This is a genomic window from Desulfogranum mediterraneum DSM 13871 (genome assembly GCF_000429965.1).
GTDB lineage: Bacteria > Desulfobacterota > Desulfobulbia > Desulfobulbales > Desulfobulbaceae > Desulfogranum > Desulfogranum mediterraneum.
Genome location: NZ_AUCW01000022.1, coordinates 57,672 through 107,841 on the forward strand (window position 1 = coordinate 57,672; position 50,170 = coordinate 107,841).

A 50,170-nucleotide genomic window follows, 5' to 3' on the forward strand; every position below is an offset into this window, starting at 1 on the left:
GGTATATCAATCAGGATCGGGCCATCAGCTGGACCGACGGCCGCCTGGTGCGTCTCCACATTGCCACCGACATCACCAAGGTCAAGGAGATCGAACACCAACTGCTCCAGTTCCAGAAACTGGAGGCCGTGGGTACCCTGGCAGGGGGCGTTGCCCATGACTTCAACAACCTGCTGATGGTGATCCAGGGCAGGATCTCGCTCATGGCCTGCGACCAGCCCCCGGACCACCCCCATGGCGAGCATCTTGCGGCGATTGAAGACCACATTCGCAGTGCCACCGCCCTCACCAACCAGTTGCTCGGCTTTGCCAAGGGCGGCCAGTATGAGCCGAGCCCCCTGGCCATCAACGAGCTCGTTGCCAGCAGCGCCACCCTGTTCGGCAGGACCAAAAAACAGATCCGCCTCTCCGCCAAACTGACCCCGAATCGGGCTGTCGTTATCGCAGACAAGCGACAACTGGAACAGGTCCTCCTGAACCTCTATATCAACGCCTGGCAGGCCATGCCTGACGGAGGGGAGTTGCAGCTGACAACGGAACGGGTCTCCCTGGACCAGACCTTTTGTCGGCCGCATCAGGTCGCCCCGGGGGAGTATGTTCGCATCTCGGTACGAGACACAGGCACAGGGATGAAGGAGGAGGTCCGGCAGCGAATCTTTGACCCCTTTTTCACCACCAAGGAGAAGGGCCACGGCACTGGCCTGGGCCTGGCCTCCACCTACGGCATCATCAAGAACCATGAAGGCATCATCACCGTCTCCTCCGAGCTCGGCCGGGGAAGCACCTTCACCATCTACCTGCCGACAGCTTCCCGGGAACCGGCAGCAGCCAACCCGCTGCCACCCAGGCCACGTCCCGGCTCCGGGACCGTGCTGGTGGTGGATGACGAGCCGCTCATTGCCGCCATGGGCAAGACGCTCCTGGAAAAACTCGGCTACACCGGCCTGGTTGCCCACAGCGGTGAACAGGCCCTGGAACTCCTCAAGGAGGAAAACAGCAGGGTAAAGCTGATCATCCTGGACCTGATCATGCCCGGGATGGACGGCACCGCCACCTTTGACCGCATCAGGACCATTCAGGCGGATCTGCCGGTGATCCTTGCCAGCGGTTACGCCGCCAACGACCAGGTCCGTGAGATCCTGGGCCTAGGCTGCACGGCTTTTCTCCAGAAGCCCTTTACCCTGAGCGCGCTCTCGGCCAAACTCCGGGAGGTACTGGCCCCGTAAGCGCCGCCTCCTTCAGCTGCCCTTTGCCGACCCGACCCCATAGCCATCCTGGCTGGCCAGCAACTCGAGCACACCGGCCCGATCCCGGGGCGGTGCAAGCAGATCACCCATGACCTGATCACAACCATGTTGGCGGAGAAAATCCAACTGGCTGCCCTGCTCTACCCCCTGCCCCACCAGTTCCAGCCTGAGTTGCCGGCCCAGGCCCACCAGCAGGTCGATCAGGCAGGAGCCATCACCCCCCTTTCTCCCCTGGTCCGGCAGGCCGCGCTCCAGGATCAATCGCTGCAGAGGCAGCCCCTGCAGCCGGGCCAGGGAGAGGGCCTCTCCCCCCAGGTCGGCAACGGCAAACCTGAGCCCCAGGGGTTCGAGAAAGGCGAGATGCTGCTCAGCACGGCGATCCTCGCCCGCCAGGATGGCTGGAGGCAGGACAAGCTCGATCCGGTTCCCGGGCAGGTTCCGCCGCTGTAACTCCGCAGCCACACCCTGGACAAACTCCTGGCTGCGCAGCTGTTCTTCCCCTACCCGGAGGAGTACGGGAAGATGCCAGGCTCCACGGCTCTGCCAGAACTCAAGGTCGGCACAGACCTCCCCCAGGACCCGGAGGCCTATCTCGACCGAATTGTCCTCCCCCTGTTCACCCTGGTACCGCTGCAGGACAGCCACCTCTCCCTGGCTCGGATGCTGCCAGGAGACCCTGGCGTCCAGGCCGGCCAGGCTGTCATCCTCCAGCTTGTAGATCGCTTGATAGCGCACCGCCAGGCGGTCGAGCTGAAGGCCCAGCTCCGAGTCCACTGCCTGCAGATAACGCCTTTGGCCAAGGGGCGCTGTCTGGCGATTATAAAAACGGTAACAGTTCCTGCCCAGTTCCTTGGCCTCATACAGGGCCATATCCGCACACTTCACCACCCCCTCAACATCCGCCGAATCATCGGGGTAGAGGGCAATGCCGACACTGGTGGAGATCATGATCTGATGCCCCTGCACCACCACGGGCTGCTCCATGGAGGCTATGATCTTGTGCGCCACCATGGCCACGTCCTCTTTAGAGGCAATCTCATCCAGGATAAAGACAAACTCATCACCTCCCAGGCGGCCCACCGTATCCGACTGCCGACACTGCTGTTGCAGTCGCGTGGCCACCTCCACCAGCAGGGCATCCCCCACGTCGTGGCCCAGGGTATCATTCACCTGCTTGAAGCGGTCAAGATCCAGATACATGATCGCCACACTCTTCTTGATCCGATCCCCCTTGATGATCGCCTGGTTGAGCCGGTCCTTGACCAGCAACCGGTTGGGCAAACCGGTCAGGGTATCATGGTGGGCCAGACGATAGAGCTTGGACTGACTGTCACGCAACTCCTTTTCTATCCGCAAACGGTCGGTGATATCGCGGCCGATCTCGATGATTCCGTAGAGCCGGCCATCACCATCGTAGAGGGGAGAGACATCGATCTCAAAGGTATTGTTGATCCTGTTGCCGTGATAGGGATTATGGATCAACTGTTGCTGCTGGGACTCGCGCTGCACCTCCCTGACCGGACAGGGATAACGGCCGTCGTTACAGGGCTGGGTCTCCTTACAGAAGAGCTGATAGCACTTCTTCTCCTGAATCAGCCCCGCCGAATGATCCCCCTCGATCAAGCCGGCTGCAGTCCGGTTGATCAGGAGGATGGTATAGTTCAGGTCAATGACCATCACCGGATCGCCGGCGCTGTCAATCACGGTCTGGAGGAAGTTACGCTCATGGTCCACCGCTTGGTGGAGCTGCTGCTGGATGGCTGCCAGGGTCTGTTCCCGCTGCTTCTGGAGGGAGATATTCTGATGGGTACCGGTCATCCGTACGGGCATGCCGTTTTGATCCCGCTCCACCACCTTACCCCGGTCCAGGTACCACACCCACTGGTCATGTTCCCCCTTGACCCGGTATTCGATCTGGTATTCCTGATTTTTACCGGCAAGGTGATCGTTGAGTACCGCCAGCACCCGCTCCTTATCATCGGGGTGAATGAAGCGCTGGATCGCACCGGGGCTGCTATCGCCCTTACGGTAATCCAGATACTCTTTCTGATTGGGGCTGGTATACATGGTGCCGGTCTGGATGTTCCAGTCCCAGAGACCGGCCTGGGAGGCAAACAGGGCCAACTCGTAGCGCTCTTCAACCAGACAGAGCTCCTCTTCACGGCGCTGGGCCTCTTCAAGGGCAGAGAGACGGCCCAGGGCCAGGGAAATCGCGCTGCCGATCTCCGTAAACAACTGCAGCACTGCGGGGCCAGGCTTCCCCCCCTGACAGCCCTCCTGGCCTGAAACCACCAGAAAACCGGACAGACTCGGCACACAGCTGATGGCGGTGCACAGCCCTGCGCAGATCTTTTGGGAATCCGCCTCGCCGGCCAACATACTGCAGCCGCCGCAGAGCTCCGGATCACAGGGCATGACCGGGGGCCTTTCGAGCTCCAGGATCTCCTGGCCGCAGCGGGGCAACACTCCGGCTCGCAGCTCGGCCATGACCTGAGGCAGCCGATCCGCCAGGCCGGTCTCAGCGGTAATCATCCCACCCATGGCCTGATCCTGGAGCACGATCAGTGCCGAGCGAAAGAGCTGTTCCCCTACCAGGCGATCACAGATCCCCTGGAGCATGTTGGCCAGGTCCCGCTCACTGAGGAGAAATCGATACAGCTGATTGACAGCCTTGAGCAGGTCCTCTGTTATATCATCCGCCATCCTTGGCCTCACCATGCCGTCTAGCGGCAGATTCTGCTGTAATTATCGCTCACCTGCTCTATATCCCCTGTCCACCCTTGACTGCAGGCCACCCCTCTGGACAGCACACTCCCCGGAACCGGGGCCGGAAGCAGATAAGCTGCCAACGAGCGGGATCTCTTGCCCAGCCCCTGTCAGCACGAGACACTCTCCTTGAAAAGGCCAGATCGTATCACTGTATATTATAACTCTTCAGCTTATTCAAGAGGGTCTTGCGGGTAATCTGCAAGCGCCGGGCCGCCTCACTGCGGTTACCGCCGGTCTCCTCCAGGGTCTGGAGGATGAGCGCCTTTTCAGCCTCCTTAAGGGTGGCGGGCCGTGGTGCCTCCTTGAAGGGGTGCCGGCCGGCCCACTGCTGGATGGTCAGGGGCAGGCCGCTGAGCTCCAGGTATTCACCGCGCATCAGGATGATCCCCCGTTCAATGGAATTTTCCAGTTCCCGGACATTGCCTCGCCAGGGATAACGCACCAGCACATCCATGCACTCCGGAGTAACCCCTCTGACCTGGCGATCATTTTTTTCGGCAAAACGGTGGATAAAAAACTCGGTCAGCAGGGGGATATCACCGTCACGTTCCCGCAGGGGCGGCACCTCGAGGACCACCACGTTGAGGCGGTAGTAGAGATCTTCCCGAAAGCGCCCTGCAGCCACCTCAGCCTCCAGGTTGCGATTGGTGGCAGCGATGATCCGGGCATCCACCTGGATCGTCTCCTGCCCCCCGACCCGCTCCAACTCGTGCTCCTGGAGCACCCGGAGCAGTTTGACCTGCATGGCAGGGGTGGTTTCACCGATCTCATCCAGGAAGAGGGTGCCGCCCTGGGCCTGGACAAAGCGCCCCTCCCTCCTTCGATCGGCACCGGTGAAGGCGCCGCGTTCATGGCCGAAGAGCTCCGACTCCAGCAGACTCTCTGCCAGGGCTGCGCAGTTGACCTTGACAAAGGGACCTTCTCTGCGCCTGCTGTTGTGATGGAGGGCCGAGGCCACCAACTCCTTGCCCGTGCCGGACTCCCCGGCAATCAGCACCGTGGCCTCGGTGGGCGCCACCTGGACAATCAGATTCCAGAGGTCCTCCATGGCCTTGGAGCTGCCGATAATGCGTTCGTTATCGCCAAAGGGGAGGCCATGGTCCATCACCCCCTCTTCCCCCTGGCGGTGGCCCATGGCCAACTCCAGGGTCTGGCGAAGTTTATCAAAATCCAAGGGTTTGGTCAGGTAATCGTGAGCCCCCTCTTTGATGGCGGCCACGGCAGAGTCCACCGAAGAGAAGGCGGTCATGATAATCACCGGGATAGCCGGATTGATGGTGTGAATCCGCTGCAGGGCCTCCATCCCGTCCATGGTGGTCATCCGCACATCCATCAGGATGGCATCAAATGGCCCCTGTTTCACCGCCCGGACCGCGGTGGTACCGTCATCGGCCTCTTCGCTGTCCCAACCCCATTCGCTCATCAGGGAGCGCAGCATGAAACGATGCACCTGATCATCATCAACGATGAGGAGCGTATACGGGCTTGCCTGCTTTGCTATCATAGTTATCTGTCGGCTACTTAAAACGGTTCAACTTTTCAATCTGGATCAAGGCATGGGGAAATGTGCACCACGGACATTCACCTTATTTTATAAGGATATTTTTTGTACAAGGTAGAGATTGGCAGAAAAAGCGACTCGTCAAGATAGCCTGTTGTTGTTTTTCACCAACTCGGTAGGGTATGCTCCAAGGGGCCTGCGAGTGCCCTCTCACGATCACGGCCTGGGAAAAAAATTACCACAGGCACGCAACTGATATTCCAGGGATACTTTTTTCCATCAGAACGCAGAGATTGGCAAAAAAACAATTTTCAAGCTCAGCCGTCACCTATCAGCTGTCATCTATCACCTAAAAGCAACTAAAAGCAACTAAAGTACCTTGTCAGCAGAGGCTGGAGCCTCTGCCTTCAGCCTGGCTATGGTAGCACCAAACCCTGTGAGGACGCAATGGAACATACACTGGAAATTCAAAAGATCATCCACGGGGGCTCAGGCCTGGGGTATCTTAGCGACGGCATGGTGGTCATGGTGCCCCAGGTCCTGCCCCGGGAGCTGGTCCGGGTAAAGGAAAGGAAACGAACCAAGAAGTTCCTCCAGGCCAGCCTGGTCCGGGTGGAACAGCCCTCTCCCCACCGGGTCCAGCCGCCCTGCCCCTACTACGGTCGCTGCGGCGGCTGCAACCTCCAACACATCGCCTATGAAGAGCAGCTGACCGTGAAGGGGCAGCTCCTCGGCGAGACCCTGGAGCGAAGCCGGCTGGACCTCTCTACAACACGGATGGATGCCACCCTGGCCTCCCCCCTGGCCCTGGGCTACCGCCACAGGATACGCCTCCACCTCAACACCAGGGGCGAACTGGGGTTTCACCGCTGGGCCAGCAACACCATCATCCCCATTGAACAGTGTCTGCTCGCCACGCCAGCCATCAACCGCGCTCTCAAGCGCTGCCGACAGCTTGGTCTCGATCCCCGCTTCAACCGGCAGTGGAAGGCCATTGAACTGCTGGAGAGTCCGGCCGGCGGCGAGCTCAGCATCGTTCTCCATCCCCGAAAGCCCGCAGCCCCATCCCGGCCGCCCGCGGAGATAGCCACCCTGGCGGACCATGCGGTGATCAAGGATCCGGCCAGCCTTCGCCGGGACACCACCCTTCCGGCAAAGGCCCCTCTGCAACAGGAATTCTCCGCAGCTGCCGGCCCCTATACCCTCTCCTGGGACAGTCACTGCTTCTTCCAGGTCAATGTGGCCCAGAACCAACAGCTGGTTACCCTGGTCAGCGAACTCCTGGGCCAGGGCCATGGCCGTCCCCTGCTTGACCTCTACTGCGGGATCGGCAACTTCTCCCTGCCTGCCGCGCTCCTGGGCTGGCAGGTGACCGGGATAGAACACAACCGACGCAGTATCCTCTGGGCCCGGGCCAACCAGGCTGCCACTCCCCTGGCCGCAACAACCGCCTTCCAGCCCGAACCGGTCAGGGATGCCCTCCTCCGCAGCTGCCAGGACAAAGAACAGGTTGCTACCATTCTCCTGGACCCCCCCAGGCAGGGGCTCGAGCGGGAGGCGCTCCAGCTGCTGCCGCAGCTTGGAGCCGAACGGATCATCTATATATCCTGCGACCCAGCCACCCTGGGCCGCGACCTGGCCCTGCTCTGCGGGGAAGGATATCGCCTGGTCCGGGCCGTGCCGGTGGATATGTTTCCCCAGAGTCACCATATTGAATCGGTGGTGGTCCTGGAAAAAAATTGACATCCGACCGGTGACGCACTATCTATACTGGTTTTGCACGATCGCGGCCGGTGAAGGAGTAAAAACCGCTCCCACCTCGATCGTGCATGGTGAGATTTTTCGATCAAGATCAAGGGCCGCTTGAACAGGTGTTATTTTGCCCGAGCTCGGCGTCAGGGTCGGTCAATTATCGTCGGAAGAGCAACTATCTGTGATAATTTTTCCCGCAGGCCTTGAGTTTGAGCAAGATATCTTATTATTCAAGGTACCCTCAAGGCATGGGGCCCCTCATAGCTACTTTAAGGATAACCGTGTCCCCATAAGGCCGAGACCAGCAAAAAATAGAACGCTTCAGGGTGGCCGCCACCCTCTTCCCCTCCCCCTCCAACCCTTAGTCTTACACCTGAATCCGATGGAAACTACAAGCAACCTCCTCAGCCAGCGTCGTGAAAAAGCAGAAGCCCTTGCCCAGGACGGGATCAACCTGTTCAGCAACAGCTTCACAGCACCCCAGGCCGTGGCCGATATCCTCCCCAAGGGAGACCTGCTCCAGGCTGAAGCCCACGAAGAGAGCGGCACCACCTATCGCCTGGCCGGCCGGATCATGTCCATGCGCAAGTTCGGCAAGGCCGCCTTTTTTCACCTCCAGGACTCCTCTGGCCGGATCCAGATCTACGTCCGCCGCGACACCCTTGGTGTAGAGACCTTTGCCCATTTCAAGAAGTGGGATGTGGGCGATATCGTCGGGGTTGAGGGCAAGTTGTTCAAGACCAAGGTGGGAGAGACCTCCATCGTTGCCCGGGAAGTGGTGATGATCTCCAAGTCCATGCGGCCCCTGCCGGAAAAATTCCATGGCCTGACCGACGTGGAAACCAGGTACCGCCAGCGCTACCTGGACCTGATCGTCAACCCCGCAACCAGGGAAACCTTCCAGAAGCGGGTGGAGATCATCCGCCTGGTCCGCGAGTTCCTCAACAACCGCGGCTTCATGGAGGTGGAGACCCCGATGATGCAGCCCGTTCCCGGCGGCGCCACGGCCAAGCCCTTTAAGACCCACCACAATGCCCTGGGCATGGACCTGTTTCTGCGGATCGCTCCGGAACTCTACCTCAAGCGGCTGCTGGTGGGCGGTTTCGAACGGGTCTTTGAGATCAACCGTAACTTCCGCAACGAAGGCCTCTCCACCCGGCATAACCCAGAGTTCACCATGCTGGAGTTCTACCAGGCCTATGCCACCTATCACGACATGATGGACCTGACCGAAGAGATGATCTCCTGGCTGGCAGCAGAGATCACCGGCTCCATGGAACTCAGCTATCAGGGGACTCCGGTCAACCTGGCGCCCCCCTGGCGGCGCCTGACCATGGACCAGGCCCTGGTCCAAATCGGCGGGGTGGACCAGGCGCTCCTGAACGATGATGCGGCCATCTTCGCCCTGGTCAGGGAAAAAGGGATAGAACTGCAGCCCGAGGCCGGTCCCGGCAAGGCCAAGACCGAGCTCTTTGAGCTGCTGGTGGAGGAACAGCTGATCGACCCCACCTTTATCACCTCCTACCCCACCGAGGTCTCGCCCCTGGCACGTCGCAACGAGGAAGACCCCACTGTCACGGATCGCTTTGAGCTCTTTATCACCGGCCGGGAGATCGCCAACGCCTTCAGCGAGCTCAACGACCCGGTGGATCAGCTCCAGCGCTTCGAGCAGCAGATCAATGAGCGCGGAGACGACGAGGAGATTCACCCGGTCCTGGATCACGACTATGTCCGTGCCCTGGAGTACGGGATGCCCTCTGCCGCAGGCGAAGGCATCGGCATCGACCGGCTGGTGATGCTGCTCACCGACGCCCCCTCCATCCGGGACGTCATCCTCTTCCCCCACCTTAAGCCCGAGCTCCGGGAACAGGGCAAAGAAGAAGCCCAGGCCGAGGCTTGAGTCTTGCGGTGAGCCCATCAGAATCCCTGGTCTGCACGGCGGAAGCGTAGATGGCTTCGTTTGAATGGTTTGTCTGCCTGCGCTACCTCAGGGCCAAGCGTCGCCAGAAGTTCATCTCCCTGATCACCATCATCTCGGTGCTGGGGGTGGCGGTGGGGGTGCTGGCCCTGATCGTGGTCCTGAGCGTCTATACCGGCTTTACCCAGGGCCTGCGTGACCAGATCATCGGCATCAATGCCCACGTGCTGGTGCAGGCCTATGGCGGCACCATGCACGATCCTGCCGAGCTGCGCCAACGCCTGGCAGGGGTTGAGGGTGTGGAGGCCACCACCCCATACATCTACGGCCAGGCCCTGATCACCTCGGGCAGAGCCTCAACCGGTCTGGTCCTCCGGGGGATTGAACCGAGCACCGCCCGGGAAGTGATCTCCATCGACGGGGTCATGGAACAGGGACGCCTCCTGGATCTGGAGCAGCAACTGGATTTTCCGGGGATCATCCTCGGCAGCGAGCTGGCCAAACGGCTGCGGGTCACCATCAACGACAAGGTCCGCCTGATCTCCCCCCACGGCAGCCTCTCGCCCATGGGCGTCCTCCCCAAGATCACGACCTGTACCCTGGTGGGAACCTTTAACACCGGGATGTACGAGTACGACTCCAGCATGGGTTATACCAACCTGACCACGGCCAGAGCCCTGGCCGGCCTGGATCGGGGAGTACACGGGCTCGAGGTCCGGGTGACCGAGATCGACCAGGCCGACCGCACGGCCACTGCCATGGAGGCCGTACTGGGCCCCGGCTACTCGGTGCGGGACTGGATGGAGATCAACCAGAACCTCTTTGCCGCCCTCAAGCTGGAGAAGGTGGGGATCTTCATTGCCCTGGATCTGATCATCCTGGTGGCGGCCCTCAACATCATCAGCGCCCTGATCATGGTGGTGATGGAAAAGAACCGGGATATCGCCATTCTCAAGTCCATGGGCGCCACCACCGGCTCCATCATGCGGATCTTCTTCTACCAGGGGATGATCATCGGCCTGGGTGGTACCACCCTGGGGGTGCTCAGCGGTCTGGGCCTCTGCGGGCTGCTCAAACGCTACAAGATCATCGAGCTGCCCAGCAACGTCTACCCCATGTCCACCATGCCCATCACCGTGGTGCCCTCGGACGTGATCATCATCGCCGTCTCCGCCCTGGCCATCACCCTGCTGGCCACCCTCTACCCTTCCTGGAAGGCCTCCAAGGTGCGACCGGCAGAGGCCCTGAGCTATGAGTAAGCCCCCCAGACTCCAGGCAGATCAGCTCTCCAAGAGCTACACCAGCGGCCCCTTCACCATCCAGGTGCTCAACCAGGTCCACCTCAGCCTGCAGCCACGGGAGATGGTGGCCATCGTCGGGGCATCCGGAGCCGGCAAGACCACCCTGCTCCAGGTCCTGGGCACCCTGGATCAGGCGGACAGCGGCAGCCTCACCTTTGAGGGGAAAGAGCTGAGCGGCAAATCAGAACGGGAGCTGGCGGCTCACCGCAACAGCAACATCGGTTTTATCTTCCAGTTCCACCACCTCCTGCCCGAGTTCACGGCCCTGGAAAACATCATGATGCCGGGCCTGATCCACGGCATGGAGCACGGCCGCCTGGAGGCCAGGGCCCAGGAGTTCCTCCACAGAATTCAGCTGGACCACCGCAGCCATCATCGCAGCGGCGAGCTCTCGGGCGGGGAACAACAACGGGTGGCCCTGGCCCGCGCCCTGATCATGGAACCGGCCCTGCTCCTGGCCGACGAACCCACCGGCAACCTGGACTCCACCAGCGGCAAGATGGTCTTTTCCCTGCTCCGCGAGCTCAGCGATGCCATGGGACTGAGCGTGATCATGGTCACCCACAACCTCCAGCTGGCCCGCCGGCTGGACCGTTGCCTGACCCTGGCCGACGGTTCCCTGAAGTAAGCTGTTTTCCCTTTGCCCCAGGCCCTCCGGCCCGAATAAGGGCAGGAAGAGCTTGACGCTCGGCCGAGATTAGGCCATACTCTCCAACAATACTAAACAGATACGGGCAGAATCGCTCCTCTTGGAGAGCGAGTGCAGCTCAGCTGAGACAAGGGTACCCCCCTCTTCAGCCGGCCGACGGCTGGGGGAGTTCTTCTCCTCAGTGGCCTCACCGCCTGGTACCTGGGCAGTGGCATCCCATCTTCAATCATCCCCGGAATTCAGCTCGATATCATACCTATGGAACAACTCCCTCTCCTGCTGAGCAAGCAGCAGGACCGACTCACCCGGCGTATTGTCAGCTATGCAGGGGAACAGGACTATGGCCGCCATACCTCTACCCGGGCTAAGGCCTGGCCAGCCTCGGTCAGTCAACTCAACCTGGCCCTGGCTGGCACCATCGCAAGCCTGGAGGAAATCCCCCCGCTCCATGCCAGCTCCCGGATGGAGCACAGCCCCATGGGGGTCTTTGCCGCCCAGATGGCTGAGAGCCACCGGGCCCAGGGGATCCCGCTTTCCCGGTTTATGGGCTTACTCAAGTGTTTCCGCCAGGGCTATCTCGATGAGATCCAGGAACAGGCCACCCCAAAGGGGCGGCTCTATGTTTCGCTGATCAATCGTTTTTTTGACTGGATCGAACTCGGCGTCTGTGATGCCTGGCAGAAGCCGGCACAGCCAAACCAAGGGAAAGATTCCCTGGAATGGCGTCAACGCCTCAGCCGGGAGAGCAAGCTCCACCTCACCCTGCTGGAACATATCAGGGAACCGGTCTTCTGGCTCGACCCAAACCTTGCCATCCAATATGCCAACCAAGCCGGGATCACCCTCCTCAGCCAGGCCACCCAGAGTCACTCCCCGCCCAGCGGCGCAACCGGCACAGATTCCCTCTGCTCCACCCCCTTTCCCTGGTTCGAGCAAGAGCTGCGCAGCCTGGTGGCCAACCCGGACTCTTCCCTGACCTCCCTGCCGCCGCTCATCCTGGGAACGGAGGCCCGCTGTTTCAGCTTCCAGATAATCCCGGTGCTGGATCTCCATACCAAGCTTGAGGGTTTTGCCGTCATCGCCGAAGACGTGACCAAGGAGCAACAAACCCGGGCCGCCTTCCAGGAGAGCGAGGCCCGACTGCGGGCCTTCTTTGAATCCTCCAGCGAGGGCATCGCCATCCACAGGCTGATCAGCGACCAGGCCGGTACACCGCTCGATTACCAGACCATCGAGGCCAACCAGGCCTTCCCGGTCGATCTCCATGATCAGCCCCCCTCCTTTCTGGCCGCCTGCGCCAGGGCAGCAAGAGGAGAACCCCTGCAACAGCTGGAACACTACGATCCAGGCAGCGGCCGTCACTACCTGATCAAGATCTTTGGCCTCAACAGAAAACATGTGGCCACCATCCACTCAGACATCACCGCCAGGATCCACCGGGAGAAGGAACTGAAACAGACGGTGGAGATCGTCAACACGATCATGCGGGCCGCCCCCTCGGCCGTGGGCATGGTCCACTCCCTGGGCAGCCGGAACTTTGGTTGGGTCAACGATCGGATGTGCGCCATGGTCGGCTATCAGCGCCGGGAACTCCTCGGCAAATCGGCACGCATGCTCTATCCTGACGAGGAAGAGTACCAGCGCACCGGCCAGGCCTTTGTGGATCAACTCCGGGACAAGCCAGTGGGTTGGGTGGAAACCCGCTGGCTCCACAAAAACGGCAAGGTCCTCCATATTCAGTTGACCTATGCCCCCCTGGACAGCAAGGACCATAGCCAGGGTATTGTCTTTACCGGTCTGGATATCACCGAGGGCAAACGTTTGGCAGAGGAGCAGGCCCGTCTGGAACAGCAGCTCCAACGCACCCAGAAGCTGGAAAGCCTCGGCGTCCTGGCCGGGGGCATTGCCCACGATTTCAACAACATCCTGGTGGCGGTTCTGGGCAACACCGACCTGGCCCTCTCTGAGCTGCCCCAGCACTCGGCAGCGCGGCCCTACCTCCAGAACGTGGAAACCGCCAGTCGCCGGGCCGGTGATCTCTGCCGCCAGCTCCTGGCCTACTCCGGCAAGGGCCGCTTTGTCATCACCAGGCTCCAGTTCCAGGAGATCATTGAAGAGATGACCTGCATGCTCCAGGTCTCCATCGCCAAGAACGCTGTCCTCAAGTTCCGCTTCAGCGATGGCGTGCCGCCGGTGGAGGCGGATGCGACCCAACTCCGCCAGGTGATCATGAACCTGGTGATCAATGCCTCTGAGGCCATCGAGAGCAGGAGCGGGGTCATCTCCATCAGTACCGGGGCCATAGAGTGCAACGAGGAGTACCTGCAGACCACCTTCCTGAACCAGAATCTAAACGCCGGAGTCTACTCCTACATCGAGGTCTCAGACACCGGCATCGGCATGGAGAGCGCCACCCGGGAAAAGCTGTTTGAGCCCTTTTACACCACCAAATTTTCCGGACGCGGTCTGGGGATGTCGGCGGTCCTGGGAATCGTCCGCGGCCATCAGGGGGCCATCAAGGTCTACAGCGAAGCCGGCAAGGGCACCACCATCAAGGTCATGCTGCCGGCAGCATCCCAAGACCTCGCCCCCATGCAGTCGGCTGAAGGGGAAGAGCAGCAGTCCTGGCAGGGAGAGGGCACCATCCTGGTGGTGGACGATGAAGATACCGTCCTGGTGGTGGCTAAAAATTTCCTGGAAAAATTCGGCTTTACGGTGATCACCGCCAAAGACGGTGCCATTGCCGTGGATATCTACCGCAGCAGGCAGGAGGAGATCACCGCCGTGCTCATGGACCTGACCATGCCCCGGTTGGACGGGCAGGCGGCCTTTTCCCAGATGAAGGTGATCAATCCCCAGGTCAAGGTTGTGCTCTCCAGCGGCTACAACGAGCAGGAGGTCAGCGAACGCTTTGGCGGTAAGGGGACGGCCGGCTTTATTCAAAAACCCTACCGGATGATGGAACTCAAGCAGACCCTCCAGCAGCTGCTTGGTTAAAGGCCGCCGGCGCTCTGCCTCCCTCGGCCATGGCCCCATTTCCGAGGCGCTCCCTGCTCTTTAACGGCAGGGACCACTTTGTCCATTTGTCACTTTGTTTCCCAGGTGTGATGACGTACACTGTAAGGGGATGCCGGCAATGCCTCGCTGCCCGCCCAAAAGACCACCCCCTGTTCCTCCCTTGAAGCGATCCATTGACGGGGTGCCGGGCGATGCGCATTGTCTGCAGCTAAGGTTGACGACCACCCCCTACTGCGACAGGGCCTTCAACCACTCCCCCTCTGTCCCCAGGGGCCATCCCCCTCTAATCGGCAGGCGCCATGGAGCGTTCCTGTTGTTCCTGCCGTCTCTGCATCCGGCTCTGACCCTTCAGAGCACAGAAGAGAGGACACGATATGGATTTCATCCACCAACTCGGTATTCGGAAACTCAACTCCGGCGTCTCTACAGGAACCAGCTGGCTCTCCCCGACCAGGGAGAAGCGCCTCAAGTCCCGCTCCCCCATCGACGGCAAGGTGATCGCCTCGGTCCGCTGTGGCGGTGCCGAGGAACTGGAACAGATCCTGGCCACCGCTCAGGAGAGCTGTGCCCTCTGGCAGCAGGTCCCGCCGCCCCAGCGGGGCGATATTGTCCGCCAGATCGGTCTTGAACTCCGCGAGCAGAAAGAAGCCCTGGGCCGTCTGGTCTCCCTGGAGATGGGCAAATCGCTCCAGGAGGGATACGGCGAGGTCCAGGAGATGATCGATATCTGTGATTTTGCCGTGGGCCAGTCCCGCCTGCTCTCCGGCGCCACCCTGCAGTCGGAACGCCCCCTCCATCGGATCTATGACCAGTACCATCCCCTGGGGCTGGTCGGGATCGTCACGGCCTTCAACTTTCCGGTGGCGGTCTGGTCCTGGAATGCGATGATCTCCGCGGTCTGCGGCAATGTCAACATCTGGAAGCCCTCCTCCCTGGTGCCCCTGACCGCCATTGCCGTCCAACACCTCATCGGCCGGGTGCTGCGCAGCAACCAGCTGCCCGAAGGGATCTTCTCCCTGGTCATCGGCTCCGGCAGGTCCGTAGGCCAGGCCATGCTCCAGGACCCCAGGATTCCGCTGATCTCCTTTACCGGGTCGGTGGCTACCGGTCGTCAGGCCGCCCAGACCGTTGCGGCCAGGCTGGGAAAATCCATCCTCGAGCTGGGCGGCAACAACGCCATCATCATCACTCCCCAGGCCGACCTCAAACTCGCCATCCCGGCGGTAGTCTTCGGGGCCGTGGGCACCGCCGGCCAGCGCTGTACCACCACCCGCCGACTCATCGTCCACAAAAAGGTCTATAAACAGGTCAAAGAGGCGCTGATCACCGCCTACCAGAGCCTGCGCATCGGCTCGCCCCTGGACCCGGTAAACCATGTGGGTCCCCTGGTCAACCAGGAGGCCGTGGCCGCCTATGAGCAGGCCGTCACCGCCATCACCGCCCAGGGCGGCAGGATCATCTTCGGCGGCAAGGTGCTCAGCGGCAAGGGCTACGCTTCCGGCTGCTACGTCATGCCGACCCTGGTAGAGGCCGAGCCCTCCATGCCCCTGGTCCGGGAAGAGACCTTTGCCCCCATCCTCTACCTGCTCAAGTACAAGGGCGCACTTGAGCAGGCCATCGCAATCCAGAACGGGGTCAGCCAGGGACTCTCTTCGGCGATCTTCACCACCGGGCTGGCCGAGGCCGAGACCTTCCTCTCCAACCAGGGCTCAGACTGTGGGATCGCCAATGTCAATCTGGGCACCTCGGGCTCGGAGATCGGCGGGGCCTTTGGCGGTGAAAAAGAGACCGGTGGCGGCCGGGAGGCCGGCTCCGATGCCTGGAAGGCCTACATGCGTCGCCAGACCGTGACCATCAACCATGGCACTGCCCTGCCCCTGGCCCAAGGCATCACCTTTCAGCTCTGAGCGATCTTCCCTTCTCCCTGGCCCGCCGGCTAAGCGCCCCCCGCGCTTCAGCCGGCGGCACCTTGGCCGCTCTCTGACAACCGACTTCACTGGAGGTTTAGCGATGATGACTCCCCATGATGTTGCCCCGACCCTGGCACGACATATCCTCACCGACGGCCTGGACCTGGTCCTGGACCTGAAAAAGTCCTCCGGCTCCTACCTGGTGGATAAGCTGAGCGGTGCACCCTTCCTGGATTTCTTCTCCATGTATGCCTCCATGGCGGTGGGCTACAATCATCCCAAGCTGCTGGCCGCACAGGATCAGCTGGCGCCCCTGGCCGTGCAGAAACCCTCCTGCTCCGATGTCTACACCGAGGCCTATGCCGAATTCATGGCCACCTTTGCCAGCCACGCCATGCCCGACTACCTGCCCCACGCCTTTTTCATCGAGGGCGGAGCCCTGGCCGTGGAAAACGGACTCAAGACCGCCTTTGACTGGAAGGTCCGAAAAAACCTGGCCAAGGGGAACCATCGCCGCCAGGCAAGCCAGGTCATCCACTTTCAGCAGGCCTTCCACGGCCGTTCCGGCTATACCCTCTCCCTGACCAACACCCATGATCAGCGCAAGACCAAGTTTTTCCCCACCTTCAACTGGCCCAGGATCATCAACCCCAAGCTCCGCTTTCCCCTTGACCAGGCACAGCTGGAGGAGGTCAGCCGCCGGGAAAAGCTGGCCATGGATCAGCTCACAGAGGTGATCAAGGAGGCAGGAGACGACCTTGCCGCCCTGATCATCGAACCGATCCAGGGCGAGGGCGGCGATAACCACTTCCGGCCCGAGTTCCTCCAGCAGCTGCGCGATCTCTGCGACAACCATGAGCTGCTCTATATCATGGACGAAATCCAGACCGGCCTCGGCCTCACCGGCAGATTCTGGGCCCACGAACACTTCAATGTCCGACCCGACATCCTCTGCTTCGGCAAAAAGACCCAGGTCTGCGGCATCCTCGCCTCAAAACGTATCGATCAGGTGGCTGACAACGTCTTTGCAGAGTCCAGCCGGATCAACTCCACCTTTGGCGGCAACCTGATCGACATGGCCAGATGCAGCCATATCCTCAAGATCATTGCCGAAGACGAACTGGTCGCCAACAGCCGGATCCAGGGAAAACGGCTGCTTTTGGGGCTGAAGGCCCTGGCTGGAGAGTTCCCGGAACTGGTCAGCAACCCCCGGGGCAGAGGCTTGATGTGCGCCTTTGACCTGGACAAGGAGGAGAGCAAAAACAACTTTATCCAGGCCGCCTTTAAAGAAAAGTTCCTGCTCCTGGGCTGCGGCGAGAAGACCATCCGTTTCCGGCCCCACCTGACCGTTGCTGAAGCGGAGATTGATGAGGCCCTGACCATCCTCGCCCGCCTGCTGAAGCGGATGCGCAGATGAAGGCCTCCACCCGCGCCAAGCTGGTTGACAAACTCCGCCGACAGCTGGACGGCGAGGTCCGCTCCGATGAGGCCACCCTGGAGCGCTACTCCACCGACAACTCCATCTATCAGCTCAAACCCCTGCTGGTGGTCTGGCCGGACTCCATGGAGGATCTGGAAAAGATCATCCTCCTGGCAGGCAACGAAAACCTGCCCATCACCCCCCGGGGGGGCGGCTCAGGCACCGCCGGCAGCGCCCTGGGCCGCGGGATGGTGCTCCGCTTTCGCCAGGACGGCTTTCTGGGAAAGATCAAGGGGATGAGCTGCAGTGGGGGCCAGTGCAGGGTCGTTGCCGAGGTGGGCGTCTCCCATCAACGCCTCCAGGACTACCTGATCCGACGCGGCTACTACCTGCCTGCAGACCCTTCCAGCGGACCCCTCTGTCAACTCGGCGGCAACATCGCGACCAAGGCCAGCGGTCCCCATGGCCTCTCCCACGGCGCCATAGACAACTTCATCGAGCAGCTTGAATTCTTCACCGCCCAGGGCAACTACATCAACACCCAGGTTCCCTCTTCCATTCCACGGGAGCTGAGCTGCGCCATCACCTCCCTGCTCAAGGCCATCAGCAATGATCCCCCCTCCCTGGAACTCCTCAGGGCCAGAGCCGCCATGAAAACAGCCAGCGGCTATAACCTCAAGGCCCTGCTCCAAGAGTGTTCGCCAGGCACCAGGCTGGCCAGACTGCTGGTGGGCAGTGTCGGCACCCTGGGAGTGTTCACCAGGGCCACCCTGCGGGTGGAAGCCCATACCCCGGAGAAATCCGCCCTGCTCCTCTGTTTCCGGAGTCTGGCCGAGCTGGCCGAGGCCGTTGCCCTGGCCAGGGAACATCAGCCCACAGCCATGGAGTTGATCAGCCGCCAGACCATCAGCATCATCCAGTCGAGGACAGGGCGGGATCTGGGCCTGCCTGACAGCGGCCACCTGCTCTTCATCGAGTTTGAGGGAGCGCACCGCCAGGAGCAGTTGGAGACGGTAGCCACCCTCTTAAAGGGCCAGGGATTCGATTTTACCGCCCCAGCGCGGCAGGCTGGCGATGAGCAGGAGTTGCAGGCACTCTGGAAGGTCAGGAAACAGATCCTGCCCATCCTGATGCACCCAGGTCCGGCCCTGCGGGCCCTCTCCCTGGTCAATGACGTGGGCGTGGACCCCATCTACCTGGCCCCCTTTATCGCCGACCTGGAACAGCTCTTTGCCCGCCTCCAGCTGGAAACCATCCTCTTTGGCCATGCCGGCAACGGCAACCTCCACCTCCGCCCCCTGATCGATCTCTCCAGGCCGGACCTGAAGGAGCACCTCCAGGCCATCGCCGACCAGGTCTATGGGCTGGTCTTCCGTTACCAGGGCACCATCACCGCCGAACACGGTATGGGCCGGCTGCGCGCCCCCTATCTGCAGCAGGAGTGGGGAGCTGCAATCTATCAGCAGATGCAGACCTTGAAAGAGATCTTCGACCCCAGGGACCTCCTCAACCCAGGGGTCATGTTCAGCCAGGAACCGATCACCAGCCACCTTCGTTCTGAACTGACCGGAGCCAGACCAAAACCCGGACAACAACAAGGAGTCCCCCATGGATGAGAACAGACCCTTTCAATGGCAGCGACATCCACAGGCAGAACGCTTTCTCCTCAAACTCCTGGAGGAGGCGCAGCAGGCCAATCCCGCGATCCGCGCCCTGGAAGAGGGGCTCAGCACCACCAGCTCCACACGCCTCTTTGACTGGCTGGACCACTTCATCCTGGAAGGCTCCGGCGAGCTCCAGACCCGGCTCGAGGCCCTGGACTTCATCCCCCAACACCAGGCCCAGCTGACCCTCTTCCTCCACCGCGACTCCACCCTGCCGGCGGTGATCACCCGTCCGGGCAAGGAGGAGCCCGCCGGAATCGCCCTCCGGGTGGACAGTATCGCCCATTTTCTCCAGTGCAACGGCCTCCAGGGTGAGATACGAGGTGAGCCCCTGGCACCCCTGCGCAGGTGCTGCGCTACCCCGGACTGCCATTGGGCACTCTATGCGGTGGAACGCAGAGGAGGCAAAGGCTACCTGCCCACCACGATCATGCCCTACAGCCAGGCCCAGTACCTGGAGTCCCAGGAGCAGTGGCAGACCATCCGCCGCACAGCGCCCACACCAGCCGAGGAGAAGCAGCTCCTCTCGAGCTTAGTGGATACCGCCGAGCACCTCATCGAGACCCTGGGCCGGGATACGGCCGCCCATGTGATCTGCCAGGCGGAACGGGGGTACTGGATGGCCCGCAACCGGGTGGCCCGTATCCAGAAGATGCGTCAGGATATCCTGGGCATGGGCTGGGCCAACCACGACCATCACACCTTCCGCAGCTCCAGAAGACACTTTGCCAAACTGGTGGAATTCTTCAGCCTGCTGGGTTTTGAGAGGAGGGAACGCTTCTATGCCGGCAAGGAGGCGGGCTGGGGGGCTCAGGTGATGGAGAACCGGGATGCCGGCCTGTCCCTGTTTCTGGATGTTGACCTGGCCCCGGAGGAGGTGGCCCTGGATTTCTCCACCCAGGGCCTGGAGGAACGGGAGGAGTTGGGGACCGTGGGTCTCTGGTGCGGGCTCCACGGAGACTCCATCCTGGCCGCCGGCATGCATCACCTGGCGGCAAACTGTCTCTTTGAGCTCCTGCCCCAGGATCTGCACCGCTACCAGACCGACTTCATGGCGCCGTTCAGTGATTTCGACTACCTCAAACAGTCCTTCAGCAGGGGGGAGATCTGGGAGGTGGCCCCCTCCAGGGTTCAGGCCCTGGTGGAACGCCGGGCCATCACCCCGGCCAAGGCCGAGCAGTTCCTCAGCAAGGGGGTCATCGGCAGTCACCTGGAGAATATCCAGCGCCGGGAGGGCTACAAGGGCTTTAACAAGAACAACGTCAACCTGATCATCCGCGGGACCGATCCCCGCCGCTACCAGCAGTAAGCACTTCGCCCGCGCAGCGCCCTCGGACGCCATCCCTGGAACGCTGGCGGGCGCTTCTGCCTCTCCTCTGCCTGACCAATCGAAAACAAAAGCTTCCTCCGGCCTCCGGGGAACCCGACGGCAGCAGGGCTGGCCTTGGGACTCACTCCTCCTCGGCCTGGCGCTTGAGCAACTCAAAGAAGGCGTCTGCGGGCAGAGGCCGGCTGTAGAGGTATCCCTGGATCTCGTCACAGCCCTCACGTTCCAGGAAATCCTTCTGGATCTCGGTCTCCACCCCCTCGGCAACCATGCGCAGCCCCAGGGCCTTGCCCAGGCTCAACATGGCCCGGACAATGGCCTCTGCCTCGCTGTTGGTGCCCAGGTCACAGATAAAGGACTTATCGATCTTGATCATGTCAAAGGGAAAACGGCGCAGATAGGCCAGGCTGGAGTAACCGGTGCCAAAGTCATCCATGGCCAGGGAGAAGCCCTGCTCTTTCAGCTCGTTCAGGAGCTTGGCCGCCCGCCTGGGATTGTTCATCACCAGGGATTCGGTGAGTTCCAGCTCCAGATTGATGGGCTTGAAACAGGTCCGCTGCACCACCCCCTGGAGCATCTGCAACAACTCCTGGTAGCGAAACTGCCTGGCCGAGACGTTCACCGAGACCCTCAGGTTATAGCCGGTCTCGATCTCCCAGTCGCAGGCCTCGGCCACGGCGGTACGCATGATCCAGTCCCCCAGGGGCATGATCAGGCCGGTCTCTTCGGCAATGGGGATAAAGCTGTCGGGCAGGAGCAGCCCCATGGTGGGATGGTTCCAGCGGACCAGGGCCTCCACCCCCACGATCTTCTCTGTTCGCAGGTCATACTGGGGCTGATAGTAGAGTTCCATCTGGTGCTCGCTCAGGGCATTGTGGAGATCCTGCTTCAGGTCCAGCCAGAGCGCGGCCCGCTGGGTCAAGCCCTCGGCATAGTAGCGAAACCAGCCCTTATCGTTGGCCTTGGCCCGATACATGGCGGTATCGGCGTGCATCATCAGGGTCTCGGCATTATCGCCGTCCTTGGGGTAGAGCGCAATCCCAATACTACAGCCCAGATACAACTCCCTCCCATCCATGGGGAGTTTACGGCCGATCTCATCCAGGAGCCTGCGGACGATGGTGGTCACAAAATGTTCGTTCTCCGGGGCATACAACAGGACCACATACTCATCTCCGCCGATGCGGGCCACGGTGTCCACCTCTCGGACACAGCCACTGATCCGGCGACCAAGCCGCTTGAGCACCGTATCCCCCACGACATGGCCCAGGGTATCATTAATCTCCTTGAAGTTATCCAGATCGAGAAAGAGCAGGGCCAACTCCTCCTCACTGCGCCTGGCCATGATGATGGCCTGCTGCAGGCGGTTATCCAGGAGATTGCGATTGGCCAGACCGGTGAGGGTATCGAAGTTGGCCTTATGCTCCAGCTCCAGCTCATACTCTTTGCGGGCGGTCACATCCTGGAGGGTCTCCACGGCCCCTACGATCCCGCCGTCGAGGCCGTAGAGCGGGGCTGCCGTAAAGTAGAGCCACTTGGGCCCGGATTGAAAATCGGGAAAATGGGCAGTGGCCTCCCAGGCCCCGGCGATCAAGGGCGACCTGCTGCAGATCGCCTGATAGTACTCCGGGATGGTATCCTGCTTGCTGCTGATCACCAGGTCCGCCATCACGGGCCGCTCCTGGGCATAGAAGGCCTGCCACTGCTTACGGGTCCCCACCATGGACTCGGCAGGGACGCCGTTCAAGGCCTCACAGGCCCGGTTCCAATGGGTGACCCGATGCTCCCGGTCCAGGACAAAGATCGGTACCGGTGAGCCGTCGATGATCTCGCCCAAGAGGTGCTGGTTCTCTTCCAGGGCCTGCTGGGACTCTTTCTCGGCCGTAATATCACGGAGGGTCTCGATGGCGCCGATGATCTCGCCCTGGCTGTTTTTCAGGGCTGCGGCAGAAAAGGCCAGCCATCTGCCCCCACCGGGGAGACGGGGAAAGTAGTCCTCTGCCTCCCAGGTGTGCTCCAGGATGGGCGAGGGAAAATACTTGGCCGCATAGTAGCGCTCCAGCTGGTCCATCTTGCCGTCAACGATCAGGTCTGCCATCACCGGCCGCTCCTCCGGATAAAAGGGCTCCCAGATCCTGGTGGTGCCGATCATGGTCTCGGCGGAGACACCGGTAATATATTCACAGGCCTTGTTCCAGTGGAGTACCCTGTGCCGGACATCGATCACAAAGGTCGCCACTGGAAAATTTGCTATGATCTGGGACAACAGGGTTTCGTCACCACCCTCCATCTCCAAACCAGGAATTGTGTTCTTCAAGCTTCCCCCTCACAGTCAATCAATAGGGTACTTTCAAAAATGAGATTTTTCGATCAAGATCAAGGCATGAGAAATTTATTCCGCAGGCATATAATCGATATACCGAGGATGAAATTTTCACCATAACGCAAAGACTGGAAGAAAAAACCGTTTTGCAAGGTAACCGATAGCGGATCCACCCCTCCGGCCCCGGCGAAGTCAGCGATCCAGTTGCCTTTACTATAAGCATCTGAGCCGCGCTGCCCTGTTTCATTTCTCTTGAACCTTGACCCGGTCCTCAAAACAGAGACCTGCCTGCCCTGCTCTCCCCTTGCCTCTGCAGGCCTGGATCATAGAGACAACAGTAGCTGAAGATAACCAAAAAGAGAACAGGAAAGAGAGGTGGGGATACGCCCTGAAGGTCAAGGCGTCAAAGACTCAGCCTAAGAAGAGCCCAGGAAGACTCTGGCAGGCAGAGCTGGAGGAGGGGTGGAGGGGGGGCAAGCCCTGAAAAGGTTGAAAAAACCAGGGAGCAGGCCTGGCAGGCTCCCTGTTGGAGCTCCCGGAGCCTGCTCCGTACAGCATAGAGCGTAAAGCGCTGATGCCTGGGCAGGAGGGAAATCAATCCCCCCTTTCCTGTTCAGGACATCAATCCTGCGCCTCGGTGGTGGACTGCACCTGCTGGATCATATAGTTGTTGACCGCATCCTGGACGGTTTTAATGGCCAGGTAGGCACAGTGCTCTTCTTTTTCAGGAAACTGACCGATCCTGGCCAGGACATCCTGGCCGGTGAGGTCAAAGATCTCTTCAATACTCTTGCCGATGGCCATCTCGGCGGCAAAGGAGCCGCAGACATTACTTGAGCCGCAGCCATCGGTGACATAGCTGGCCTCCGTGACCCGGCTGTCAGCAAACTTTAAAAACATCTCCATGGTATCACCGCAGCTGCCGGTGATCCGTCCCTTGCTGTCCGCATCCTCCATCCTGCCGCCAAAACGGGGATTGCGCCAACGTTCAAAACCAGTGGCGCCATAGGCATCCTTGGCGTCATCAAAGACCTGCTCCTGGATCTTATCGACCAGGGCATTAAACTGTTCATCGTTCATCTACAACATCTTCCTTTCAAACACGGTTCAAACACATGGCTGTGGCTGGTTCCGATTACTCCCTGCCGCTAGCTCCTCCCTCGACAAGATCGCTCGGCTGCCTACCAGTGGGCATCAGCGTTGGCGCTGTCGGTATAGCTCACCGCACCGCTCTGCATCTTTTCTACCGCGTCACGCACCGTACCGGTGATATCGCTGACCACCTTGATCCCGGCCGCAGAGATGGTTTGAAAGGCCTTGGGACCGCAATAGCCGGTCATCAGCACCTCGGCACCGGTATCGCTGACCATGGTGGCGGCCTGGATACCTGCCCCCTTGAAGGCGGCGCAGTTGGCGCTGTTATCCATGGCTTCGAAGTCAAGGGTATCGGTATCAACGATCATTATGTAACTTGCCCGCCCGAAGCGGGGATCTACTTCACTGTCCAAAGTGGTTCCTTTGGAGCTTACCGCAATCTTCATATCATCACCTGAAAGGTTTAAAAAATCTGATTAGGTATCATACCCAGCCAAAACTATCTCTACAGACAGGGGACTGATGTTATTTCTCTTCTAATATCCGGGAGACAGATTTATTTTCAAAAAAAACATGTAAAAAAAATCAGTCCCCTACCTCTGTAGCGAGAAATTCAATCTGTCTCCCGAGGGTAGAAGAAAAATGACTGAGCTTCATGGGTAATCAGATAAAAAAATGCCTGCCCGGTAAAGGGCCAGTACCAACAGATAAAGGGGAACAAACGTTCCGAGGTAGGAGAAACTCTGAAGTTAAGTGCAAAGAATCCTTACCAGGCAGGCAAGTGCTTAGCGACCGCCACCGCCTCCGCAGACATCGTTATCCGTGATCATCGGCAGGTTACCGGCAAGAAAATCCTCCACCACCGGCCTGATATCCGGACGGGCACTGTCATGGTAGACCTCGATACCTACCTGACGAAAACCCATCAGGGGCCGCATCCCGATTCCACCAACAACAAGAGCGTTGACCTTATTTTCAGCAAGCAGGTTTACCGGCACCATGCATCCACCCTGGACATGTTCCCTGTTGGGAACAATGGAAACTTCCTTGATCTCTCCGTTCTCGAAATCAATGCAGGTAAAGACATCACAGTGGCCGAAGTGTCCTGCCCGCTTGCCGTCTAAACCGCCCTCACCCTCAGAGGGGATTGCTACTCTCATTGTCGCCATATTCCTTCCTTCTCATTAAATGTTAACTATCGAATTACTGCCTTCATATCCAGCACACCCATGTTGTTCAACACCGATGCACCCTCTATCTTCTCCCAGATGGCACGAACCGCCTCCAGGGTCGCAGAGTCCTTGTTATCCTCTCCATATTCGAAAATATTCTCCCCCTTGACCATGGCATGAACAAAGATCGGATCAAAGGGAACCATGCCCAAGACCTCCATGTTCCGCTTTGCCGCCACCTCGGTGATGGCTGCAGAGAGTTCAAGGTTCAGGTCAAACTTATTGATACAGATCATCCCGGGAATCTTGAAGTGGGAGGCCAGCTCCGCCACCCGGATCATATCATGGAGGCCGGAGACCGTGGGCTCCACCACAATCACCAGGGCGGTGGCCCCGCTGATGGCGGCAATCACGGGACAGCCGATCCCGGGAGGGCCGTCGGTGATCAGCAGGTCACAGCCCTGTTCTTCGGCAAGATTTCTGGCCTCTTTGCGCACCAGGCTGACCAACTTACCGGAGTTCTCTTCGGCAATGCCCAGACGGGCATGGACCATGGGGCCGTACTTGGAGTCGGAGATAAACCACTCCCCGCACTTCTGGATGGGAAAATCGATGGCCCCCTCCGGACAGAGATCCACGCAGACCCCGCACCCCTCACAGTGGAGAGGGTTGATGACCAACTGCTCGTCAATGGCCGCAAAGCGGCACAGATCCCGGCAGGTCCCGCACTGGCTGCAGCTCTCCTCCCGAATCCGGGCGATTCCTCCGCCCATGAAATCCGTGATCATCCGGACCTGGGGCTGGGCCAGGAGGTGGAGGTCGGCAGCATCCACGTCTGCATCACAGACCACCTTGTTGGCCGCCATCGAGGCAAAGGCTGCGGTCAGGCTGGTTTTGCCGGTTCCGCCCTTGCCGCTTAAAATAACTAGTTCCCGCATCAGCTTATCTCTTAATTAGGATTCCACTATGGCTTCAATCCGGTGATACAGCTCCCGAAATTTTTCCGCCCACTCCGGCATGGCCTCGACCACGGACTGTCCCGATGAGTAGACCTCGGCAATCCGGCGATCAAAGGGGATTTCCATCAGGATGGGAATCTCCTGCTCCCGGGCATAGGCGTAGACCTCCCGGTTGCCCAGATCGGCACGGTTGATGACCAGGCCGCTGGAGATGCCGAGCAGCTTGACCGCCTCCACCGCCAGCTTGAGGTCATGGAGGCCAAAGGGCGTCGGTTCGGTGACCATCAGCACAAAGTCCACCCCATCGATGGCGGCAATAACCGGACACGAGGTGCCTGGAGGCGCATCGATGATGGTCAGTCCCTGGGCACGAGTGGCCTTGCGCACCTCCTTGATCAGGGGCGGCGCCATGGCCTCGCCCACCCGCATCTTGCCGTGGGCAAAGGTGATCTTATCCCGCTGCCCCTCTTCGATCACGCCCAGTTCCCGGCCGGTCTCGGTGATGATCCCCTCCGGACAAACCAACATGCAACCGCCGCAACTGTGGCAGAGTTCGGGAAAGACCAGGACCTGCTGGCCGACCACGGCGATGGCGTTGAAACGACAGATATCCATGCACTTGCGGCACTGGGTACACTTCTCCACCTGGATCTCAGGGACCGGGGTCTCGACCTGGCGGCTGCTGGAGATAGCAGGCTCGAGAAAGAGATGAGCATTGGGCTCTTCAACGTCGCAGTCCAGAAAGGTCAGCTCCGTTTCCAGGGCCTGGGCCATGTTGGTGGAGACCGTGGTCTTGCCGGTACCACCCTTACCACTGGCTACACTGATGATCATGACGGATCCGCTCCAAGCGGCTCAAGGAGGAGGGCAACCTTGGCCAATTTTTCCATGAAATATTCGGCATCTTTCTGTCCGGGAACAGGAGAGAGCTGGACCAGGATCCCCAGGCCTTCGGTGGCCTCGTGGAACTTCCCCGGCCCCAGTCCGCTGACCAGGGCGGTGTTGACCATGGGGTTCAACTTGACCAGTTGCTCGATAAACTGGATACCGCTTCCATTACTTAAGGCCTCATCAACCACGATGACCTCGGCCTGCCCCTCTTGGCCCCGCTGCAAGGCTGCAGCAGGGTCGTCTGTTTCCTCTAACGAGATATTCGGATGCTGTGCCAACACCTCTTTAAACACCTGAAAATTCGATTGTTCCTTATATACCAACAGTGTTTTCACTCGCATCACTCCTGAATAATTGTTCACCTGTTGCGGCCACGCTCCGGTTAGCGGTTGTTGCCGTTTCTCCGGCCAAAGCCGCCGCCGCAGCGAGTAGCGCCTCCCGGCCCCCGCAGCTGCTGCCTGCCCTGGCCGCCGCCAACGCCACCTCCCCGACCGGCTTGAAAAGCTTGTTCCGACGGGGCCATCCGGCCACAGCGTCCCTGTTGCCTTCCGGTTCGTGCACCTTGTCCCTGGGGACCACTTCCATCAAATCCTGGCATCTTCCTGTCCTCCGTTTGCTCTATTTATAGAGATACCCGCCAAGCTCGTCATGCTGCGCAGCCTTGATGGCTCTGCCATGGCGAATCTTACCGCGGCAGCAGATATTCCTGCCGCAGCCAGGCATTTTCAACGCACTCCATACCGGCTGTTCCACTACCAACATCGCCAGCACTTCGCTGATGTCTCCACTGATAAAGGGGATCAGTTCAAACTCGGCCGCCTCCAGGACCTTTGCAGGCTCTTCAGAGACCGCTCCGCAGATCAGGATCATCACGCCGTTGTCTACCAGCATCTGCACCAGCTGGGACACCCTCTGGGGATCAAATTGCTGCAGATGCTGGCTGGTTATTTCGGTGTCGACCAGCTCAACGATTAACAGGGTCCGGGCCGAATCAAACACCGGCGAGACCCGATTTTCCCACACCGTCACAGCAACTTTCAATCCCGATGGTTGTCTCTTCATACCCAGGAGAAGCAGAAACCATGCCAAGGGAACAGCGAGCGGATACCTTTCCCTGTCCTCCCAGGGAGGGAAGGGACCTGGGCAACAAAATATAATGTGAAAACAAAGAATTACACAGGAAAGAAAACCAGGAAAGAAGAAAGCGTACCAACCAGGGCTCAGAGCAGATCGCAACGGGGGACGAGACAGGGACGCGGAACCGCGCCACTGTGCGACGGTACAGCGGAGCGGTTCCGCGACTATAGGGCGGAGCTGGAGTGACGGCCGTCAACGGTGGGTAGGGTGATCCCCAGCTTCTTGACCTTACGAAAGAGGGTACTCTTGTGCATGCCCAGTTCCCGGGCCGCGGCAGTTCGATTGTAGCCGTGGCGCTCCAGGGCGGCATGTATCAGCTCGACCTCGGTACGCTCCACGGCGGCATGGATGTCCGGGGAGGCCTCCTCCGGGATGGGAGGCCCTTGCTGCACCAGGTAGGAGGGCAGCTGGGCCGGAGTGATCTCCCCTTGGCTGCAGAGGATCAGGGCATGTTCGATCATGTTTTCCAACTCACGGATATTTCCGGGAAAGCTGTGGCCCATCAACAGGCTGAGCGCCTCTGGGCTCAGGCCTGAGACACTCTTGCCCCCCAGGCGATTCATCTTGGCAATGAACCGTTCCGCCAGCAGGGGGATATCTTCCCGACGCTCACGCAGGGGTGGCAGCTGCAGGCTGACGATATTCACCCGATAGAAGAGATCCCGGCGAAAGCGGCCCTGCTCCACCAGTCGGCTCAGTTCGCGGTTGGTGGCCGCCAGGATGCGGACATCGCTCTTCTCCCTGACCACGCTTCCCAGGGGCTGAAATTCACGCTCCTCCAGGACCCTGAGCAGTTTGACCTGAAAGGCCGGACTGGTCTCTCCCAGCTCATCCAGGAGGATGGTGCCCCCCTGGGCCGCGGCAAAGATCCCCTGCTTATCCCTGGCCGCGTTGGTAAAGGCCCCGGCCTTGTAGCCAAAGAGCTCTGATTCCAGGAGGGTGTCGGGCAGGGCGCCGCAGTTGATGGCCAGAAAGGGCTTGTCCCGGCGCAGCGATTGGCGATGGAGGGCCTTGGCCATCATCTCCTTTCCGGTGCCGGTCTCCCCCTCGATCAAGACCGTGGAATCACTCTCGGCAATCTGGGGCAGGACGGCAAAGATCCTGTGCATGGCATCGCTGTTGCTCACCATATCGCCCAGAATGAAGCCGCCGCTGAGTTCCTTGCGCAGCTCCTCCACCAGGGTATTGTCCCTGAAGGTCTCTACTCCGCCCAGAACCTTGCCATGCTCATCCTGAAGCGGGGCAGTGGAGACGTTGATGGGGATCCGTTTTTTGTCACTGTTGATGATATAGGTGGAGCTGCTGACAAAGGCCTTGCCCTCCTTCATGGTCCGCTTGAGGGCGCAGTCGCCTTCGCACATGTTGGAGCGGAAAACCTCCCAGCAGAAGCGACCGATGGCCTCGCTGCGCGGGATGCCGGTGATCTCCTCGGCAGCCCGGTTAAAGGACATGATCCGCCACTCATGGTTGACGGTAAAGACCCCGTCCGAGATCGACTCCAGGATGGTTTCGGTCACATTGGCCGGTATCGCCTCACTCTTCTTCATCCGCCCCTTCCTTTCTCTTTGCCTGCACCACCTGTAACCACCCCTGGCCGAGTCACCGGCCCCCCTGATCCTGGCCCTGGGATCGGCTCAACCTGCCCCCCCCTGCGGCCTGAAAAAAACTGCCAGTTAGAAGTCCGCTTTTTCATATCTTATCAAGCACTTCCGAATAGAGAGACCGCCTAAAGAAGGTTTTAACAGAAATAACTATTCCCATTTCTACCCCATTTTGCTAATTAAGGCTGGCTAGGCCAGGATGTTTTGTGTATATGAACAGCGGATCGAGCATAGTCGATCTGTACCGCTCTGGCACTACTCTATATGCACTCTCCGCCTCGATGGAAAGATCCTGAAGCGGTTTTTGTTTTCCAGGCACCATTCCCCAATTACAACTTTTATATCGATCATAATACGCTATAACTATTTCGCTACAAGCACGGAGAAACAGTGATGACCAGCACCAACCTCGTTGTCATCGGCGGCTCTGCCGCCGGAGCCAAGGCCGCGGCCAAGGCCAAACGTCTTAATGAAGCCGCCAATGTCACCATCATCCAGAAGGGAGCGGACCTCTCCATGGCCGCCTGCGGCTACCCCTACTACGTGGGCGGGGTCTTTGATGAACGCAAGATGCTGCTCTGCACCCCCACCGGGGTGGTTCGCGATCCCGCCTTCTTTGCCAAGGCCAAGGGCATCACCGCCCTCACCGAAACCGAGGTGATGGCCATCGATCGGGAGCAGAAACGGGTCCACTGCCTGAACCTGCGCACCAGGGAGGAGCAGACCATCCCCTACGACAAGCTGATCATCGCCACCGGTGCCAGCGCCAACCTGCCCCCCATCCCCAACATCGACCTGGACGGGATCCACACCCTGCTCAGCATGGAGGACAGCGATGCACTTCGTAGGATCCGGGATGCGCAGCAGGTCAAGAAGGCGGTGATCATCGGCGGCGGCCTGATCGGGGTAGAGACCTGCGAGGCCCTGCAGCTCTCGGGAATGGAGGTCACCGTGGTGGAGCTCCAGGACCAGGTCCTGCCCTTCCTGGATTGGCGGATGGCCAAACTGGTGGAGAACCACATGCACGCCTCTGGCGCCACGATACTGACCTCCACCGGGCTCAAGGAGTTCCGCGGCAAAGAGGGCAAACTCAGCGGGGTGGTCCTGGCAGACGGCAGCGTGCTCGACTGCGAGCTGGCGGTGATGGCCATGGGCGTCCGCCCCAACAGCGGTCTGGCCGCCCGGGCAGGACTGGCCATCGGCAAGCTGGGCGGCATCAGCGTGGACCAGTACATGCAGAGCTCTGATCCCCACATCTACGCTGCCGGCGACTGTGTGGAGATCAACAACTGCAACACCGGTGACAAGACCTTCTCCCCCATGGGTGACCTGGCCAACCTGGAGGGAAGGGTGGCCGGCGAGAACGTAATCCTCGGCAACAGCGTCACCTTCCCGGGCACCTACCAGACCGGGATCTGCAAGATCTTCAACTTCACCGCCGGTTCCACCGGGCTCTCGGAAAAAGTGGCCCAGCAGACCGGCTTCAGCGACTATGAGACCGTGGTGAATGCCAGCCCGGACAAACCAGGCTTCATGGGCGCCAAGCTCCTGATCTCCAAGCTGCTGGTCTCCACCCGGGATCAGCGCATCCTCGGCTACCAGTGCGTCGGCCCCGGCGATGTGAGCAAGCAGATCGCCATGGCCGCCATGGCCATCCAGGGCAAGATGACCGTGGAGCAGCTGGTCAACGCCGATCTCCCCTATGCCCCGCCCTTTTCCCTGGCCATCGACCACTTCATCGCCTCTGCCCACATCATCCAGAACAAGCTCAAGGGACGGATGAAGGGCACGGATGCCACCGCGGTCTGGGAGAGGATCCAGCAGGGAGAGGAGCTGTTTCTGATGGATGCCCGCAGCCCGGAGGAGTTTGAGGAGATGCAGCTGGGCATCGGCGAGAAGCTGGTCCCCCTGGGCGCGGTCCGGGCCCGACTGGAGGAGCTGCCTGCAGATAAGGAGCAGGAGATCATCTGCTTCTGCAAGATCTCCATGCGCGGCTACGAGACCGCCACCATCCTCCGGGCCCACGGCTACACCAATGTCCGGGTCATGGAGGGCGGGCTGATGGCCTGGCCCTATCCCCGCAAGAGGTAAGCCCCGGGCTCCAGCCCTCCACTGCTCGATGCCGGGCCCGCTGTAGATGACAGTGGGCCCGGCCCTCCCCGGGCTCCAGCAGCCCTGATCGCGGCCGCTGCAAACACTCTCCCCGCCCCTGCTCCCCCTCTTTCCCCGGCAGCCCTGCCTTGAAGAATAACGAGAAGAGCTTAAGATAGTCTTAAGGCGTCTTAAGGTCACCTTACATCGTTTGAAACAGGTGGCTCTTCTCTGGAGTCAGCCGCTGCAGGCAGGCCCCATCGCCCCTCTTTTTACTCAACCTTACTCCCTCAAGGATCAGATCATGCAGACAGCAGCAGAGATAGGCCTTATCGGCCTGGCCGTCATGGGCGAAAACCTCTCCCTGAACCTGGCCAATCACGGCTTTGCGGTCTCGGTCTTCAACCGCACCACGGCCAGGACCGATGCATTCATCAGGGGTCGGGCCCGGGGAACCACCATAAGCGGTTACCCCACCCTGGCCGCCTTTATCCGCTCCCTGGCACCTCCCCGCAAGATCATGCTGATGCTCAAGGCAGGTCCGGTGGTGGACGAGGTTATCGAACAGCTGCTCCCCTACCTCGAAGCGGGCGATATCCTCATCGACGGCGGCAACTCGCACTACAGGGATACCAAGCGGCGGGTCGTGATGCTGAAGGGACAGGGATTGCACTTTGTCGGCTGCGGGGTCTCGGGCGGTGAGGAGGGGGCCCTCCACGGCCCCTCCCTGATGCCGGGAGGCTCCAAAGAGGCCTGGCCCCTGCTGGAACCCCTGCTGCTGCCCATCGCCGCCCGGCTCAGCGACGGCAGCTCCTGCTGCAGCTGGCTGGGCCCCGGGGGAGCCGGCCATTTCGTCAAGATGGTCCATAACGGCATCGAGTATGGAGACATGCAGCTCATTGCTGAGAGCTATCATCTCATCACAGAGCTGCTCGGCCTGGAACACCGACAGATAGGAGAGATATTTGCTCGATGGAACAGCGGCCGACTCAACAGCTACCTGATCGAGATCACCGCCGAGATCCTCAGCTTTCAGGACGAGGACGGCTCCCCCCTGCTGGAGGCGATCCTGGATGCGGCAGCCCAGAAGGGCACCGGCAAGTGGACGGTGGATGCGGCCCTTGACCTGGGCATCCCCCTCTCCCTGATCAGCGAATCGGTCTTTGCCCGCTGCCTCTCGGCCAGCAAGGAGCAGCGCCTCGCCGCAGCCCCCGTCTTTCCGGGACCCGGGGGAAGCTGGAGCGGCGATCCCCGGGCCCTGCTCAGGGACCTGGAGGCAGCCCTCTACATGGCCAAGCTGATCTCCTATGGCCAGGGCTTCCAGCTCCTGGCCACCGCCTCCCGCGATTTTTCCTGGAACCTTGACCTGGGCGAGGTCGCCCGGATCTGGCGGGGCGGCTGCATCATCCGCTCAGCCTTCCTGGAAACCATCAGTCAGGCCTACGCCCAGTGCCCGGAGCTCGACCAGCTGCTGCTGGCACCCCACTTCAGCACCACCCTGAACCAGGCCCAGGCTGCCCTGCGCCGGGTCATCACCGCAGGGGTCACTGCCGGCATCCCTGCCCCCTGCCTCTGCAGCAGCCTCCAGTACTTTGACGGCCTGCGCAGCAGCCGGCTGCCGGCCAACCTGATCCAGGCCCAGCGCGACTACTTCGGCGCCCACACCTACGAGCGAACCGATCAACCCAGGGGCCGATTCTTCCATACCAACTGGACCGGCCAGGGCGGCGAGACCACCTCAGGCAGCTCTAAACGCTGAAGGGAGCAATAGGTGACGGAGCAATAGCGAGCAATAGGGGACACGAGCAATAGGGGACAGACCACGTTTTCCCTTGAGCCCTTTTGAATAACTTACTATTGGATAAGATATGCCTAGACGACCTCGACTGATAGTACCCGACATACCGATTCATATTATTCAACGCGGGAATAATCGACAAGCATGCTTTTTCACGGATGAAGACTACCTGTTTTATCTTGATTGGCTCAAAGAGTACGCTAACACAACAGGTTGTTCCGTTCATGCCTACGTTTTAATGACCAACCACGTACATCTCCTCCTGACTCCATCCAAGGCTGACAGTGCCGGTAAGCTCATGAAGCGCCTTGGCCAGCGTTATGTCCAGTATGTCAATCGCAGCCATCAACGGAGCGGCACACTCTGGGAGGGACGGTTTCGATCGAGCATCGTTCAACAGGAAGAGTATCTTTTCAGCTGTCAGCGATATATAGAAATGAACCCGGTACGTGCCGGCATGGTCAGTCAACCGGGTGATTACCGCTGGTCAAGTTACCAGGTGAATGCCCAGGGAAATCAATCTGAGATAATACGCCCCCATCATCTCTACCTGAATCTTGGCCGCTCCCATAGGGCGAGACAAAAAGCATATAGGGAACTGTTTAGCCATGACTTGGACCTTGAAGAAGCAGATAAAATCCGAAAAGCCACCAACGGAAACTTCGCATTAGGCAACAGTCGATTTACCTCAGAAATCAGCGAGATGCTTGGACGTCGCGTAACTCCAGGCACCGCTGGCCGACCAAAAAAAGAAAAGGGTGTTACGAAGGGATCAACTTAATTGGGGTCTGTCCCCTATTTTTTCTCCTACCAGGCAGAGCAGAAAAGATATCACGATCAAGCAATATCTTGTCCTGACCTGATACGAAGTCAGAGATTACATCAGAATTTCCCTCTTGATCGAGAGCTGAATCAAATACAAAGGTATCCTTTCCTCCATTTCCCTTAAGAGTATCATTACCGCTTCGCCCATTCAGGATGTTGTCGTTGTTGTTTCCCTGTATCAAGTTATCCTGATCATTACCAACACCAGCTATCGACTGATCCCCCTGGAGCTTCAATTTCTCGACATTGGCTCCAAGGGTATGGTCCACCGAGGAAAATACCCGGTCGACCCCTTCATCCCCCTGCTCCACGATGACATCGTCCGCTGAATCCAGGTAGTAGCTATCGTTGCCCACTCCGCCGCTCATCAGATCGGCGCCTGCGCCACCGTTCAAGATGTCGTCACCCTCACCGCCGCTGAGGCTGTCGTCACCCAGCCGCCCGTAGAGTCGGTCATCGCCTGATCCACCGCGCAGATCATTACCAATACCGTTGCCAGAGATGGTGTTGGCCATCTCGTTGCCCACCCCGAGCACGGCCGTCTCACCGGTCAGCACCAGCCTCTCCAGGTTGGCGCCAAGGCTATGGTCCACCGCAGAAAATACCCGGTCGACCCCTTCATCCCCCTGCTCCACGATGACATCGTCCGCTGAATCCAGGTAGTAGCTATCGTTGCCCGCTCCGCCGCTCATCAGATCGGCGCCTGCGCCACCGTTCAGGATGTCGTCACCCTCACCACCGCTGAGGCGGTCATCACCCAGCCGCCCGTAGAGTCGGTCATCGCCTGATCCACCGCGCAGATCATTACCAATACCGTTGCCAGAGATGGTGTTGGCCATCTCGTTGCCCACCCCGAGCACGGCCGTCTCACCGGTCAGCACCAGCTTCTCCAGGTTGGCGCCGAGGCTATGGTCCACCGCAGAAAATACCCGGTCGACCCCTTCATCCCCCTGCTCCACGATGACATCGTCCGCTGAATCCAGGTAGTAGCTATCGTTGCCCGCTCCGCCGCTCATCTGATCGGCGCCTGCGCCACCGTTCAGGATGTCGTCACCCTCACCGCCGCTGAGGCGGTCATCACCCAGCCGCCCGTAGAGCCGGTCATCGCCTGCTCCACCGCGCAGATCATTACCAATACCGTTGCCCGAGATGGTGTTGGCCATCTCGTTGCCCACCCCGAGCACGGCCGTCTCACCGGTCAGCACCAGGTTCTCCAGGTTGGCGCCGAGGCTATGGTCCACCGCAGAAAACACCCGGTCGACCCCCTCATCCCCCTGCTCCACGACGACGTCGTCTGCTGAATCCAGGTAGTAGCTATCGTTGCCCACTCCGCCGCTCATCTGATCGGCGCCTGCACCACCGTTCAAGATATCGTCACCCTCACCGCCGCTGAGGCTGTCATCACCCAGCCGCCCGTAGAGCCGGTCATCGCCTGCTCCACCGCGCAAATCATTACCAATACCGTTGCCCGAGATGGTGTTGGCCATCTCGTTACCCACCCCGAGCACGGCCGTCTCACCGGTCAGCACCAGCCTCTCCAGGTTGGCGCCAAGGCTATGGTCCACCGCAGAAAACACCCGGTCAACCCCTTCATCCCCCTGCTCCACGATGACGTCGTCTGCTGAATCCAGGTAATAGCTATCGTTGCCCACTCCGCCGCTCATCTGATCGGCGCCTGCGCCACCGTTCAAGATGTCGTCACCCTCGCCGCCGCTGAGGCTGTCATCACCCAGCCGCCCGTAGAGTCGGTCATCGCCTGATCCACCACGCAAATCATTGGCCATATCGTTGCCTACCCCGAGCACGGCCGTTTCACCGGTCAGCACCAACTTCTCCAGGTTGGCGCCAAGGGTATAGTCCACAGAGGAAAACACCGTATCGCTGCCTTCATCCTCCTGCTCCACGATGACATCATCCGCTGAATCCAGGTAGTAGCTATCGTTGCCGACCCCGCCGCTCATCTGATCGGCACCTGCGCCGCCATGCAAGGCGTCGTCGCCCCCACCGCCGGAAAGTGTATCGTCGCCACTGAGCCCATAAAGTTGATCATTACCGGCTTCACCAAATATAGTGTCCTTGAGGTTGGCACCACGAACGATATCGTTTCCACCTTTTCCGTGGATGACATTCTCTTCGTCTGAGAAACCTCGAATCATCTCGGAATTCTCAGTTGACATCAGGTCAACAATCTCTGCTTTGCTCAGTTCTTCCCCTGAGTCAGTCAAGACGATATGCTCTATGGTGAGAGCAGGATTAAAATAGTCTCTTATCAAAATGGTATCATCTGTTGCTCGATACTCCCGGTTGAAACCAACCAGACCGTTCTCAACATCCAGGAAACTCCGGAGTCCGGCAAGGTCAGTAATTCCACAGACAGCCTCATCGCTGCAGCTCAAACGATATGCCAACGATCGTAACGCCTTATCGCCATAAGCCGCAAAATCATCACTGGTGACAACCCTTGCCTGGGAGTTTGTTTCCCCTGTTGCGTGATCAACCACGTTTTCCAATAGAGGGTTGGCATCATAATAATCTGTAATGATGGCAAGATTAACATCGCGATCATGCCATGCCTGATCCGGATCCTGTGATTTTAAGCGGATGAGGAGATCATCGCCGCCATTGGCCGGGTCCTCCATCTCCGTTGCCCAAAAGATTTCAAGGTCGTCCTTGTGGATATCTCCCCCCAGGGTATCTCCTCCCAGGAGGAGGGAGTCATTGCTGGGGGCTTCATTTGGATGCACTTCAGTGACAAATTGCCCCCAACCAACACTGTCGCCATCATCCGGCTGATAACTTCCATAGGAATCGGTAATAAAGGGTAACTCCTTGTCCCAAATCACATCATTTTGGTCGCCACGCTCAAAAACATATCTGTCACTGCCATTGCCGCCGTTGAGCAGATCATCAGAGCCTCTGCCGTGCAATTCATCATTGCCGCTATGCCCGAGCAGCTCATCAACGCCTGCACCGCCGTAGACGATCTCATTATCCGATCTGCCGTTAAAGAGATTCCAGTCAGCGTGCCCGGTCTGGACAACAAACTGATCTGCCCAGCTGTTGTACAGTTCGCTCTTCAACTCAATATTATTGAATATATCGGTGCTGCTGACCTGATGAATATCGACCCCGAGTCTTCCCGCGATTCTCTCAAGGGCGGAGACTACCTGCTCCCGGGTGATGGTGGAACCATCCGAGTTTTCAAAAAGCTCAACCCCATTACCACTCACGATCATCTGGTACTGCAGATACAGGCCATAATCGATCACCAGATCTCCGCCGGTGTTTATGGTAAAAACGATATCCTCCCTGGCTATATCACTCTCAAAGATGACCCTGTCGTAGCCATCTTCATCGGAGAGGGTGTCCCTGATAAACTTATCGTCTACACAGGGAACAGCCTGGGTGCTCAACCAGGATTCAAACTCCTGGGGAGTGTTTCTATTGGAGACGACATAGGTGTCGTTTCCGCTCCCGCCATCGAGATAATTGTTTCCTCCCCTGCCATCCAGGCGATCTTCTCCTTCCCCGCCCCACAGGGCATCATCGCCCTTGGCCCCCACCAACACATCATTGCCGGCAAGACCGTTCCAGGAAACCGCCTGGGAATAGCTATTATCCTGGATCATTTCAAGGTGGTCATCGCCGGCTGTGCCACCGCTCAAAGATGCAACCAGTTCATCACGGTCCAGGCTGGTACCATCGGCGAATTCGATGCGTTTTACCCAGTTGGAATATTCGCCGTAGCGAACCCATCTGTCCCAATTCGAGTCATCCCAGACTGAGTATTGCTCATAGATATTGACCTCAGCCCTCACCTCATGGTTGAAATAGCCTTTAACGATGACCTTGTCGCCCAGTTCATTCCAGGCGGCATTGGGCTGTGCGTCATCTTTAAGGGCTATCACTAAATCGTTATCACCCAACTCGCTATTCTCCCCTGAGGGAGTCCGGTATAACAAGAGATCGTCGGCGGTTATCCCCTGGCCAAAGACAAGAGTGTCTCTATCGTAGGAAGACGCCACCCTGCTTAGACGTTCATGGCCAAAGCTGTCCTTGACAATCGTTTCGCTGTATTCACCGCTGCTGTTGACGATGGTGTCAATACCGTCTCCTCGATTGAATATATAGCTGTCATTGCCGGCCCCGCCCTCCAGGAGATCATTCCCTCTGCCGCCGGCAAGGAGGTCCCCGTTTTCAGTACCAATCAGCCGATCATCTCCTCCCAAGCCGTGCAGAACAGTGCCCCCCAACCCTTTATCACTTGACGCAACCAGGATGTCGGCAAATTCGGAACCGGTGAGATTTTTGATCTTATACAAGCGATCCCCCTCGGCATCTCCGCCATGGGCCTCACCTGTGTCCAGGCTAACCTCCACCCCTGCTGACGAGGAGCGGTAGGAGGCAGTACTCAGGTAACCCCAGTTACCATCCAACACATCAGCTCCCGGCCCCCCCTCAAGTACAGCATAACCAGCGCTCGTCAGATGATCATTGCCCTTGCCGCCTATGACAGATTCGATGTTCCTGTAGGTGTCGCCTTCGGCGCTGCCGCCCCTGCCGCCCTCCCATAAGACTACGGTTATGTCCTCCGTCTCAGCTGCATACGAGACCGTATCTATGCCCTCGCCGCCATCGAGGTAGTCTGCGCCCTTGCCGCCGTCAAGCAGGTCATCTCCTTTCCCGCCGTAGAGCCTGTCATCGCCAGCCCCTCCCTCCAGATGATCATCGCCCTCGTCTCCGTAAAGGGAGTCCTCCCCGTCATGACCGTAGAGGTGGTCCCCCCCGCCGCCTCCCTGAAGGGTATCCTGCCCCAGTGCCCCGGAAAGCGTATCTGCCTCATCGCCGCCCTGAAGCTTTCTTTCCACATGGGCAAGGATCTCGGCATGGGTCATCACGCCATCGTTGAAGCTGAGGCTCCAATTATTGACCCTGCCGCTGTCAACAAAAACCGGACCTCCGCCCTGATAGCGAACCAGTATCCCCTGGGCCTCCTGATCCTCGCAGACCGTACCATCCGTTTCAGCGGCATAGACAAAGGAGATGTTGCTTGCCGATCTGCTGGACTGTAATGCCAGCGTATTCCACCCCAGGTTGTCGTAAATAAAGTCCTTGCCATCACCCGGGGAAACCACATAGGTGTCATTGCCCTCTCCCCCGGACATGACATCCCGCCCTGCACCCCCCACAAGCACATCGTTTCCCGCTCCTCCTGAGAGGGTATCGTTGCCGACCTCGCCGTACAGGGTATCGTTGCCTCCGCTCCCCTCCAGGGTGTCATTGCCGGCCCCACCGGCGATGACATCGTTGGTGCTGCCGCCGGTAATGACATCGTCATCGGCTGTGCCTGTAAGGGTGTTGATTGCCCCTGCCATAAAGGCTTGCCAGGAGAGCTCTTCTCCGCCAAGCCTAAAGCTCACCTCCGCACCTGTACCCACCTGTTCAAGCAGCAGCAGATCGGTCGGTGAATAACGGATCTTGACGCTGTCGGTTGAGGGACTCTGTTCCACCACGATCCCAGCCAGCTCGACGCCATCGAGCTGGATCACACTCTGCCCCTCCCCGCACCTGACCACATCTCCGGCGCCGCCACTGTCTCCGGCCGCAAAGAGATAGCTGTTTCTGCCGCTGCCGCCTGCCAGGTAGTCGTTGCCGGTCCCGCCCTGGAGAATATCGTCTCCCCCCTGTCCAAAGAGGTTGTCGTCTCCCGAGCCTCCGGACAAGGTATCGAGCCCGTCATTGCCCTGCAGCTCATCATTGCCGCTGCCGCCGAAGAGCTGATCATCGCCGCCATGGCCATAGAGGTGATCGTTACCGGCCTCTCCAAACAGCCTGTCTGCCCCGGAACCCGTGGCATCACCATTATCGCCATAGAGGGTATCGGTTCCTTCACCGCCCCTCAGGGTATCGTCGCCGGATTCACCGACGAGGATGTCAGAGTCAGCACCACCATACAGCTGGTCGTTGCCGCCGTCGCCGTAGAGCTGGTCACCCCCGGTGCCGCCATAGAGGGTATCGTGGCCTGTACCGCCGTTGAGATAGTCGCCTTGATCGCCGCCGCTAAGGAGGTCATCTCCGCCATGGCCGAACAGCTGATCCTGACCCTGCTCACCAAAGAGCCGATCATTGCCGGCAAGGCCGTAGAGCAGGTCATCACCATCGCCGCCCTTAATGAGATCGTCCCCTGTGCCGGAAAGATCGCTGTTGTCCCCGACCAGCCAGTCGTTACCAGCACCGCCGGATAAGTTGTCGTTGCCGTCACCGCCAAACAAGGTATCATGGTCCGCCTCACCAAGAAGGATGTCATTGCCACCACCCCCCTCGATGTAGTCACGCCCCATACCACCGGCCAGATAGTCGTCGCCCGCATTTGGGGCGTCGTTATGGATCTCGAAGTTAGAAGAGGTGAAGCCGCTGGCGTAGCCGGCCGCGGAGTAGCTCAGGCGTAACGAAAGTTGATCCAGGTTATCCAGATCCAGAGACCCTGTGCCGGTAAAGTAGCCATCTCCAAACAGGGCATCATCACCATCCCCGCCCTGGATAACGACATCATCGGACCCTCCGGCCAGGACATCGTTGCCTGAACCGCCGGACAGCTTATCCTCCCCGTCGTAGCTCTGGATGATATCGTTGTCTGCACCGCCATCAATGGTGTCGTCACCGCCACTACCGCTGATGTAGTCGTTGCCGGCTCCACCCTCGAGCAGATCCCCCTCCGGGATGGAGTTCTCATAGAGCACCACCCCGTTCCAGGAGCCCATATAACCGTTGATTATATCGCTGCCATCGCCGCCGTCGAGATGGTCATGACCGGCGAAACCAAACAGGAAATCTCCCCCCTGCCCACCGAATACCTCCATGCTCGGTGCCTCTGCCGGTAATGGCGTCTGATAAAATGGGGTGTTGCTGCTTACTCCGTCAGGAAAGGCGGTAAAGGCAAGGCGGCCGTTGGCCCCCAGGTTGAGATAGGCCAGCTCATCGCGGGAATCAGTGCCGTTCAAGGTAAGATCGTAGAGCGAAGGCGGCGGGGTGTAGTCGCTGAGGGTGATACCGAAGTCGCCGCAGACAAAGTTTTCGATGGAGAAATAAGAGGGGTTGGTCCCTGCGGTTACGGAGAGGGTGTTGCTGGCCTCGTCCAGGCTTGCCTGGAACTGCTTATCCGCACTCTCATAGAAGTGGAACCCCTCCCCCTGTTCGGCCAGAGAGAGAAGCGGCAGTTGCTGGCCCTCAAACCAGATGACCCCCTGCTTATCCGCATCAGCTATGATGTCACCTAAGCCGACATGGTAGGTATCGTTCCCGCTGCCGCCCTCCAGGCGATCGCCGAGGTAGTCGTCGCTGCCGTCCCGCTGAATGCCGTAGAGGGTGTCGTCACCGGCCATGCCCCTGAGGGTATCCCCCATGGCCCCGCCGTAGATCAGATCCCTGCCGTTGGAACCGGTGATAATGTCGATCCCGCCGCCCCCTTCGATGCGGTCGATATGGCTGAGGCTCATCCCGCTCAGGTCGATGGTGTTGCCCTCCTCGGTGCCGGCGATGATGTTTTCGCCGCCACCACCGTCGATCACCTCGATGGAGTCGGCAGCGGTCAGGGAACGGACCCGGATGGTGTCGTCCTGAGCTCCGCCCTGGATGGTGTCGGTGCCGCTACCGCCGTTGAAGAGGTCGTAGGCCTCATCCTTGCCCATGATGAAGAAGGTGTCGTCGCCTCCGCCGCCAAACATGGTGTCTCGGCCCTTGCCGCCTTCGAGGTAGTCGTTCCCTGCATAGCCGCTGAGGGTATCATCACCGTCCATGCCGTAGAGAAGGTCCCCCTTATCGGATCCGGTGAGCGTGTCCACATAGGAACCACCGAGCATAAAGGATTCATTTCCCGAAGCAGTAGCCGTCATAGCACCATCGGTGGAATGGAGATACCAGTCCTTTAAGCTAAAGATCCTTTCTTCTATGATTGTCTGCTCCTGCTCAGGAATACTAGCCAAAAAACCTTGAAAAAACTCTTGATAACCCTTGGTACCGGCCAATGAATCTGCCACTTTCTCAAGACTGAAATGGATATTGCCGTTCCCTCCTTTGGTATCGAACAATTCGCCTGATTCTACCAACCCACCATCCTTATAATAGGCCTGCATTGCAAAGGCGATTAACATTTTCTGCAGGCTATTGTTCGAGGCAATGATGCCTCCCGCTTCTCCGATCTTGACCATATCGTTGGTAAAACGGGTCAACATATCGGTATCGGTTACTCCAGGTGCATTGCCGAATTCATAACGTATAAGGTGTTCAAGGAAATTAGTGTTTATTGATCCAGGATCTGTTTCGTATGCGTATAATTTTTCATCGAAAATCATACCCAGCAGATCAGTTAACTGGTTGGTCACCTCACGGAAATCGGGGCATTGCAAAAAGGCAGTGAGCAAGGATATGGAATGCAGACTAATACCTCCGATATCTGTCGACCCGTGGATAAGGAGGTTCTCGGTTGGAGTTGTGCCGATGATGTCAAAGTTTCGAACGCCAAACCAGCTGGAAAGAAACTCACCATCCACTCTGATGTTGGTGACACCCTGCTCTCGCTCTTGCAGCATATCAATAGACTCTTGACGCATTGCATCCACATATTCTTCCAAAGGCTGTAGAAGACTTTGATCAATTTGATCATTATCCTGTAAAACAGAGAGCATAAACGCATAAGCATCAGGGGATTGCAAGTTATGAGATTCTGCCGCGGCACGGAAGGGAGCCTGATCAAAAGTCATGGCTTCCTCATCGAAGAAAACCGCGATTAACGATGCCAGACCTCCTCCAAGGGAATGGCCGGTCAGCGTTATTTTTGCATCCGGATTGGTTGTTTTAACTTGCAGGTAATATTCGGCAGCTTCCTGAAGCTGTTGTGAATAATTGCCCGAGGCCAACGCAACGTCCGTAGCCATATCACTGGAGCCACAGGTTCCGGCAAAGGAAATTACGATTTCGTCGCCGCGTTGGAAAGTGACGGCTTCGAAACCACTGCTTTTTTCATCTTGATCAATCAGCGACCATCCCTGAGGGGTTGGGAACCAGTTTGTTTCACCACGAGTTGATTCATAAGCCCGGCCTGCCATCAGTGCCAATTCAATATCAGTTGCCATAGCTCTCCGCTCTCCCTATTTATGTTTGCTAAACAATCTATCGCATGGACAATGCCCTGGAAGCACTTCCTTAAAATTGCAGGCATTTATACAACGTTCATATGTTGGCTGTGATTTGAATATATAGATACTGGTCCATCCACCTTTAGTACGAATTTTTTCAACACACCAATCTATTCGTTCCTGTGGTAACGGCTCCCGTAGGACGCTTTGGAATTCAGGCTGAGTGAGGCTTTTGTTCAGCTCATGGATCTTCTCCGCCGAAACCGGATTCATTCCGGATCGCTGTGCTTCTAAATCCGGTGATGAAATAATCATATTCGGAACTTTGAGAGCCAAAGGCAGATCTTCCAACTCGATCTGCTGCCAAGTCTTGTTGGTATAGCGAAATATCATATAGGGCGGATTCGGCCTTCCCCATTTGTTATAAGCAAGGCATCCAACGGTTCGATTTACGAGAAAAGGTGTATGACCAATAATATCAAGCATTATAGGTGAAAGATCTGCGTAGCCAATGTCTTTGGCACCTTCCACTTTCCAGCTAACACTTTGTTTTGATGATGGCAGAGTAAAAGAAAGGCTCTGTTTCTTGATCGGTGGGCGCTGCCCAATCTCGTGCCGCCCACCCCGATCCGCTGTACGCTCAACCAATACCTTCCGCCCGTCATGCAGCAGAACTTCTTCCCTCCAGCTCACTGAATTACCAAAACTCTGGGAGGCAACTGCCACAATCAAAAAAGTAATGACTGAAACAACTACCAGTATCATTTTGTGCCAAATCTTCATATAGCTAGTACCGCGTAATATTAATAAGTTCGGATAAAGCTTCTTGAGTTTTATCCGCGCATCGTTCGTCGCAAACTACCAATCGATTGGCTCGGAAGCATTGTTTTGGGTCCAATTGGGGTTGCACCAAGCTAACCTATCGACCTTATTCCTTATTCCTTCCAAAACCGTACGTTTTTTACGTCTATATTGCCCTTTTCGGTACCGAAAGAAGCGATATAGAGCGACGGGATTCTCGCAGCTCATAGCAGTCAGCCTTTTCCCGAATCTGGCGGCCGATCGCAAAACTGCGCATCTGGCCTTTGACAGGCTCGACAAAGGAGCGAAGTCCCGGGGACAGGATACCTAACTCAACCGAATTCCGTATCCTGTCCCCGGAACTCCACACTCCCCGCACCTGACCACATCTCCGGCGCCGCCACTATCTCCGGCCGCAAAGAGATAGCTGTTCCTGCCGCTGCCGCCTGCCAGGTAGTCGCTGCCGGTCCTGCCCTGGAGAACACCACCGGCCAGATAGTCGTCGCCCACATTTGGGGCGTCGTTATGGATCTCGAAGTTAGAAGAGGTGAAGCCCGTTGCGTATCCGAGGGTAGAGTATGCAAAGCTTAACGAAAGTTGATCAAGGGTATCCAGGTTCAGGGCACCTGTACCGGTAAAATAACCATCTCCAAACAGGGCATCATCACCATCCCCGCCCTGGATAACGACATCATCGGACCCTCCGGCCAGGACATCGTTGCCTGAACCGCCGGACAGCTTATCCTCCCCGTCGTAGCTCTGGATGATATCGTTGTCTGCACCACCATCAATGGTGTCGTCACCGCCACTACCGCTGATGTAGTCGTTGCCGGCTCCACCCTCGAGCAGATCCCCCTCCGGGATGGAGTTCTCATAGAGCACCACCCCGTTCCAGGAGCCCATATTACCGGTGATTATATCGCCGCCGTCGCCGCCGTCGAGATGGTCATGACCAGCGAAACCAAACAGGAAATCTCCCCCCTGGCCACCGAATACCTCAATGCTCGGTGCCTCTGCCGGCAATGGCATATCATAAAAAGGGGTGTTGCTGCTTACTCCGTCAGGAAAGGCGGTAAAGGCAAGGCGGCCGTTGGCCCCCAGGTTGAGATAGGCCAGCTCATCGCGGGAATCAGTGCCGTTCAAGGTGAGATCGTAGAGCGAAGGCGGCGGGGTGTAGTCGGAGAGGGTGATGCCGAAGTCGCCGGAGACAAAGTTCTCGATGGAGAAATAAGAGGGGTTGGTCCCTGCGGTTACGGAGAGGGTGTTGCTGGCCTCGTCCAGGCTTGCCTGGAACTGCTTATCCGCAGACTCATAGAAGTGGAACCCCTCCCCCTGTTCGGCCAGAGAGAGAAGCGGCAGTTGTTGGCCCTCAAACCAGATGGTGCCCTGCCTATCCGCATCAGCTATGATGTCACCTAAGCCGACATGGTAGGTATCGTTCCCGCTGCCGCCCTCCAGGCGGTCGCCGAGGTAATCGTCGCTGCCGTCACGGTGAATGCCGTAGAGGGTGTCGTCACCGGCCATGCCCCTGAGGGTATCCCCCATGGCCCCGCCGTAGATCAGATCCCTGCCGCCGGAACCGGTGATAATGTCGATCCCGCCGCCCCCTTCGATGCGGTCGATATGGCTGAGGCTCATCCCGCTCAGGTCGATGGTGTTGCCCTCCTCGGTGCCGGCGATGATGTTTTCGCCGCTGCCACCGTCGATCACCTCGATGGAGTCGGCAGCGGTCAGGGAGTTGACCCGGATGGTGTCGTTCTGAGCTCCGCCCTGGATGGTGTCGGTGCCGCTACCGCCGTTGAAGATGTCGTAGGCCTCGTCCTCGCCCATGATGAAGAAGGTGTCGTCGCCTCCGCCGCCGTCCATGGTATCTTGGCCCTTGCCGCCTTCGAGGTAGTCGTTCCCTGCATAGCCGCTGAGGGTGTCATCACCGGCCATGCCGTACAAATGGTCGTCATACTCGGAGCCGTTGAGACCGGTGAGGGTGTCGTCACCAGAGGTACCGAAGGTGTATCTGGCATACCCAAGCTCATAGACAGGGACATCGGCTTGCGATTCAACCTCAACGGGCAGGTGCTCGATTTTGACACCCAGATCCTGATCCCAGTACTCAATCGGCTCTGCGTTTTCGTGCATGATGGTGTGGAGAAAATCAAACCGGTCTTTGAGGTACTGAGCAGAGTATTCATCAGGATTGATACTGGAGTAATCATCAACACCTTGCAGAAGATAGGGCCTGAGTTGAACAAGAGAAAAGATATCCCGCTGCGATCCGTTCAAGGCTGCTGACTTTACCAGATCAAACCGTGCCTGGGAGTATGCGTAATAGTTGGTTACCTGAATCGGGGCGGGATGATCACTGGCAGTGAGCTGGATATCTTCCCGGTGATAGGAGAGGACCGTATCAAGCCAACTCTCGTGTTGAGTAAGTTCAGCGAGGGTCTGGCTAAAGGTCAATGTACCGGTTGACCCTTCATAATCAACTGTTTGCTGCTTGCCACCAGGCAGATCAAAAATAAGTTTCCAATTATTTTCGGCAACAAGTTTATCGCCATACCAATGGTGGAGAATAATATCCAGGGTACTGCTGTTTGCCCTGATGGTATACCCTGTGTCATCTTCATTTGTCCTGATATCCGCGGATGGAGAAATACAGTATTCATATTGCTCACCGATAAAATCGGCTGCAGCACTGGCTAAATTAACCCCGGCAACGACTGTACCCACTGAAAACAGAAAGGCTGCACCTGCACCTACTCCCGGACTGACCGCTGCGGCTGCAAAAGCGGTAAAAACACTGTATGTAAGCGTTTCAACGATCCCCTTTACAACGGCCCTGTCAGGGCTGTCACCTTGGGCAAGATTCGCGACAGTATCCAGGATAAGTCCACCATGCGCACCCCACACCTGGAGTTTAACAGATGATGCCCCGGCACCGGTAACATCAACATACACAGATACCGTACCGGCGATATAATCACTGGCCCGGTCAACGGATGAAGCATCCAGCCCTTCAAACTTAGCCAGCAGCAGGTCTTTGGTATACTGTCCAAGATTGTTGTTCGTCTGGTTAATCTCATCGATGTAATCAACGATGTCCATGGAGGTTCTCCTCAATCAGCTGTAGTTCTTTATGGTAAATACTTCGCACGTGGCGGTCTTCTACCTCTATCCATTTTTGATTGTTCACTATCTCAAATCGTTCCTCACCAGCCATCTCGATACCGCAGTACCAGCGGAAAACCCTGTTATGAAACCGACCACGTATGGTATTGATAATCAGGTCATAGTGGGACTGGTACTGCTTGCCGCGCCCTAAACGCATGAGCGGCGAAGGGGATCCCTTGCTGCCGACAAACTCCTGCCGGGCCTGTCGGTACAGCAGGACATAGGGATGGTCACAGCGAAATTCCCCTTGACGGATCACATCCACCAGGGCCATATGTAGTGCCCCATTAAGCAAGGTCTCCTGTCTGGCGAGCTCAATCAACGGGCGTTTATGGATCTCATCATGAATTGATGCATCTGCCTGCCACTTATCTTCCAGCTCCTGCAGCCATCTAACCATGGTGTGGCTACGCGCGGTGTGCAGCGGTTTGTTTATCAAATCAAAAAAAGACCCTGACTTTTTCGGGGCATAATAGCCATGGAGAAAATAGTAGTAGAAGGCAAGTGCTGGAAAATTCTTCAGATACTGCAATTGCATCTCCGGGTCGGCATAGGTGAGGGTTGCCATTGCCTCCAGGGTCTCCCAGGTTTCATCAAGCAGAATAGTCATCCCCGGTGAAGGGTTATCCCTGTCACAGTCCCAGGCAATGGATTGTTTGCGAACGTAGGGGTAGAGAAACCATCCCTGCTCCCAGACTGCCCATTCACCATCAGACTTGGGGATGTGCTCTACCCCCTTATCATAGATCCAGCGCTGCAGGGTATTCAGCGGCATCATCACCGGATGTCCAGGGCCCATGAGCAGCCAACGTTGGAGGGTATTCATCCGCCAAAACCCTGGAGTGCGGCTGAAGAGGCAGAGGAACTTGCGCGCAGCATAAAGCGGCTGGCCGGCAACATAGTATTCCTTGGCAGTATGATAGGCGTTTTCTGGCCCCATCCACTGACGCCGCTGATTGAGATACAACATCAGAACAAAAGCAAGAAATCCCAACAGAAACAACTTTACAACCCGGCGATTAAACAGTTTCACCCGCATCATCTTGAGCCAATGCAGCGGCCGTTTCCAATCTACCGGTGGCGTTTCATTGGTCGCCATACCTTTGGCAAGAGCGGCAAGAAAAGAATAGACAAGAAATACTGTGCTAGCTACCAGCCAACTACAGGCTATGGCTGCAAGCAGATAGCAAAGGATCAGCACCATACTGATTACAAGAAAGAAAAGTCCCCATACAACATGGATCATAAATATACCTTGCATTAAAAATTAAAAGGGCGGATGCATCCTCTCCGCTCCCAGCTGACCAGCGTCTCACCTCATGTCCAACAACTTCCTGACACAGCTCCTTGCTGCAAATCAGCAGGCAAAACCCTTTCCCCACCGGCACAGGCCGCCATCCCGGGCAGGAATCAAACCATCCCGGGATAACTCCAGCGCAGCCTGCGCCGCCCTCACCCGGGCAACCGCCAACCGGAGTCGCACCAAGCTAACATCTCGATCTTATGTATTATTCATTCCAAAACAGCAGGTTTTCTACGTCTATATTGTCCTTTTCGGTACCAAAAGAAGCGATATAGAGCGACGGGGACTCTCGCAGCTCATAGCAGTCAGCCTTTTCCCGGATCTGGCGGCCGGTCGCAAAACTGCGCATTTGGGCTTTGACTGCCTCGACAAAAGATCGGCTCCCGGTTGCAATGCTCTGTGTCCAGTAACCTTCCCTTTGCGCTTCACCCTCAAGCAGCGCTGATGCAACCCACTGTCTATGCGCCGACTGAAAGCTCTCGATATCCTCGAAGCCGGAAAGAGAGCTCAAGGACTCGTAGTCGATGAGAATGTTTTTTCGACGAGGGTGCTGGATTTCATTATATCCTCCATGATTCCACTGCTCCGGGTGAGTCACAACCCCTGCTCGAACCATGTTTAGGTCCACATACACAAGACAGCGCAACAGATGCTCACCAGTCTCGATGGCGGTAGCATGGTAACGATCCTCCCAGAAAGCACCCTTTCTTTTCTTTCTCTGGTTGTATTCCTGGCCGGTCCTGCCAGCTATGAGCCGAATTGAATTTGGAATCGTTTCTCCGCCATCCTCGTCGTAAACAATCAGGTGAACATGATTGGAGGTAACGGCGTAGTTCAAGATGACCAAGCCGTAGCGCCTTTTCGCCTCAAACAGCCATTGCATCCATCGATGACGATCTCTCGAGAACTTCAAGAGGAACTCCCTTTTATGGCATCTATGCGTTATATGCCAGGCATGGCCGGCAATGTAATGACGATGTGCTCTTGCCATCAGAGCCCCCTCTGTATCCTTACAGCTCTTGATTTCAACAGAATGTAAGATGACACGAATTCTAGCATCAGGTTTTATTGTTACTTTTCAAAAAATTAATAACTGTCAACTGCTTACTACTCTTTAGGGTTCCTTGAAAATTAAATACAGTAATTCGCAGCATCTTGACAGTTAACTTGCTGTTTTTGCATAAATTTGGTACAATTTTGTCGATTTGAGATCAAGCGGTAACCTTACTCGATGGAGACAACCATGATTCAGCCCGGCTTTTTCGATCTGCAGGATAGATTGCTCAAAATTGACAAGAATGGTGACCCCCTCGCTAGGCTGAATGAGGTTATTGATTGGGAATTGTTCCGACCGGCTATCGAAAAAGTCCGCAATAAGAAACGAAAGTCAAACGTT

30 protein-coding genes and 1 pseudogene (1 of these 31 running past the window's edge) are annotated in these 50,170 nt (G+C 58.2%); 13 read left to right on the plus strand and 18 right to left on the minus strand.

What is annotated here, in order from left to right; translation table 11 throughout:
* Window positions 1–1,226: the 3' portion of a response regulator gene (locus tag G494_RS25485; RefSeq protein ID WP_051305637.1), read on the plus strand. It extends 952 nt beyond the left edge of the window; only the last 1,226 of its 2,178 coding nucleotides appear in the window; its start codon lies off the left edge, out of view; it ends in the stop codon at window positions 1,224–1,226.
* Window positions 1,227–1,238: 12 nt separating this feature from the next.
* Here the strand turns inward: G494_RS25485 and G494_RS0111810 are convergent, their stop codons facing one another.
* Window positions 1,239–3,950: a sensor domain-containing protein gene (locus tag G494_RS0111810; RefSeq protein ID WP_028584708.1), complete on the minus strand. Its 2,712-nt coding sequence runs from the start codon at window positions 3,948–3,950 to the stop codon at window positions 1,239–1,241.
* 211 nt (window positions 3,951–4,161) lie between these two features.
* Window positions 4,162–5,520: a sigma-54-dependent transcriptional regulator gene (locus tag G494_RS0111815; protein ID WP_028584709.1), complete on the minus strand. Its 1,359-nt coding sequence runs from the start codon at window positions 5,518–5,520 to the stop codon at window positions 4,162–4,164.
* Between the two features lie 444 nt (window positions 5,521–5,964).
* On the opposite strand from G494_RS0111815, the gene G494_RS25490 reads away from it, so the two are divergent.
* From G494_RS25490 to G494_RS0111860, 9 genes are all read left to right on the plus strand, one after another.
* A complete protein-coding gene (locus G494_RS25490) occupies window positions 5,965–7,260 on the plus strand; it encodes a class I SAM-dependent RNA methyltransferase (RefSeq protein WP_028584710.1) in 1,296 nt (431 codons plus the stop codon).
* 391 nt (window positions 7,261–7,651) lie between these two features.
* Entirely contained in the window at window positions 7,652–9,169 is a 1,518-nt protein-coding gene (gene lysS / locus G494_RS23180; protein ID WP_035246346.1) for a lysine--tRNA ligase, read from the plus strand.
* 50 nt (window positions 9,170–9,219) lie between these two features.
* Complete coding sequence (locus tag G494_RS0111830) at window positions 9,220–10,446, plus strand: lipoprotein-releasing ABC transporter permease subunit (RefSeq protein WP_028584711.1); 1,227 nt, start codon at window positions 9,220–9,222, stop codon at window positions 10,444–10,446.
* Window positions 10,439–11,116, plus strand: coding sequence for an ABC transporter ATP-binding protein (locus G494_RS0111835; RefSeq protein WP_028584712.1), 678 nt, complete (start codon window positions 10,439–10,441; stop codon window positions 11,114–11,116). The genes G494_RS0111830 and G494_RS0111835 overlap by 8 nt, the downstream gene beginning before the upstream one ends.
* A gap of 279 nt (window positions 11,117–11,395) precedes the next feature.
* The gene (locus G494_RS25495) at window positions 11,396–14,134 is read left to right on the plus strand and encodes a hybrid sensor histidine kinase/response regulator (RefSeq protein WP_051305638.1); all 2,739 of its coding nucleotides are present in this window, start codon (window positions 11,396–11,398) and stop codon (window positions 14,132–14,134) included.
* 395 nt (window positions 14,135–14,529) lie between these two features.
* Window positions 14,530–16,062 (plus strand): L-piperidine-6-carboxylate dehydrogenase, encoded by a 1,533-nt coding sequence (gene amaB, locus G494_RS0111845; protein ID WP_028584713.1) that lies wholly within the window; start codon window positions 14,530–14,532, stop codon window positions 16,060–16,062.
* A 103-nt stretch (window positions 16,063–16,165) separates the two neighbouring features.
* Window positions 16,166–17,482 carry an L-lysine 6-transaminase gene (gene lat, locus G494_RS0111850; RefSeq protein ID WP_028584714.1) on the plus strand — a complete coding sequence of 439 codons (1,317 nt, stop codon included), beginning with the start codon at window positions 16,166–16,168 and terminating at the stop codon, window positions 17,480–17,482.
* On the plus strand, window positions 17,479–19,101 hold the full coding sequence (locus tag G494_RS0111855) for an FAD-binding oxidoreductase (protein WP_028584715.1): 1,623 nt from the start codon (window positions 17,479–17,481) through the stop codon (window positions 19,099–19,101). The genes lat and G494_RS0111855 overlap by 4 nt, the downstream gene beginning before the upstream one ends.
* Window positions 19,094–20,458: a hypothetical protein gene (locus G494_RS0111860; RefSeq protein WP_028584716.1), complete on the plus strand. Its 1,365-nt coding sequence runs from the start codon at window positions 19,094–19,096 to the stop codon at window positions 20,456–20,458. Before G494_RS0111855 ends, G494_RS0111860 begins: the two co-directional genes overlap by 8 nt.
* A 142-nt stretch (window positions 20,459–20,600) precedes the next feature.
* Here G494_RS0111860 and G494_RS23190 read toward each other — a convergent pair whose 3' ends face one another.
* The 10 genes from G494_RS23190 to G494_RS0111915 all read right to left on the minus strand — a co-directional run bounded on the left by G494_RS23190 (window position 20,601) and on the right by G494_RS0111915 (window position 29,600).
* Window positions 20,601–22,793 carry a sensor domain-containing protein gene (locus G494_RS23190; protein WP_153305857.1) on the minus strand — a complete coding sequence of 731 codons (2,193 nt, stop codon included), beginning with the start codon at window positions 22,791–22,793 and terminating at the stop codon, window positions 20,601–20,603.
* A gap of 627 nt (window positions 22,794–23,420) precedes the next feature.
* Window positions 23,421–23,879: an iron-sulfur cluster assembly scaffold protein gene (locus tag G494_RS0111875; RefSeq protein WP_028584718.1), complete on the minus strand. Its 459-nt coding sequence runs from the start codon at window positions 23,877–23,879 to the stop codon at window positions 23,421–23,423.
* Between the two features lie 101 nt (window positions 23,880–23,980).
* The gene (locus G494_RS0111880) at window positions 23,981–24,340 is read right to left on the minus strand and encodes a NifB/NifX family molybdenum-iron cluster-binding protein (protein WP_028584719.1); all 360 of its coding nucleotides are present in this window, start codon (window positions 24,338–24,340) and stop codon (window positions 23,981–23,983) included.
* 339 nt (window positions 24,341–24,679) lie between these two features.
* Window positions 24,680–25,063 carry a NifB/NifX family molybdenum-iron cluster-binding protein gene (locus G494_RS0111885; protein ID WP_028584720.1) on the minus strand — a complete coding sequence of 128 codons (384 nt, stop codon included), beginning with the start codon at window positions 25,061–25,063 and terminating at the stop codon, window positions 24,680–24,682.
* Between the two features lie 26 nt (window positions 25,064–25,089).
* Window positions 25,090–26,004 carry an ATP-binding protein gene (locus tag G494_RS0111890; protein ID WP_028584721.1) on the minus strand — a complete coding sequence of 305 codons (915 nt, stop codon included), beginning with the start codon at window positions 26,002–26,004 and terminating at the stop codon, window positions 25,090–25,092.
* A gap of 15 nt (window positions 26,005–26,019) precedes the next feature.
* Window positions 26,020–26,859, minus strand: coding sequence for an ATP-binding protein (locus G494_RS0111895; RefSeq protein WP_028584722.1), 840 nt, complete (start codon window positions 26,857–26,859; stop codon window positions 26,020–26,022).
* On the minus strand, window positions 26,856–27,251 hold the full coding sequence (locus G494_RS25500) for a response regulator transcription factor (RefSeq protein ID WP_161629981.1): 396 nt from the start codon (window positions 27,249–27,251) through the stop codon (window positions 26,856–26,858). Before G494_RS25500 ends, G494_RS0111895 begins: the two co-directional genes overlap by 4 nt.
* 47 nt (window positions 27,252–27,298) lie before the next feature.
* Window positions 27,299–27,514 (minus strand): DUF5320 domain-containing protein, encoded by a 216-nt coding sequence (locus tag G494_RS0111905; RefSeq protein ID WP_153305858.1) that lies wholly within the window; start codon window positions 27,512–27,514, stop codon window positions 27,299–27,301.
* A 20-nt stretch (window positions 27,515–27,534) separates the two neighbouring features.
* Complete coding sequence (locus G494_RS25505; RefSeq protein WP_161629982.1) at window positions 27,535–27,945, minus strand: NifB/NifX family molybdenum-iron cluster-binding protein; 411 nt, start codon at window positions 27,943–27,945, stop codon at window positions 27,535–27,537.
* Window positions 27,946–28,217: 272 nt separating this feature from the next.
* Entirely contained in the window at window positions 28,218–29,600 is a 1,383-nt protein-coding gene (locus G494_RS0111915; protein WP_028584724.1) for a sigma-54 interaction domain-containing protein, read from the minus strand.
* Between the two features lie 447 nt (window positions 29,601–30,047).
* Between G494_RS0111915 and G494_RS0111920 the strand changes: the two genes are divergently transcribed.
* The 3 genes from G494_RS0111920 to G494_RS26165 all read left to right on the plus strand — a co-directional run bounded on the left by G494_RS0111920 (window position 30,048) and on the right by G494_RS26165 (window position 34,324).
* Window positions 30,048–31,745 carry an FAD-dependent oxidoreductase gene (locus tag G494_RS0111920; RefSeq protein ID WP_028584725.1) on the plus strand — a complete coding sequence of 566 codons (1,698 nt, stop codon included), beginning with the start codon at window positions 30,048–30,050 and terminating at the stop codon, window positions 31,743–31,745.
* Between the two features lie 304 nt (window positions 31,746–32,049).
* Window positions 32,050–33,504: a decarboxylating NADP(+)-dependent phosphogluconate dehydrogenase gene (gnd, locus tag G494_RS0111925; protein WP_028584726.1), complete on the plus strand. Its 1,455-nt coding sequence runs from the start codon at window positions 32,050–32,052 to the stop codon at window positions 33,502–33,504.
* A 109-nt stretch (window positions 33,505–33,613) separates the two neighbouring features.
* On the plus strand, window positions 33,614–34,324 hold the full coding sequence (locus G494_RS26165; RefSeq protein ID WP_084456733.1) for a transposase: 711 nt from the start codon (window positions 33,614–33,616) through the stop codon (window positions 34,322–34,324).
* Here the strand turns inward: G494_RS26165 and G494_RS27670 are convergent.
* The 6 genes and pseudogenes from G494_RS27670 to G494_RS0111955 form a co-directional block, all read right to left on the minus strand.
* Window positions 34,305–42,350, minus strand: coding sequence for a calcium-binding protein (locus tag G494_RS27670; protein ID WP_232362544.1), 8,046 nt, complete (start codon window positions 42,348–42,350; stop codon window positions 34,305–34,307). The genes G494_RS26165 and G494_RS27670 overlap by 20 nt on opposite strands.
* 789 nt (window positions 42,351–43,139) lie before the next feature.
* A pseudogene (locus G494_RS28095) lies at window positions 43,140–43,499 on the minus strand (lipase family protein); the annotation flags it as partial.
* Window positions 43,500–43,514: 15 nt separating this feature from the next.
* The gene (locus G494_RS26830) at window positions 43,515–44,285 is read right to left on the minus strand and encodes a hypothetical protein (RefSeq protein WP_153305860.1); all 771 of its coding nucleotides are present in this window, start codon (window positions 44,283–44,285) and stop codon (window positions 43,515–43,517) included.
* 345 nt (window positions 44,286–44,630) lie between these two features.
* Window positions 44,631–47,405: a calcium-binding protein gene (locus G494_RS0111945; RefSeq protein ID WP_028584730.1), complete on the minus strand. Its 2,775-nt coding sequence runs from the start codon at window positions 47,403–47,405 to the stop codon at window positions 44,631–44,633.
* Window positions 47,392–48,717 (minus strand): hypothetical protein, encoded by a 1,326-nt coding sequence (locus G494_RS0111950; RefSeq protein WP_153305861.1) that lies wholly within the window; start codon window positions 48,715–48,717, stop codon window positions 47,392–47,394. Before G494_RS0111950 ends, G494_RS0111945 begins: the two co-directional genes overlap by 14 nt.
* A gap of 262 nt (window positions 48,718–48,979) precedes the next feature.
* Window positions 48,980–49,765: a transposase gene (locus G494_RS0111955; RefSeq protein ID WP_028584732.1), complete on the minus strand. Its 786-nt coding sequence runs from the start codon at window positions 49,763–49,765 to the stop codon at window positions 48,980–48,982.
* Between the last annotated feature and the right edge of the window lie 405 nt (window positions 49,766–50,170).

What these genes read in the sequence shown, in the direction of transcription:
- G494_RS0111810 (WP_028584708.1), bottom strand. Translation starts at nt 3,950, where the DNA reads ATGGCGGATGATATAACAGAGGACCTGCTCAAGGCTGTCAATCAGCTG.
- G494_RS0111815 (WP_028584709.1), bottom strand. Translation starts at nt 5,520, where the DNA reads ATGATAGCAAAGCAGGCAAGCCCGTATACGCTCCTCATCGTTGATGAT.
- G494_RS25490 (WP_028584710.1), top strand. Translation starts at nt 5,965, where the DNA reads ATGGAACATACACTGGAAATTCAAAAGATCATCCACGGGGGCTCAGGC.
- lysS (WP_035246346.1), top strand. Translation starts at nt 7,652, where the DNA reads ATGGAAACTACAAGCAACCTCCTCAGCCAGCGTCGTGAAAAAGCAGAA.
- G494_RS0111830 (WP_028584711.1), top strand. Translation starts at nt 9,220, where the DNA reads ATGGCTTCGTTTGAATGGTTTGTCTGCCTGCGCTACCTCAGGGCCAAG.
- G494_RS0111835 (WP_028584712.1), top strand. Translation starts at nt 10,439, where the DNA reads ATGAGTAAGCCCCCCAGACTCCAGGCAGATCAGCTCTCCAAGAGCTAC.
- G494_RS25495 (WP_051305638.1), top strand. Translation starts at nt 11,396, where the DNA reads ATGGAACAACTCCCTCTCCTGCTGAGCAAGCAGCAGGACCGACTCACC.
- amaB (WP_028584713.1), top strand. Translation starts at nt 14,530, where the DNA reads ATGGATTTCATCCACCAACTCGGTATTCGGAAACTCAACTCCGGCGTC.
- lat (WP_028584714.1), top strand. Translation starts at nt 16,166, where the DNA reads ATGATGACTCCCCATGATGTTGCCCCGACCCTGGCACGACATATCCTC.
- G494_RS0111855 (WP_028584715.1), top strand. Translation starts at nt 17,479, where the DNA reads ATGAAGGCCTCCACCCGCGCCAAGCTGGTTGACAAACTCCGCCGACAG.
- G494_RS0111860 (WP_028584716.1), top strand. Translation starts at nt 19,094, where the DNA reads ATGGATGAGAACAGACCCTTTCAATGGCAGCGACATCCACAGGCAGAA.
- G494_RS0111875 (WP_028584718.1), bottom strand. Translation starts at nt 23,879, where the DNA reads ATGAACGATGAACAGTTTAATGCCCTGGTCGATAAGATCCAGGAGCAG.
- G494_RS0111880 (WP_028584719.1), bottom strand. Translation starts at nt 24,340, where the DNA reads ATGAAGATTGCGGTAAGCTCCAAAGGAACCACTTTGGACAGTGAAGTA.
- G494_RS0111885 (WP_028584720.1), bottom strand. Translation starts at nt 25,063, where the DNA reads ATGGCGACAATGAGAGTAGCAATCCCCTCTGAGGGTGAGGGCGGTTTA.
- G494_RS0111890 (WP_028584721.1), bottom strand. Translation starts at nt 26,004, where the DNA reads ATGCGGGAACTAGTTATTTTAAGCGGCAAGGGCGGAACCGGCAAAACC.
- G494_RS0111895 (WP_028584722.1), bottom strand. Translation starts at nt 26,859, where the DNA reads ATGATCATCAGTGTAGCCAGTGGTAAGGGTGGTACCGGCAAGACCACG.
- G494_RS0111905 (WP_153305858.1), bottom strand. Translation starts at nt 27,514, where the DNA reads ATGCCAGGATTTGATGGAAGTGGTCCCCAGGGACAAGGTGCACGAACC.
- G494_RS0111915 (WP_028584724.1), bottom strand. Translation starts at nt 29,600, where the DNA reads ATGAAGAAGAGTGAGGCGATACCGGCCAATGTGACCGAAACCATCCTG.
- G494_RS0111920 (WP_028584725.1), top strand. Translation starts at nt 30,048, where the DNA reads ATGACCAGCACCAACCTCGTTGTCATCGGCGGCTCTGCCGCCGGAGCC.
- gnd (WP_028584726.1), top strand. Translation starts at nt 32,050, where the DNA reads ATGCAGACAGCAGCAGAGATAGGCCTTATCGGCCTGGCCGTCATGGGC.
- G494_RS26165 (WP_084456733.1), top strand. Translation starts at nt 33,614, where the DNA reads ATGCCTAGACGACCTCGACTGATAGTACCCGACATACCGATTCATATT.
- G494_RS26830 (WP_153305860.1), bottom strand. Translation starts at nt 44,285, where the DNA reads ATGAAGATTTGGCACAAAATGATACTGGTAGTTGTTTCAGTCATTACT.
- G494_RS0111945 (WP_028584730.1), bottom strand. Translation starts at nt 47,405, where the DNA reads ATGGACATCGTTGATTACATCGATGAGATTAACCAGACGAACAACAAT.
- G494_RS0111950 (WP_153305861.1), bottom strand. Translation starts at nt 48,717, where the DNA reads ATGATCCATGTTGTATGGGGACTTTTCTTTCTTGTAATCAGTATGGTG.
- G494_RS0111955 (WP_028584732.1), bottom strand. Translation starts at nt 49,765, where the DNA reads ATGGCAAGAGCACATCGTCATTACATTGCCGGCCATGCCTGGCATATA.